Origin of the sequence: Streptomyces sp. NPDC101165 (assembly GCF_044768135.1) — a bacterium.
GTDB lineage: Bacteria > Actinomycetota > Actinomycetes > Streptomycetales > Streptomycetaceae > Streptomyces.
In genome coordinates, this window is the sequence record NZ_JBIWPG010000005.1 from 1 (window position 1) to 56443 (window position 56443).

53 protein-coding genes (1 of these 53 cut by a window edge) are annotated in these 56443 nt (G+C 71.6%); 36 read left to right on the plus strand and 17 right to left on the minus strand.

The features are described from left to right. Window positions 1-88: 88 nt before the first annotated feature. From ACIRVH_RS11470 to ACIRVH_RS11480, 3 genes are all read right to left on the minus strand, one after another. Window positions 89-1738: a PucR family transcriptional regulator gene (locus ACIRVH_RS11470; protein ID WP_403951007.1), complete on the minus strand. Its 1650-nt coding sequence runs from the start codon at window positions 1736-1738 to the stop codon at window positions 89-91. 49 nt (window positions 1739-1787) lie between these two features. Beyond that, window positions 1788-3170: an FAD-binding protein gene (locus tag ACIRVH_RS11475; protein WP_403951010.1), complete on the minus strand. Its 1383-nt coding sequence runs from the start codon at window positions 3168-3170 to the stop codon at window positions 1788-1790. Between the two features lie 67 nt (window positions 3171-3237). After that, complete coding sequence (locus ACIRVH_RS11480) at window positions 3238-5040, minus strand: glycoside hydrolase family 15 protein (RefSeq protein WP_403951968.1); 1803 nt, start codon at window positions 5038-5040, stop codon at window positions 3238-3240. 529 nt (window positions 5041-5569) lie between these two features. On the opposite strand from ACIRVH_RS11480, the gene ACIRVH_RS11485 reads away from it, so the two are divergent. The 12 genes from ACIRVH_RS11485 (at window position 5570) to ACIRVH_RS11540 (ending at window position 19329) form a co-directional block, all read left to right on the plus strand. After that, on the plus strand, window positions 5570-7219 hold the full coding sequence (locus tag ACIRVH_RS11485) for a CTP synthase (RefSeq protein ID WP_403951012.1): 1650 nt from the start codon (window positions 5570-5572) through the stop codon (window positions 7217-7219). Between the two features lie 112 nt (window positions 7220-7331). Beyond that, window positions 7332-7958: an NUDIX domain-containing protein gene (locus tag ACIRVH_RS11490; RefSeq protein WP_403951015.1), complete on the plus strand. Its 627-nt coding sequence runs from the start codon at window positions 7332-7334 to the stop codon at window positions 7956-7958. Window positions 7959-8121: 163 nt separating this feature from the next. After that, entirely contained in the window at window positions 8122-10197 is a 2076-nt protein-coding gene (locus tag ACIRVH_RS11495; protein ID WP_403951018.1) for a tetratricopeptide repeat protein, read from the plus strand. 140 nt (window positions 10198-10337) lie between these two features. Continuing rightward, window positions 10338-11462, plus strand: a complete 1125-nt coding sequence (ald, locus tag ACIRVH_RS11500; protein ID WP_403951020.1) for an alanine dehydrogenase — start codon at window positions 10338-10340, stop codon at window positions 11460-11462. Window positions 11463-11875: 413 nt separating this feature from the next. Then, a complete protein-coding gene (locus tag ACIRVH_RS11505; protein ID WP_403951022.1) occupies window positions 11876-13009 on the plus strand; it encodes a ParA family protein in 1134 nt (377 codons plus the stop codon). Beyond that, a complete protein-coding gene (locus ACIRVH_RS11510) occupies window positions 12994-13542 on the plus strand; it encodes a hypothetical protein (protein ID WP_403951025.1) in 549 nt (182 codons plus the stop codon). Before ACIRVH_RS11505 ends, ACIRVH_RS11510 begins: the two co-directional genes overlap by 16 nt. Window positions 13543-13580: 38 nt before the next feature. After that, complete coding sequence (locus ACIRVH_RS11515) at window positions 13581-14915, plus strand: segregation/condensation protein A (RefSeq protein ID WP_403951027.1); 1335 nt, start codon at window positions 13581-13583, stop codon at window positions 14913-14915. Continuing rightward, window positions 14912-15562 carry an SMC-Scp complex subunit ScpB gene (scpB, locus tag ACIRVH_RS11520; protein WP_403951029.1) on the plus strand — a complete coding sequence of 217 codons (651 nt, stop codon included), beginning with the start codon at window positions 14912-14914 and terminating at the stop codon, window positions 15560-15562. Before ACIRVH_RS11515 ends, scpB begins: the two co-directional genes overlap by 4 nt. A gap of 12 nt (window positions 15563-15574) precedes the next feature. Next, entirely contained in the window at window positions 15575-16639 is a 1065-nt protein-coding gene (locus ACIRVH_RS11525) for a pseudouridine synthase (RefSeq protein WP_403951032.1), read from the plus strand. 164 nt (window positions 16640-16803) lie between these two features. After that, window positions 16804-17556 carry an NUDIX hydrolase gene (locus ACIRVH_RS11530; protein WP_403951034.1) on the plus strand — a complete coding sequence of 251 codons (753 nt, stop codon included), beginning with the start codon at window positions 16804-16806 and terminating at the stop codon, window positions 17554-17556. Next, on the plus strand, window positions 17553-18575 hold the full coding sequence (locus ACIRVH_RS11535; RefSeq protein ID WP_403951037.1) for an ADP-ribosylglycohydrolase family protein: 1023 nt from the start codon (window positions 17553-17555) through the stop codon (window positions 18573-18575). Before ACIRVH_RS11530 ends, ACIRVH_RS11535 begins: the two co-directional genes overlap by 4 nt. A 4-nt stretch (window positions 18576-18579) precedes the next feature. After that, the gene (locus tag ACIRVH_RS11540; protein ID WP_403951040.1) at window positions 18580-19329 is read left to right on the plus strand and encodes a DNA polymerase beta superfamily protein; all 750 of its coding nucleotides are present in this window, start codon (window positions 18580-18582) and stop codon (window positions 19327-19329) included. Here ACIRVH_RS11540 and ACIRVH_RS11545 read toward each other — a convergent pair. After that, window positions 19255-19998, minus strand: a complete 744-nt coding sequence (locus ACIRVH_RS11545; RefSeq protein WP_403951042.1) for a DNA polymerase beta superfamily protein — start codon at window positions 19996-19998, stop codon at window positions 19255-19257. The genes ACIRVH_RS11540 and ACIRVH_RS11545 overlap by 75 nt on opposite strands. 22 nt (window positions 19999-20020) lie before the next feature. Further along, window positions 20021-20401 carry a ubiquinol-cytochrome c reductase iron-sulfur subunit gene (locus tag ACIRVH_RS11550; RefSeq protein ID WP_403951045.1) on the minus strand — a complete coding sequence of 127 codons (381 nt, stop codon included), beginning with the start codon at window positions 20399-20401 and terminating at the stop codon, window positions 20021-20023. A gap of 176 nt (window positions 20402-20577) precedes the next feature. On the opposite strand from ACIRVH_RS11550, the gene aroH reads away from it, so the two are divergent. The 5 genes from aroH (at window position 20578) to der (ending at window position 25019) form a co-directional block, all read left to right on the plus strand. Then, entirely contained in the window at window positions 20578-20940 is a 363-nt protein-coding gene (gene aroH, locus ACIRVH_RS11555; RefSeq protein ID WP_403951047.1) for a chorismate mutase, read from the plus strand. After that, window positions 20937-22022 carry a prephenate dehydrogenase gene (locus tag ACIRVH_RS11560; RefSeq protein ID WP_403951050.1) on the plus strand — a complete coding sequence of 362 codons (1086 nt, stop codon included), beginning with the start codon at window positions 20937-20939 and terminating at the stop codon, window positions 22020-22022. Before aroH ends, ACIRVH_RS11560 begins: the two co-directional genes overlap by 4 nt. A gap of 98 nt (window positions 22023-22120) precedes the next feature. Next, complete coding sequence (cmk, locus tag ACIRVH_RS11565; RefSeq protein WP_403951053.1) at window positions 22121-22816, plus strand: (d)CMP kinase; 696 nt, start codon at window positions 22121-22123, stop codon at window positions 22814-22816. A 53-nt stretch (window positions 22817-22869) separates the two neighbouring features. Continuing rightward, entirely contained in the window at window positions 22870-23457 is a 588-nt protein-coding gene (locus ACIRVH_RS11570; protein ID WP_403951971.1) for a lysophospholipid acyltransferase family protein, read from the plus strand. A gap of 77 nt (window positions 23458-23534) precedes the next feature. Continuing rightward, window positions 23535-25019 carry a ribosome biogenesis GTPase Der gene (gene der, locus ACIRVH_RS11575; protein ID WP_403951055.1) on the plus strand — a complete coding sequence of 495 codons (1485 nt, stop codon included), beginning with the start codon at window positions 23535-23537 and terminating at the stop codon, window positions 25017-25019. Between the two features lie 64 nt (window positions 25020-25083). On the opposite strand, the gene ACIRVH_RS11580 is transcribed toward der, so the two are convergent. Then, window positions 25084-25479: a hypothetical protein gene (locus ACIRVH_RS11580; protein ID WP_403951057.1), complete on the minus strand. Its 396-nt coding sequence runs from the start codon at window positions 25477-25479 to the stop codon at window positions 25084-25086. 116 nt (window positions 25480-25595) lie between these two features. After that, the gene (locus tag ACIRVH_RS11585; RefSeq protein WP_403951974.1) at window positions 25596-26381 is read right to left on the minus strand and encodes a hypothetical protein; all 786 of its coding nucleotides are present in this window, start codon (window positions 26379-26381) and stop codon (window positions 25596-25598) included. Between the two features lie 539 nt (window positions 26382-26920). On the opposite strand from ACIRVH_RS11585, the gene ACIRVH_RS11590 reads away from it, so the two are divergent. From ACIRVH_RS11590 to ACIRVH_RS11600, 3 genes are all read left to right on the plus strand, one after another. Then, window positions 26921-27607, plus strand: a complete 687-nt coding sequence (locus tag ACIRVH_RS11590) for a transglycosylase family protein (RefSeq protein WP_403951060.1) — start codon at window positions 26921-26923, stop codon at window positions 27605-27607. Window positions 27608-27698: 91 nt separating this feature from the next. After that, window positions 27699-28697, plus strand: a complete 999-nt coding sequence (locus ACIRVH_RS11595) for a helix-turn-helix transcriptional regulator (protein WP_403951063.1) — start codon at window positions 27699-27701, stop codon at window positions 28695-28697. Between the two features lie 341 nt (window positions 28698-29038). After that, window positions 29039-29254, plus strand: coding sequence for an I78 family peptidase inhibitor (locus ACIRVH_RS11600; protein ID WP_389187957.1), 216 nt, complete (start codon window positions 29039-29041; stop codon window positions 29252-29254). A 113-nt stretch (window positions 29255-29367) separates the two neighbouring features. Here ACIRVH_RS11600 and ACIRVH_RS11605 read toward each other — a convergent pair whose 3' ends face one another. Continuing rightward, a complete protein-coding gene (locus ACIRVH_RS11605; protein ID WP_403951067.1) occupies window positions 29368-30402 on the minus strand; it encodes a phosphatase PAP2 family protein in 1035 nt (344 codons plus the stop codon). 239 nt (window positions 30403-30641) lie between these two features. Then, entirely contained in the window at window positions 30642-31847 is a 1206-nt protein-coding gene (locus tag ACIRVH_RS11610; protein WP_403951068.1) for a mannosyltransferase family protein, read from the minus strand. A 260-nt stretch (window positions 31848-32107) separates the two neighbouring features. Between ACIRVH_RS11610 and ACIRVH_RS11615 the strand changes: the two genes are divergently transcribed. Together ACIRVH_RS11615 and ACIRVH_RS11620 are read left to right on the plus strand one after the other, a co-directional pair. Further along, window positions 32108-33745, plus strand: coding sequence for an MFS transporter (locus tag ACIRVH_RS11615; RefSeq protein WP_403951071.1), 1638 nt, complete (start codon window positions 32108-32110; stop codon window positions 33743-33745). Between the two features lie 67 nt (window positions 33746-33812). Then, on the plus strand, window positions 33813-34997 hold the full coding sequence (locus ACIRVH_RS11620; RefSeq protein ID WP_403951073.1) for an acyl-CoA dehydrogenase family protein: 1185 nt from the start codon (window positions 33813-33815) through the stop codon (window positions 34995-34997). 39 nt (window positions 34998-35036) lie between these two features. Here ACIRVH_RS11620 and ACIRVH_RS11625 read toward each other — a convergent pair whose 3' ends face one another. Next, a complete protein-coding gene (locus ACIRVH_RS11625; RefSeq protein WP_403951076.1) occupies window positions 35037-35474 on the minus strand; it encodes a cell division protein SepF in 438 nt (145 codons plus the stop codon). Between the two features lie 676 nt (window positions 35475-36150). Between ACIRVH_RS11625 and ACIRVH_RS11630 the strand changes: the two genes are divergently transcribed. The 8 genes from ACIRVH_RS11630 (at window position 36151) to ACIRVH_RS11665 (ending at window position 47254) form a co-directional block, all read left to right on the plus strand. Next, on the plus strand, window positions 36151-36297 hold the full coding sequence (locus tag ACIRVH_RS11630) for a hypothetical protein (protein ID WP_403951079.1): 147 nt from the start codon (window positions 36151-36153) through the stop codon (window positions 36295-36297). Next, on the plus strand, window positions 36294-38054 hold the full coding sequence (locus ACIRVH_RS11635) for an FAD/NAD(P)-binding protein (RefSeq protein WP_403951081.1): 1761 nt from the start codon (window positions 36294-36296) through the stop codon (window positions 38052-38054). The genes ACIRVH_RS11630 and ACIRVH_RS11635 overlap by 4 nt, the downstream gene beginning before the upstream one ends. A 104-nt stretch (window positions 38055-38158) precedes the next feature. Beyond that, window positions 38159-39169 (plus strand): LLM class flavin-dependent oxidoreductase, encoded by a 1011-nt coding sequence (locus tag ACIRVH_RS11640; RefSeq protein WP_403951976.1) that lies wholly within the window; start codon window positions 38159-38161, stop codon window positions 39167-39169. A gap of 167 nt (window positions 39170-39336) precedes the next feature. Continuing rightward, window positions 39337-40119, plus strand: coding sequence for a DUF1684 domain-containing protein (locus ACIRVH_RS11645; RefSeq protein WP_403951083.1), 783 nt, complete (start codon window positions 39337-39339; stop codon window positions 40117-40119). 200 nt (window positions 40120-40319) lie between these two features. After that, complete coding sequence (locus ACIRVH_RS11650; RefSeq protein ID WP_403951086.1) at window positions 40320-41219, plus strand: S1 family peptidase; 900 nt, start codon at window positions 40320-40322, stop codon at window positions 41217-41219. A gap of 321 nt (window positions 41220-41540) precedes the next feature. Then, the gene (locus tag ACIRVH_RS11655) at window positions 41541-42623 is read left to right on the plus strand and encodes a S1 family peptidase (protein ID WP_403951088.1); all 1083 of its coding nucleotides are present in this window, start codon (window positions 41541-41543) and stop codon (window positions 42621-42623) included. A gap of 219 nt (window positions 42624-42842) precedes the next feature. After that, window positions 42843-46283, plus strand: a complete 3441-nt coding sequence (locus ACIRVH_RS11660) for a DNA polymerase III subunit alpha (protein ID WP_403951091.1) — start codon at window positions 42843-42845, stop codon at window positions 46281-46283. Beyond that, window positions 46280-47254, plus strand: coding sequence for a DNA polymerase thumb domain-containing protein (locus tag ACIRVH_RS11665; RefSeq protein WP_403951093.1), 975 nt, complete (start codon window positions 46280-46282; stop codon window positions 47252-47254). Before ACIRVH_RS11660 ends, ACIRVH_RS11665 begins: the two co-directional genes overlap by 4 nt. Window positions 47255-47271: 17 nt before the next feature. Here the strand turns inward: ACIRVH_RS11665 and ACIRVH_RS11670 are convergent, their stop codons facing one another. Then, on the minus strand, window positions 47272-47646 hold the full coding sequence (locus tag ACIRVH_RS11670) for a cupin domain-containing protein (RefSeq protein WP_403951095.1): 375 nt from the start codon (window positions 47644-47646) through the stop codon (window positions 47272-47274). 85 nt (window positions 47647-47731) lie between these two features. On the opposite strand from ACIRVH_RS11670, the gene ACIRVH_RS11675 reads away from it, so the two are divergent. After that, window positions 47732-48178, plus strand: coding sequence for a MarR family winged helix-turn-helix transcriptional regulator (locus ACIRVH_RS11675; RefSeq protein ID WP_403951097.1), 447 nt, complete (start codon window positions 47732-47734; stop codon window positions 48176-48178). A 170-nt stretch (window positions 48179-48348) separates the two neighbouring features. Further along, complete coding sequence (locus ACIRVH_RS11680) at window positions 48349-49212, plus strand: esterase/lipase family protein (protein ID WP_403951100.1); 864 nt, start codon at window positions 48349-48351, stop codon at window positions 49210-49212. 55 nt (window positions 49213-49267) lie between these two features. On the opposite strand, the gene ACIRVH_RS11685 is transcribed toward ACIRVH_RS11680, so the two are convergent. Continuing rightward, entirely contained in the window at window positions 49268-50221 is a 954-nt protein-coding gene (locus ACIRVH_RS11685; protein ID WP_403951979.1) for a lytic polysaccharide monooxygenase, read from the minus strand. A gap of 207 nt (window positions 50222-50428) precedes the next feature. On the opposite strand from ACIRVH_RS11685, the gene ACIRVH_RS11690 reads away from it, so the two are divergent. Next, window positions 50429-50878 carry a GNAT family N-acetyltransferase gene (locus ACIRVH_RS11690; protein WP_403951103.1) on the plus strand — a complete coding sequence of 150 codons (450 nt, stop codon included), beginning with the start codon at window positions 50429-50431 and terminating at the stop codon, window positions 50876-50878. A gap of 28 nt (window positions 50879-50906) precedes the next feature. Here ACIRVH_RS11690 and ACIRVH_RS11695 read toward each other — a convergent pair whose 3' ends face one another. Next, entirely contained in the window at window positions 50907-51041 is a 135-nt protein-coding gene (locus ACIRVH_RS11695) for a hypothetical protein (RefSeq protein WP_403951106.1), read from the minus strand. Window positions 51042-51179: 138 nt separating this feature from the next. On the opposite strand from ACIRVH_RS11695, the gene ACIRVH_RS11700 reads away from it, so the two are divergent. After that, entirely contained in the window at window positions 51180-51800 is a 621-nt protein-coding gene (locus ACIRVH_RS11700) for a class I SAM-dependent methyltransferase (protein ID WP_403951109.1), read from the plus strand. Between the two features lie 34 nt (window positions 51801-51834). Here the strand turns inward: ACIRVH_RS11700 and ACIRVH_RS11705 are convergent, their stop codons facing one another. Next, on the minus strand, window positions 51835-52335 hold the full coding sequence (locus ACIRVH_RS11705) for a DUF402 domain-containing protein (RefSeq protein ID WP_403951112.1): 501 nt from the start codon (window positions 52333-52335) through the stop codon (window positions 51835-51837). Further along, window positions 52316-53281, minus strand: coding sequence for a GNAT family N-acetyltransferase (locus ACIRVH_RS11710; RefSeq protein ID WP_403951115.1), 966 nt, complete (start codon window positions 53279-53281; stop codon window positions 52316-52318). The genes ACIRVH_RS11705 and ACIRVH_RS11710 overlap by 20 nt, the downstream gene beginning before the upstream one ends. Before the next feature lie 72 nt (window positions 53282-53353). On the opposite strand from ACIRVH_RS11710, the gene ACIRVH_RS11715 reads away from it, so the two are divergent. Further along, window positions 53354-53725 carry a GntR family transcriptional regulator gene (locus ACIRVH_RS11715; RefSeq protein ID WP_403951118.1) on the plus strand — a complete coding sequence of 124 codons (372 nt, stop codon included), beginning with the start codon at window positions 53354-53356 and terminating at the stop codon, window positions 53723-53725. Between the two features lie 6 nt (window positions 53726-53731). Here ACIRVH_RS11715 and ACIRVH_RS11720 read toward each other — a convergent pair whose 3' ends face one another. Continuing rightward, on the minus strand, window positions 53732-54502 hold the full coding sequence (locus ACIRVH_RS11720) for a DUF72 domain-containing protein (RefSeq protein ID WP_403951121.1): 771 nt from the start codon (window positions 54500-54502) through the stop codon (window positions 53732-53734). Between the two features lie 49 nt (window positions 54503-54551). Next, window positions 54552-55646, minus strand: a complete 1095-nt coding sequence (locus ACIRVH_RS11725; protein ID WP_403951124.1) for a DUF5925 domain-containing protein — start codon at window positions 55644-55646, stop codon at window positions 54552-54554. A gap of 110 nt (window positions 55647-55756) precedes the next feature. On the opposite strand from ACIRVH_RS11725, the gene ACIRVH_RS11730 reads away from it, so the two are divergent. Further along, window positions 55757-56443, plus strand: the 5' end (the start) of a protein-coding gene (locus ACIRVH_RS11730) for a xylan 1,4-beta-xylosidase (RefSeq protein WP_403951982.1). It continues 735 nt past the right edge of the window; the window shows 687 of its 1422 coding nt (coding positions 1-687); it begins with the start codon at window positions 55757-55759; the stop codon falls past the right edge of the window.

The window sequence follows — 56443 nt, forward strand, 5'->3', positions numbered from 1 at the left end:
TCCACACCTACAACCACCACCGCTGCCACACCGCACTGGGCGGCCGGCCACCCATCAGCCGTGTGAACAACCCTGCGGGTCAATACACCTAGGGCACGTGCCGGCGGGCCCGCAGGGCGAGGCTCAACGCCAGTACGGTCTGCGGGTCGTCGAGGTCGGTGCCCAGCAACTCCCCGATGCGGGCGAGCCGGTTGTAGAGGGTCTGACGGTTGAGGTGCAGCTCGCGGGCCGTCTCCGCCTTGCGGCCCGCGTGCGCCAGATAGGTCTCCAGGGTGGGCAGCAGCGGCGGCTTGGAGCGGTGGTCGTGGTCGCGCAGCGGGCCGATCGCGCGGTCCACGAAGGCCGCCAGGTCCGGGTGGTCCCGCAGCCGCCACAGCAGCAGATCGATGTCCAGGCGCCGGGCGTCGTACCAGGGGCGGTCGGTCAGGCCCTGCGCCGCCGTCGCCGTCTCCGCCGCGTGCCTCAGGCCCGCCGACGCGGCCGCCCAGCCACCGGCCACCCCGACCACCACGACCGGCGGCGGGGCACCCGGCCGCTGCATCCCGGCCCGCTCGACGCCCGCCCGCAGCGCAGCCGCCACCCGGTCCGCGACCGCGGAGCGCTCCGACTCCGAGCGCAGCCCGAGCAGCACCGGCACCCGGCCCTCGACCGGCCGCACACCCAGCAGCACCGGCACACCCACCGAGGCCAGCTCCTCGGCGACCGCCCGCGCCAGCACCGCCCAGCCCCCGCCGGGGGAGAGGGAGTCCCCGACCCGCATCACCACGGGCAGCAGCGGGCTGGTGCCCGGTTTGAAGCCGAGGACCCGGGCCTGCGCCGGGGCGTCCTCAGCGGTGATACGGCCCTCGGCGAGGTCGGTCAGGAAGTCGCCGCGCCCGCGCGCCGCCAGCTCCTCCTCCTGCCGGGCCTGCATCAGCACCACGGCCAGGATGCCCGCGGCCCGCTCGGCGGCGATCCGGTGCACCGGAGCCAGCGGCGAGCGCACCGGCAGCAGCACCAGCCGGGCCCGTACCGACCCCGGCCCCGCTCCCGCCCCGCCGCCGGGCACGTCCACGAGCACCGAACCGGCGGGCGGCGGCGCGTCCTTGTGCGGACCCCGCAGCCCCTCCCACACCTGCAGCGGATCCGCGCCCGCGGGCCCGGCACCGGCGGCGTACAGCAGCCGGCCGTCCACCGTCTCCAGGAACACCGGGTTGGCGCTGAAGTCGGCCAGGATGCTCAGCACCTGCGGCACCCCGCCACCGCCCAACAGCGCCTCGGTACACCGCCGGTGCACCTCCTCCGCGCGCTGCAGCAGCGCGTAGTGGCCGTTGACGATCTCGGTGTGGATCTCCTCGGTGACGGTCACGAACGGCACCTCGCGGTGCAGCTGGACCAGCGGCAGCCCCGCGCTGCGGGCGGTGTCCACCAGGGCGGCGGGCAGCCGGGTGAAGCGCGGGCCCAGCTCCACCACCAGCGCGGCGATCCCGCGCTCGGCGAGCGTGCGCACGAACGCGCGCTGCTCGGCCGGGCGGGTCCCGAGGCCGTAGCCCGTGGTCAGCAGGAGTTCGCCGCCCTTGAGCAGCGAGGCGATGTTCGGCACCTCGCCCGCGTGCACCCAGCGGACCGTGCGCCCCAGCCGGTCGGCGCCCGCCAGGATCTCCGGGAGCCCACTGCGCAGTCCCGGCAGCTCCAGCGCCCGTTGAACGGTGATCCCGGCGCCCTGAGTGGCGAATCTGCTCTCCGTGCCGCTGTCCATGGAGCGGACGCTACCTGCGCAAACGCCCGGACGACAGCTCGGGAGCCGGCTACACCGGACGGATGTTGTGGTTGAAGCGGAACACGTTGTCGGGGTCGTACGCCCGCTTCACCTTCTCCAGCCGCAGCAGGTTCCCTGCGCCCAGCCCCGCGCGCACCCGCTCGGCACCCTCCTCGCCGATGAAGTTCAGGTGCACATCGCCCGTGCTCCACGGCCGGACGCCCGCGCGGACGTCCCGCACCCAGGCGACGGCCCGCTCGTCGTCGGCCGGGTCCTCCCAGACGGCGAACGGGTGCACGGCCCAGGGCGCCTCCCGGTACGGCACCGGGTACGCGTGCGGACCGGCGGCGATCGCACCGCCCTGCGGGAAGAGCATGTGCTGGGTGGCGGTCGGCACGGGCATGTCCGCGGCCCGGGCGCAGTAGACGTCCACCAGCTCGTCGGGCAGCCCGGTCAGACACTCGGCCGACCAGTGGTTCCGCAGGCCGGGCGGAACGTCCAGCATGCACTGCAGGTCCACGTAGGGCACCGCGCCGACCAGCTCCGACTCGTGCGGCAGTGCCAGCAGGGGCTCGGCCAGCTTGCGCAGGTCCGCCTCGCCACCGGCGTACGTCAGCAGCGCGGCGCACACGAGCCGCCCGACCAGGTGCTCCGGTACGAACTCCGCGGGCGGGCCGGTGAGGTACAGCACCGCGCCGCCCAGCTCGTCGGGGCCGGCGCCGAGGACCTTCCGGAAGGTGCGGACCGCGTCCGGGCCGGCCTCCGGCAGGTACAGCAGCAGGGCGACGGCGAACTCGGGCAACTCGTGCAGTTCCAGGGTGAGCGCGGTGGCGACGCCGAAGTTGCCGCCGCCGCCGTGCAGGGCCCAGAACAGCTCGGGGTTCTCGTCGGCGTTGGCGTGCACCTGCTCGGCGTCGGCGGTCACCAGTTCCACCGCGATGAGGTTGTCGACGGCCAGGCCGAAGGCGCGGTCCAGCCAGCCGGTGCCGCCGCCCAGCACGAACCCGCCGACACCCGTGGACGAGATCCGGCCACCGGTGGTCGCGAGGCCGTACGGCTGGGTGGCCCGGTCCAGCCGGCTCATCGTGGCGCCGCCCTCGACCCGGACCGCCTCGCTCGCCGGATCCACGGTCACCCGGTGCATCCGGCGCAGGTCCACCACGAGGGCGCCGTCGCCCAGGGCCGTACCGGCCACGCCGTGCCCGCCCCCGCGCACCGCGATCGGCAGGTCGAGATCCCGTCCGAAGCGCACCGCCCGGACCACGTCGGCCGCGTCCGCGCACTGCGCGATCACGGCCGGACGCTTGTCGATCATCCCGTTGAAGACGGCACGCGTGTCGTCGTAGCCCACGTCCCCCGGGGCGAACACCTCGCCGGCCAGATCCTCGCGCAGTGCGGCGAGGGCCGCGTCCGCCTTCGAGAGGGAAGCCATGGCCGCCCCCTTCCGCACCGGGGGTAGTTCGCTTCCAGCCTAGGCAGGCCCGGTCACCCGGTCGCGCTCAGCCGCCGTACGCTCCGGACGCCGTCAGCCGCAGCGCGGTGTCGATCAGCGGAACGTGGCTGAAGGCCTGCGGGAAGTTGCCGACCTGGCGCTGCAGGCGCGGGTCCCACTCCTCGGCGAGCAGACCGAGGTCGTTGCGCAGCGCGAGGAGCTTCTCGAACAGCTTGCGGGCCTCGTCCACCCGGCCGATCATCGCCAGGTCGTCCGCCATCCAGAAGGAGCAGGCCAGGAAGGCACCCTCGTCGCCCGGAAGACCGTCGACGCCCTCGCACTCGCCCTCCGTCGGGTAGCGCAGGATGAACCCGTCCGTGGTGGACAGCTCGCGCTGGATCGCCTCGATGGTGCCGATCACCCGCTTGTCGTCCGGCGGCAGGAAGCCCATCTGCGGAATCAGCAGCAGCGAGGCGTCCAGCTCCTTGGAGCCGTAGGACTGGGTGAAGGTGTTGCGCTCCTGGTCGTAGCCCTTCTCGCACACGTCCCGGTGGATGTCCTCGCGCAGTTCCTTCCAGCGCTCCAGCGGGCCGTCCGCGTCACCGGACTCGATCAGCTTGATGGTGCGGTCCACCGCCACCCAGGCCATCACCTTCGAGTGCACGAAGTGCCGGCGCGGGCCGCGCACCTCCCAGATGCCCTCGTCCGGCTCCTGCCAGTGGTCCTCCAGGTAGCGGATCAGCTTCAGCTGGAGCAGGGAGGCGTAGTCGTTGCGGGCCAGACCCGTCATGTGCGCCAGGTGCAGGGCCTCGGTGACCTCGCCGTACACGTCCAGCTGGAGCTGGTGCGCCGCGCCGTTGCCCACCCGGACCGGGGCGGAGGCCTCGTAGCCCGGCAACCAGTCCAGCTCGGCCTCGCCCAGCTCGCGCTCGCCCGCGATGCCGTACATGATCTGCAGGTTCTCCGGGTCGCCGGCGACCGCGCGCAGCAACCACTCGCGCCAGGCCCGGGCCTCCTCGCGGTAGCCCGTGCGCAGCAGCGAGGACAGGGTGATCGCCGCGTCCCGCAGCCAGGTGTAGCGGTAGTCCCAGTTGCGGACGCCGCCGATGTCCTCGGGGAGCGAGGTGGTGGGGGCCGCGACGATGCCACCCGTCGGGGCGTACGTCAGCGCCTTCAGGGTGATCAGCGAGCGGATCACCGCCTCGCGGTACGGACCGTGGTACGTGCAGTGCTCGACCCAGTCGCGCCAGAAGTCCTCCGTCGCCACCAGCGACTGCTCCGGCTCCGGCAGCGGCGGCGGCTCCTTGTGCGAGGGCTGCCACGAGATGGTGAACGCGATGCGGTCACCCGGGGCGACCGTGAAGTCGGCGTAGGTGGTCAGCGACTTTCCGTAGGTCTCGGCCTCCGTGTCGAACCAGACCGAGTCGGGTCCGGCGACCGCCACCGTCCGGCCCTCGTGCTTGTGCACCCAGGGCACCACCCGGCCGTAGGAGAACCGCATCCGCAGCGCGGAGCGCATCGGCACCCGGCCGGTGACGCCCTCCACGATCCGGATCAGCTGCGGCGCGCCGTCACGCGGGGGCATGAAGTCCGTCACGCGCACGGTGCCGCGCGGGGTGTCCCACTCCGACTCCAGGATCAGCGAGTCGCCGCGGTAGCTGCGCCGGGCGGCCGTGGGGGGCTGCGCGTCGGCCGCGTGCGCCGGGCCGAGCCGCCAGAAGCCGTGCTCCTCGGTGCCCAGCAGGCCGGCGAAGATGGCATGCGAGTCGAAGCGGGGCAGGCACAGCCAGTCGACTGTGCCGTCCCGGCAGACCAGTGCCGCGGTCTGCATGTCTCCGATGAGTGCGTAGTCTTCGATGCGCCCGGCCACGTGCAACTCCAGTCGAACGGCCACGTCACCCCCGCACGAAGGGGGGCTGTCGCTAGTGCGGTCAAGGGGTCGTTGTTGTGCGTCGTTGAGCGGTGAAGCAAAGCAGCCTGCCGAGCCCTGAGGCAACACGACAGTCTTTGCTCAACGAACTGCCGCGCTCTCGTTGTTCCGGGTGATGCAGGCGGGGGTGTGCCGTCGTTCCGGCCGGGCTCGGCAGCGAGTGTCCGAGCAGGATACGACGCACGTAGATGATCTGCGTGCCGCTCCGGGCAACCCGTGTGGGCCGAACGAGTGACCAGCGGGTGATATCGATGTGACCACTGTGCACCTGTGTATACGCACGTGGTGCCGTCCCGTGTCGGCACGAGCGCGGAGCGTGGCCGGAAGCCATCCCGTCCAGGCGCTGATACGCTGGTAGCCCGTGGACCGGTGGGCGACAAACCCCCGAACCGCAGCGACGGCACCCCCGGAAATCTCCGGGCGGCAGCCGCACAGCACAGACAGCGACCACGGGAGCCCCCTCTTGGCCATGCCGCCGAAATCTACGACGACCAAGCACATCTTCGTCACCGGGGGTGTCGCCTCCTCGCTCGGCAAGGGCCTCACCGCCTCCAGCCTGGGCATGCTGCTCAAGGCCCGTGGCCTGCGCGTCGTGATGCAGAAGCTCGACCCGTACCTGAACGTCGACCCGGGCACGATGAACCCCTTCCAGCACGGTGAGGTGTTCGTCACCAACGACGGCGCCGAGACCGACCTGGACATCGGCCACTACGAGCGCTTCCTCGACCGCGACCTGGACGGCTCCGCCAACGTCACCACCGGTCAGGTCTACTCCACGGTGATCGCCAAGGAGCGGCGCGGCGAGTACCTGGGCGACACCGTGCAGGTCATCCCGCACATCACCAACGAGATCAAGCACCGCATCCGGCGCATGGCCACCGACGAGGTGGACGTCGTCATCACCGAGGTCGGCGGCACGGTCGGCGACATCGAGTCGCTGCCGTTCCTGGAGACCGTCCGCCAGGTCCGCCACGAGGTCGGCCGGGACAACGTCTTCGTCGTCCACATCTCGCTGCTGCCGTACATCGGCCCCTCCGGCGAGCTGAAGACCAAGCCGACCCAGCACTCCGTCGCCGCCCTGCGCAACATCGGTATCCAGCCCGACGCGATCGTGCTGCGCTGCGACCGCGAGGTGCCGACCGCGATCAAGCGGAAGATCTCGCTGATGTGCGACGTCGACGAGGCCGCCGTCGTCGCCTGCCCGGACGCCCGCTCGATCTACGACATCCCGAAGGTCGTGCACACCGAGGGCCTGGACGCCTACGTCGTGCGCAAGCTCGACCTGCCCTTCCGGGACGTGGACTGGACGACCTGGGACGACCTGCTCGACCGCGTCCACAACCCCGACCACGAGATCACCCTCGCCCTGGTCGGCAAGTACATCGACCTGCCCGACGCCTACCTGTCGGTCACCGAGGCGCTGCGCGCGGGCGGCTTCGCCAACAAGGCCCGCGTCAAGATCAAGTGGGTCACCTCGGACGACTGCAAGACCCCGGCCGGGGCCAAGGCGCAGCTCGGCGACGTCGACGGCATCTGCATCCCCGGCGGCTTCGGCGACCGCGGTGTGCTCGGCAAGGTCGGCGCCATCCGCTTCGCACGCGAGAACAAGATCCCGCTGCTCGGCCTCTGCCTGGGACTGCAGTGCATCGTGATCGAGGCCGCGCGCAGCCTGGCCGACATCCCGGACGCCAACTCCACCGAGTTCGACCCGGCCACCGCCCACCCGGTCATCTCCACCATGGCGGAGCAGATGGACATCGTCGCCGGTGAGGGCGACATGGGCGGCACGATGCGGCTCGGCATGTACCCGGCGAAGCTGGCCGAGGGCTCCATCGTGCGCGAGGTGTACGACGGCAAGGAGTACATCGAGGAGCGGCACCGTCACCGCTACGAGGTGAACAACGCCTACCGCGCGGAGCTGGAGAAGAAGGCCGGCATCCTCTTCTCGGGCACCTCGCCGGACGGCAAGCTCGTCGAGTACGTCGAGTACCCGCGCGACGTCCACCCCTACCTGGTCGCCACGCAGGCGCACCCCGAGCTGCGCTCGCGGCCGACCCGTCCGCACCCGCTCTTCGCCGGCCTGGTGAAGGCCTCCGTCGAGCGGAAGAATTCCAAGTAACACACCAGTTGTACGGTGGCCGGGGTGCATACCTTCAAAGGTGCGCACCCCGGTTTCACTTGGCCGGGTTTTTTGGCCGGTCTTTTTGAAGGCATGTGTGGGAGGACAGGGCATGACGATCAAGGACACCCCCGAGGAGTGGGAGATCCGGGCGACGGAGACCCCCTTCCGGGGCAACAAGACCTCCGTCCGCACGGACGACGTGGTCATGCCCGACGGCTCCGTGGTCCGCCGCGACTACCAGGTGCACCCCGGCTCGGTCGCCGTCCTCGCCCTGGACGAGGAGGACCGCGTCCTGCTCATCCGCCAGTACCGCCACCCGGTGCGGCACAAGCTGTGGGAGATCCCGGCCGGCCTGCTCGACGTGCCCGGCGAGAACCCGCTGCACGCCGCCCAGCGCGAGCTGTACGAGGAGGCGCACGTCAAGGCCGAGAACTGGCGGGTGCTGAGCGACGTGTACACCACCCCCGGCGGCTGTGACGAGGCCGTACGGATCTTCCTCGCCCGCGATCTGTCCGAGGCCGAGGGCGCGCGCTTCGAGACGGAGCACGAGGAGACCGACATGGAGTACGCGCGCGTGCCGGTCGACGAGCTGGTGCGCCTGGTGCTCGCCGGTGCCGTGCACAACAACTGCCTCGTCGTCGGCGTCCTCTCCCTGGTGGCGGCCCGCGGCGGGGAGGGTCTCGACGCGCTGCGCCCGGCCGACGCACCGTGGCCCGCGCGCCCTTTCGAGTCCTGAACCCACCCGTCCGCGCATTGGTGTGACGATCGCCTGATCCGATCGGGGGACGTGCCCGCCGTGCTCCTCCCGGAACGTCGCAGAGCGTGAACTAGGCTCTGGAAAACGCCCGTACCGGAAGATCCGGCGGGCTTGCGCGTGCGGTGGGACGGGAGCGTGGCCCGTGACGGATCAGGCGGTGGACACAGGCGGCGGGCGGCTGTCCGCGCACCCGGTCACGGCGGACCATTTCCTGGGCCGCACACGGGAGTTGAAGGGACTGCGCGCCGACATCGAGCGCGCGGGCCTGGACACCCTCTCCGGCCGCAAGACACCCCGCGCGCGCGTGCTCCTCATCGCGGGCCGCCCCGGCTCCGGCCGGACCGCCCTCGCCGAGGAACTCGTACGACAGGTCGCCGAGCGTTACCCCGACGGAGTGCTGCGGGCCCGGCTCAGTGAGCCCGACGGCACGCCCGTACCGATCGAGCGCACCACCCGCGAGCTGCTCGCCACGCTGGACGTGCAGGCACCCCCCGGCGCCGCCGAGGACGACCTGACCGAGGAGCTGCGCGTGGCCCTGGCCGGGCGGCGTGTCCTGCTCCTGCTGGACGACGCGGCCGGGGCCGAGCAGGTCGACGCGCTGCTGCCGGACGCCCCGGACTGCCTGGTGGTCGCCGTCTCCGGCGGCCCGCTCACCGGCATCGCGGACGTCCGCCCCTGCACCCTGGGCGGCCTCGACACCAAGTCGGCGGTGGAACTCCTCACCCGCTACACCGGCTCGGTCCGCATCACCGTCGACCCGCGCTCCGCCGAGAGCCTGGCCGAGGCGTGCCAGGGCCACCCGGCCGCGCTCACCCTGGCCGGCGGCTGGCTCGCCTCCCGGCCCCAGGCGGCCGTCTCCGACCTCGCCAAGCGGATGCACACCGACGCCCTCGCGGGCGCCGAGGGCGCCGACAGCACCCCGCTGGCCCGTGTCTTCCGGCTCGTCCACGACCAGCTGGCGGGCTCCGCGGCCCGGATACTGCGACTGCTCGCGCTGGCGCCGGCCGGCCTGATCGACCCGCACACCGCCTCGGCCCTGGCCGGCTGCTCGGTGGGCGCGGCCCGCGCCGCCCTGGACGAGTTCGTCCTGCTCGGCCTGGTGCGCGCGGTGGACTCCCCGCTGCCCGAGTACGACATCCCCGGCTGTCTGCACCCGCTGCTGCGCTCCTTCGCCGAGAGCCAGGAGCGCCCGGCGGAGCTGCAGCTGGCCCGGGCCCGCATGCTGGAGCGGACCGTACGGCTGCTGCAGTCGTGCCGGGCGATCACCGAGACGGACAGCCCGCAGGCCCGGGAGAAGCTGCAGGAGATGCCCAAGGCGCTGCGCTTCCCCACCCCCCGGGCGGCCGAGGAGTGGCTGCGCGTGCGCAGGCCCGCCCTGCTGGCCGCCGTCCGCGTGGCCGTGGCCGACGGGGAGCTGGACACCCTCGCCCGCCGGCTGATGTCCCAGCTGGTCAGGGCCATGGCGGCGCACTTCGGCACGCAGGCGGCCGCGCCCGACCTGTACGGCGTCCACGGGCTGGTCCTGGACGTCGCCGAGCGGCGCGGGCTGCACCGGGAGCGGGCCGCGGCCCTGCTGAACCTGGGCGATCTGGACGCGCAGACCGGCCGCACCCAGGACGCGCTGACCCGCTACCGGGCCGCCCTGGACGCCGGACGCGAGGCGAACGACCCGTACGCGACCCGCCGCGCGATGGAATCCGTAGGCGGCGCGTACCAGGAGCTCGGGGACTACGACCGGGCCGCCGACTGGTTCGGCCGGGCCCTCGCCGAGCGGCTGGCCCGGGACGAGCGCACGGAGGCCGCCCGGCTGTACGGCCGGATCGCCACCGCCCACACGTACGCGGGCCGGTACGGCGAGGCGCTCAGGAACTGGCGGGCGGCCGTCGCCGGGTACCGCAAGGAGGGTGATGTCGCCGCTCACGCCCGGGCGTTGAGCGAACTGGCCCGGGTCCAGGAGTACGCGGGGCGGCCCGAGGAGTCGCTGCGCACCTGCCAGGAGGCGGTGGAGTGGGCGCGGCGCGCCGACGAGGTCCGGCTGCAGGCCGCGCTGCAGCTCAGGCTGGCCGACACCCTGGACCGGCTCGGCGACCCCACGGCCGCCCGCCTGCACCGCGCGACGGCGGAGCGCATGCTGAACGAGGAGCACCCGGAGGGGGACTCCGGCCCGGAACAGGACGCTAGCGCCTGCGAAATCCGTAGTGCATCCAGTGAAGATTGATGCAATGAAAGGCTAGACACTCGGAACACCTTCATTAAACTGGCTCTGCCGCTCGTTCTCCTGCGGTGTCTCCCGGTGTGCCCCCGCATGCCTGGGTATGTCTTGTTATGCACCCCCCCATACCCTCTGAGCCAAGGACCGTGATCGACGTGAAGGTCGGCATCCCCCGCGAGGTCAAGAACAACGAGTTCCGGGTGGCCATCACCCCCGCCGGTGTGCACGAGCTGGTGCGCAACGGCCACCAGGTCGTCATCGAGCGGGGCGCCGGCCTCGGCTCCTCCATCACGGACAGCGAGTACGTCTCCGCCGGTGCAGGGATCCTCGAGACGGCGGACGAGGTCTGGGCCGCCGCGGACCTGCTGCTGAAGGTCAAGGAGCCCATCGCGGAGGAGTACCACCGCCTCCGCAAGGACCAGATCCTCTTCACCTACCTGCACCTGGCCGCCTCCAAGGAGTGCACGGACGCGCTCATCGAGTCCGGCACCACGGCCATCGCCTACGAGACCGTCGAGCTGCCGAACCGCGCGCTGCCGCTGCTCGCCCCGATGTCCGAGGTCGCGGGCCGTCTGGCCCCGCAGGTCGGCGCCTACCACCTGATGGCCCCGGTCGGCGGCCGCGGCGTGCTGCCGGGCGGCGTCCCGGGTGTGACCCCGGCCAAGGTCGTCGTCATCGGCGGCGGTGTCTCGGGCTGGAACGCCACCCAGATCGCCGTCGGCATGGGCTTCGACGTGACCCTGCTCGACCGTGACATCAACAAGCTGCGCGAGGCCGACAAGGTCTTCGGCAGCAAGGTCAAGGCCATCATGTCCAACTCCTTCGAGCTGGAGAAGGCCGTCCTGGACGCCGACCTCGTCATCGGCGCCGTCCTCATCCCGGGCGCCAAGGCCCCGAAGCTCGTCACCAACGAGCTGGTGTCCCGCATGAAGCCCGGAAGTGTCCTTGTCGACATCGCGATCGACCAGGGCGGCTGCTTCGAGGACTCGCGTCCCACCACGCACGCCGAGCCGACCTTCCGGGTCCACGACTCGGTCTTCTACTGCGTCGCCAACATGCCGGGCGCGGTGCCGAACACCTCCACCAACGCCCTCACCAACGCGACGCTGCCGTACATCGTCTCGGTGGCCAACAACGGCTGGGTCGAGGCGCTGCGCCGCGACGCCGCGCTCGCCAAGGGTCTCAACACCCATGACGGCAAGGTCGTTTACAAGGAGGTCGCCGAGGCCCACGGCCTGGAGCACGTCGAGCTGGAGACCCTGCTCGGCTGAGGCTCCGACCTGGCGAGTCTCTAAGTCGCCGACCGGTAAAAGGCGATTCGTCAACACGTATCGTCAACACCACACACCCGGCCGGACCTTGCCCGACAAGGTCCGGCCGGATGTGTGTATGGTCACTTTGCGGCTCTCGGTCAACTCGCCTCGAACGTAACCCTTCGACCGATTCGCACACCGGTGAAACCTGCTGTGCGACGGCCGTACGCCCTTGACAGCGGGATGTTTCATTGCCGACACATCCTGCCGGGTCCGGCGGATTGTGTTGCTGCGGACCGCCGACACGCCATAGAGTCGCCAACCGTCGGCATGGTGCCACGCTGACCTTGTCTAGAAGTTTCCTGGTCACCAAGGAGGTAAGACGACTTGTGAATGAGTCGACATTTTCTCCCGGGGGTGGTCAACCAGGAATGCCTGTACGGGGCCAGGGCTCCGCGGGATTCGAGGCTGTCGGCTCCGTAGCTGTGCGCACCTTCGCAGCCCACCAGAGTCCGGGTCAGCAGACCACCCGGACAGCACACCCGAGCATGGATGGCCATCACGTGAACGCCATGGCCGGCGACGGAAGTGGCGCGCCCCACAACCACTTCGCCGACTACGACGAACTGCCCGAGGGGCACTTCTACGACCCCGACGCCGAATACGAGCCGGACCCGGAGTACGCGGCCACGCTCGCGCCCGACGCTGCCCGTCAGCGCCGTGAGCGCGTCGGCCCGACCGGACGCCCGCTGCCGTACTTCCCGATCCCGGGCCCGCTGACCGACCACGGCCCCGCGAAGATCATCGCGATGTGCAACCAGAAGGGCGGCGTCGGCAAGACGACGTCGACCATCAACCTGGGTGCCGCGCTCGCGGAGTACGGCCGGCGCGTGCTGCTCGTGGACTTCGACCCGCAGGGCGCGCTGTCGGTGGGTCTCGGTGTCAACCCGATGGAGCTCGACCTCACCGTCTACAACCTGCTCATGGAGCGGGGCATGTCCGCGGACGAGGTCCTGCTGAAGACGGCGGTCCCCAACATGGACCTGCTGCCGTCCAACATCGACCTGTCGGCCGCCGAGGTCCAGCTGGTCTCCGAGGTCGCGCGCGAGTCGACGCTGCAGCGGGCCCTGAAGCCCCTGCTGCCCGACTACGACTACATCGTGATCGACTGTCAGCCCTCGCTCGGCCTGCTCACGGTCAACGCGCTGACGGCCGCCCACAAGGTGATCGTCCCCCTGGAGTGCGAGTTCTTCGCCCTCCGCGGTGTCGCGCTGCTCACCGAGACCATCGAGAAGGTCCAGGAGCGGCTCAACCCCGAGCTGGAACTGGACGGCATCCTGGCCACGATGTACGACTCGCGCACGGTCCACAGCCGCGAGGTGCTGGCCCGTGTGGTCGAGGCGTTCGACGACCACGTCTACCACACGGTCATCGGCCGCACGGTCCGCTTCCCGGAGACCACGGTCGCCGGTGAGCCGATCACCACGTACGCCTCCAACTCCGTCGGTGCCGCCGCCTATCGCCAGCTCGCCAGGGAGGTGCTCGCCCGGTGTCACGCCGAGTGAGTCTGCCCGGGGCCGACGAACTGTTCCGTACGACAGGGGGGATGGCGCTCCAGCCGTCCACGCCCCGGCGCGCGGCCAACGGCGAGGCCCGGGTGCCGGCTCCCGCGGGGGAAAGCGACGAGGCGGCCGCCGCCGAGGACGCGCCGCCGTCGGTGCCCGTCCAGGGCGGTGACGGAGAGGGCGCGGAGCATGTCGCGGCGGAGGCGGATTCGGCCGAGGCCGGCGAGTCCCGCACGCGGCCGGCCCGGCGGCAGTCCGAGCAGGAAGGTTCTGCCGCCGCGCAGCCCCGCAAGCGGGGACGGGCGCCGGCCCGGCGGCCCAGTGGGCGCGAGCGGCACGACGAGAAGATCACGGTGTACGTCTCCGCCGAGGAGCTGATGGACCTCGAGCACGCGCGACTGGTCCTGAGAGGCGAGCACGGGCTGGCCGTCGACCGGGGCCGCATCGTCCGCGAGGCCGTGGCCGTCGTCCTGGCCGACCTGGAGTCCCGAGGGGACGCGAGCATCCTGGTGCGGCGGCTGCGGGGTCGGTAGTCGGTGTCGCGGGCGGTAAGCGGTAGCCTGCGACGGCCATGACCTCGAACGACGCCCCCGCCCCCGGCCCAGCGGCCGGCCGCAGACGTGCGCTCGGACGGGGCCCGGGGACCGCGCGGCCCGAACCGTCCGAGGCCACATCGCCGCCGACCGCGGCACCAGCGGCACCGCAGGCAGCCGCCGAGCCGGAGCCCGTGGCACTGCTGGAAGCTGCCGAGCCGGAGCCCGAGGCCGTAGAGCCACAGGTCGTCGCTGAGCCGGATCCCGTAGCACCGTTGGATGCTGCCGAGCCCGAGTTCGTAGCGCCGCAGGCAGCCGCCGAGCCCGAGCCCGGGGTCGTGGCTTCGCTGACAGTCGTGGAGCCGGGGCCGGGGCCGGAGTCCGAGGCGGTGGCCTCGCCGGCAGTTGTCGGGCCCGAGCCCGGGGCGCTGCCTTCCGGGGCAGTGGCGCCCGGGCGCGGGACGGACACCGCCGTCGTACCGGAGCCGGTGGCCGGAGCCCGGTCGGAGTCGTCGGGTGGGAGCGGGCCCGGGGAGCCGCTCGCCGAGGACGCCGCCCCCTCCGACGGCATCTTCAAGGTCCGGCTCTCCAACTTCGAGGGGCCCTTCGACCTACTCCTCCAGCTCATCTCGAAGCACAAGCTGGACGTCACCGAGGTCGCGCTCTCCAAGGTGACCGACGAGTTCATGGCGCACATCCGGGCCATGGGGCCGGACTGGGACCTGGACCAGACGACCGAGTTCCTCGTCGTCGCCGCCACCCTGCTGGACCTCAAGGCAGCCCGGCTGCTGCCCACCGCCGAGGTCGAGGACGAGGCCGACCTCGCGCTGCTGGAGGCCCGGGACCTGCTGTTCGCGCGGCTGCTGCAGTACCGCGCCTACAAGCAGATCGCCGACATCTTCAACCAGCGCCTGGACGAGGAGGCCCGCCGCTACCCGCGTACCGTCGGCCTGGAGCCCCAGCACGCCGAGCTGCTGCCCGAGGTCGTCATCAGCATCGGCCCCGAGGGCTTCGCCAAGCTCGCCGTCAAGGCGATGCAGCCCAAGGCCAAGCCGCAGGTGTACGTGGACCACATCCACGCCCCGCTGGTGAGCGTGCAGGAGCAGGCGGGCATCGTGGTCGCGCGGCTCAGGGAACTCGGCGAGGCCAGCTTCCGCGCGCTGGTGGAGGACACCGACGACACCCTCACGGTCGTGGCCCGCTTCCTCGCGCTGCTGGAGCTGTACCGCGAGAAGGCCGTGGCCCTGGAGCAGGAGACCGCGCTCGGCGACCTGCTCGTGCGCTGGACCGGCGGCGACGGGGACGCGGCGCCGATGGTCACCGACGAGTTCGACCGGCCGCCCGAGGAGCCCAAGGAGGAGAAGAAGGCATGAGCGAGGAGACCGCGGAACTCCCGGCGGGGCTCCGTACCGTCGCCGATCTCGACCTCAAGCCCGCCCTGGAGGCGGTCCTCATGGTCGTGGACGAGCCCGCGACCGAGGAGCACCTGGCCAGGATCCTGGAACGGCCGAAGCGGCAGATCGCGGACGCGCTGCGGGAGCTGGCCGACGACTACACCGTGCAGGGCCGGGGCTTCGAGCTGCGGTTCGTCGCGGGCGGCTGGCGCTTCTACAGCCGCGCCGAGTACGCGCCCGCCGTCGAGCGGCTCGTGCTGGACGGCCAGACGGCCCGTCTCACCCAGGCGGCACTGGAGACCCTGGCCGTCGTCGCCTACCGCCAGCCCGTCAGCCGCAGCCGCGTCTCCGCCGTGCGCGGAGTCAACTGCGACGGCGTGATGCGCACCCTCCTGCAGCGCGGTCTGGTCGAGGAGGCGGGCACGGAACCCGAAACAGGTGCGATCCTGTACAGGACGACGAACTACTTCCTGGAGCGGATGGGCCTGCGTGGCCTGGACGAGCTCCCGGAGCTCGCGCCCTTCCTGCCGGAGGCGGAGGCGATCGAGGCCGAGACCCAGGAGGGCGTACCGTCGTTCGACCCGGACGCGCCCGACGCGCCCGGCGGTCAGGACGCAGACGACTAAGACGGAACTTTGATGCGAAGCAGCGGCAGCGGAAAGAGCGGCGGGCGGGGTAACTACCGCGGTGCCGGCAACAACAGGGACGAGCGGCAGGGGCAGGGCCGTCCCAGCAAGCCCCGCCCCGAGGAGCGCCGCTACGACGTGGGCCCCGGCGCCACCAAGGACGGCCCCAAGTCCGGGCGCGGCGGCGCCGCGCGCGGCGGTGCCAAGGGCGGCCCCAAGCAGGCCCAGCAGAGCGGCGGGCGGACGGCTCCGGGAAGCTCCCGTGAGTACGAGGCACGCGCCGAGGAGCGCAACCGGGAGCGGTACGCGGGCAAGAAGGACGTCAAGCTGCCCAAGACCTTCCCGGGCGCCGAACAGGAGGGCGAGCGGCTGCAGAAGGTTCTCGCGCGCGCGGGCTACGGCTCGCGGCGTGCCTGCGAGGAGCTGATCGAGCAGGCCCGCGTCGAGATCAACGGCGAGATCGTCCTGGAGCAGGGCCGCCGCGTCGACCCGGAGAAGGACGAGGTCAAGGTCGACGGCCTGACCGTGGCGACCCAGTCGTACCAGTTCTTCTCGCTGAACAAGCCCGCCGGTGTCGTCTCGACGATGGAGGACCCCGACGGCCGCCAGTGCCTCGGTGACTACGTCACCAACCGCGAGACCCGGCTCTTCCACGTCGGACGGCTCGACACCGAGACCGAGGGCGTCATCCTGCTCACCAACCACGGCGAGCTGGCGCACCGGCTGACCCACCCGAAGTACGGTGTGAAGAAGACCTACCTCGCCGCCATCGTGGGCCCGATCCCGCGCGACCTCGGCAAGCGCCTGAAGGACGGCATCCAGCTGGAGGACGGCTACGCGCGCGCGGACCACTTCCGGGTCGTCGAGCAGACCGGCAAGAACTACCTGGTCGAGGTGACCCTGCACGAGGGCCGCAAGCACATCGTGCGCCGCATGCTCGCCGAGGCCGGCTTCCCGGTCGAGAAGCTGGTGCGCACCTCCTTCGGCCCGATCACCCTGGGCGACCAGAAGTCGGGCTGGCTGCGCCGCCTGTCCAACACCGAGGTCGGGATGCTCATGAAGGAGGTCGACCTCTAGGAGGCGCCTGCATGGCGTTCTGACGGCCGGTCCCGGGTTCTCCGGGACCGGCCGTCGGCGTCTTCGCGAACGGGGCCCCAAGGGGCGCTGAGGGGCTTGCGAATCACCGAGCACGCCTTTATGGTCGTAACGACTATTAGTTGGGCTGGCCATGAAGACCGGCCATGAAGACCGGCCGTGAAGGGGGTGACCGGGGCATGGAGGGCTACGACAAGTACGCCTACGAACCCTTCGCCGTCACCGTCGACCTCGCCGTCCTCACCCTCCGCGCCGGCGCCCTGCACGTGCTGCTGGTCGAGCGCGGGCAGGAGCCGTACGCCGGTCAGTGGGCGCTGCCCGGCGGATTCCTGCTGCCCGACGAGTCGGCGGAGACGGCGGCCCGGCGCGAACTCGCCGAGGAGACCGGGCTCGACGACGTCTCCGGGCTGCACCTGGAGCAGCTGCACACCTACAGCGAGCCCGACCGCGACCCCAGGATGCGGGTCGTGTCCGTCGCCTTCACCGCACTGCTGCCCGAGCCTCCCGAGCCGCGCGGCGGCGGTGACGCGGCCCAGGCCCGCTGGCTGCCGTACGAATCCGCCCGGCCGCTCGCCTTCGACCACGAACGGATCCTGGCCGACGCCCACGAGCGGATCGGCGGCCGGCTGGAGAACAGCTGCGTCGCCACCGCCTTCTGCCCGCCCGAGTTCACCCTCGGCGAGCTGCAGCAGGTCTACGAGTCGGTGTGGGGCACCGCCCTGGACCGCCCCAACTTCCGCCGCAAGGTGCTTGCCACGCCCGGATTCGTGGAACCCGTCCCCGGCGCAGCCCGGCTGACCGGCGGCCGCGGCAAACCGGCCGCGCTCTACCGCGCGGGCACCGCCACCACCCTGCACCCGCCGCTCCTCCGACCGTCCCGGGAAGGACGCCCCGCATGACCACGTTCCACGCGAGCAAGCGCCCCGCCTCCGGATCCCTGATCGGACTCGCCCTCGGGGACGCCCTCGGCTTCCCGACCGAGTTCAACGACGTGCCCTCGATCCTCGCCAAGTGCGGCCCCTGGCGGGAGATGCAGCTGCCGGAGCGTGCCTTCGTCTCCGACGACACACAGATGACCCTCGCCTTCGGGCGCGCCCTCAGGACAGCCATGGACCGCGGTGTGCTCGCCCCGAAGCGGCTGGAGCGGCCGCTGCGCGAGGAGTTCGTGGACTGGTACCAGTCGCCGGACAACAACCGCGCCCCCGGCCGCACCTGCCTGACCGCGTGCGCGCTGCTGAAGGAGGAGGGCCGGCCCTGGCGGGAGGCCAGCCAGATCGGCTCCAAGGGCTGCGGCGCCAACATGCGTGTCGCCCCCGTCGGGCTCGCCCTCGGCCTCAGCGACGAACAGCGCGCCGGCGCCGCCCAGTTGCAGTCCGCGCTCACCCACGGACACCCCACCGCGCTGGCCGCCTCCGATCTGACCGCCCGCGCCGTCCACCTGCTCGCCCGGGGCGCCGACCCGGCCGGGCTCGTCGGACAGCTGCGCTCGTACGCCCAGGACAACCGCAGCCGCTACCACCACACCTGGCTCGGCGACCTGTGGACCCGCTCCCAGGACCCCGGCCCCGAGCACTTCATCGCGCGCGGCTGGGACGAGTGCCTGGAGATTCTCGGCCGCGTCCAGGAGGCCGTGCGCACCGTCTCCCCGGAGACCGACCCGTGCCTGGCGACCGGAGCGGGCTGGATCGCCGAGGAGGCCTTCGCCACCGGGCTGCTGTGCTTCCTGCTCTTCCCCGACGAGCCGCTCACCGCCCTGCGCCGGGCCGCCTGCTCCTCGGGCGACTCGGACTCGATCGCCTGCCTCACCGGCGCCTTCGCGGGCGCCTGGCTGGGCGCGGACGCCTGGCCCACCGAGTGGGCCGACCGGATCGAGTACCGGGGGGACCTGTTGGCCCTGGGGGCGCTCTGGGACGCTTAGGCCCATGATCGACGACCTCGACATGGACCTGACGCCGGTGATCGCCGAGCAGCCCGACCCGCTGCTGTTCGCGACCGTCTCCGGAGCCCACCTCTACGGCTTCCCGTCCCAGGACTCCGACCTGGACCTGCGCGGCGCCCACCTGCTGCCCATCGCCGACCTGGTCGGGCTCCGCGAGCCGGAGGAGACACGGTCGCGGGCGTGGGTGCGGTTCGGCGTGGAGATGGACCTCGTCACCCATGACGTGCGCAAGTTCGTACGGCTGATGCTCCGGCGCAACGGCTATGTGCTGGAGCAGCTGCTCTCGCCCCTGGTCGCGCACACCACCGAGGAGCACCGGGAGCTGATCGCCCTGGCGCCGGACGTGCTCACCAGCCACCACGCCCACCACTACCGCGGGTTCGCGGTGACCCAGTGGCGGCTGTTCGAGAAGACCGGCGAGCTCAAGCCGCTGCTCTACACGTTCCGTGTGCTGCTCACCGGCGTCCACCTGATGCGCAGCGGCGAGGTGCAGGCCCATCTGCCCACGCTCCTGGACCAGGTGGAGGCGCCCGGCTACCTGCCCGAGCTGATAGCCGCCAAGGCGGAACAGGAGCACGGCACCGCCGACGTCGAGCACGCGCGCGTGGAGGCCGACGTGGAGCGGCTGCACGCCGTGCTCGACGCGGCCCAGGCCGGCTCAGCCCTGCCCGACGCGCCCAGTGCGCACGACGCCCTGCACGACTTCGTGGTGCGCGTCCGGCAGGCAGGCTGACGCACGGCGCACCCGGTACAGGAAGTCGGCCACGCGCGCGTGGTCCGGCTCCGGCGGCAGCGGGGTGCGGTGCAGGGCCTCCTCGGTCTCGTCCGCGAGCCGGACCATCCACGCCTCGACCTGTGCCCAGGGCACCTCGCCCCGCTTCACCGCCAGCAGCGGGTCCCGCCGGTCACCCACGTCGAGCCGCAGCGCTCCGGTGCGCAGCAGGTCGCGGGCGCTCATCAGCAGGCGGATCAGGTGCATCGCGTGCTTCCAGCGCGGGGCGCCCGTCGTGCGGACGTCGGCGTCCAGCTTGCGGCGCTGGCCGAGGGCGTAGCGGGTGAAGGTGTCGTGGGCGCGCCGGGAGAGGAAGGCGCCGCGCAGGGACAGCAGCTCGCGGCCGGTGTCGTCCACGTGCTCCACCAGCGGGGAGTGCAGGCACTCCAGGATGTTCGGGTTGCCGCGCAGCGCCAGCTCGCAGAAACGCTCCAGCTCCCAGGAGAACTGCTCCTCGCCCGGTCCCTCCACGTGCGTCGGCGGCTTCTCGAACCGCCAGAACAGCGGGGTGGGGGCGAGGAAGACGCCCCTGCGGTCGGTGTCGCTGGCGTCCGTGGCCAGGCCGAAGGCCCGCGATCCCATGACACAGGCGTAGATCGTGTGGTCGCGTACGAGGTCCTCGGGCTGCATTCCCGGAGCGTACGCGCGCCCCTCACGCCAGGCGGATCGAATTTCCGTCCACCTTGATCGTCTTGGGAGGCAGCGGCTTGGTCGCCGGGCCGTGCGTCACCGAGCCGTCGGCGATGTGGTACTTGCTGCCGTGGCAGGGGCAGTCGATGGTGCCGTCCGCCACCTGGTTCACCGTGCAGCCCATGTGGGTGCAGATCGCCGAGAAGGCCTTGAAGTCGCCCTTCGTCGGCTGGGTGACCACGACCTTCTGGTCCTTGAAGATCGTGCCGCCGCCCTCCGGGATGTCACTGGTCCGCGTCAGCTGTTGGCTGCCGGGCGCCGTGGAGTTCTCGCCGCCGCAGCCGGCGGCGAGCGCTGCCGCGCCCGTCGCGAGAACCGCGCGCCGCGTCGTGCTGTGGGTCATCTCGTCACTCCGAACATCGACGGGAGGAAAGCCGCAATTTGCGGCATCTTTGCATTAAAGGTGCCCAAGCTGAAGGAAGTGAGTCTCAGCCGGCGGGCGCCGCGCACCCTGCCTGCGTGGTCTGACTACGCTGGACGGACCAAGAGCCGATACGCATGTCAGCAAGGAGCAGCGCCGTGGCGGTACGAGCGGTCCGGGGGGCCGTCCAACTGGAGCGGGACGAGGCCGGTCACATGGACGAGCAGGTGGGCGCCCTGCTCACCGCCGTCCTGGAGCGGAACGGGCTCACCACCGACGACCTGATCAGCATCTGGTTCACGGCCACCCCCGACCTGCACAGCGACTTCCCGGCGGCCGCCGCCCGCAAGCTCGGCATCGTCGACGTCCCCCTGATCTGCGCCCAGGAGCTGGACATCGACGGCGCCATGCCCCGGGTCGTCCGGGTGCTCGCGCACATCGAGTCGGACACCCCCCGCGCCGACATCGCCCACGTCTACCTCGGCGCCGCCGCCGCCCTGCGCAAGGACATCGCCCAGTGAGGACCGCACTCGTCATCGGCACCGGGCTCATCGGCACCTCCGCCGCGCTCGCCCTGACCCAGCGGGGCGTCGTCGTCCACCTCGACGACCACGACCCCGAGCAGGCCCGTACGGCGGCCGCACTGGGCGCCGGCACCGACGAGGCCCCCGGCGGCCCGGTGGACCTCGCGATCGTCGCCGCCCCGCCCGCCCACGTGGCCGCAGTCCTCGCGGACGCCATGGCCCGGGGAGTGGCACGCGGCTACGTCGACGTGGCCAGCGTCAAGGGCGGCCCGCGCCGCGAGCTGGAGGCCCGCGGCCTCGACCTCTCCTCCTACATCGGCACCCACCCCATGTCCGGCCGGGAGAAGTCCGGTCCGCTGGCCGCGACCGGCGACCTCTTCGAGGGCCGCCCCTGGGTGCTCACCCCGACCCGGGACACCGACACCGAGGTGCTGAACCTCGCCCTGGAACTGGTCTCGCACTGCCGGGCCGTGCCGGTCGTCATGGACGCCGACGCCCACGACCGGGCCGTCGCCCTCGTCTCCCACATGCCCCACCTGGTCTCCAGCATGGTCGCCGCGCGCCTGGAGCACGCCGAGGAGGCGGCCGTACGCCTGTGCGGGCAGGGCATCCGGGACGTGACCCGGATCGCCGCCTCCGACCCCCGGATGTGGATCGACATCCTCTCCGCCAACCCCGGCCCGGTCGCCGACCTCCTCGCGGACGTCTCCTCCGACCTGGACGAGACCGTCCGCGCCCTGCGCGCCCTGCAGTCCTCCGACGAGGACAAGCGGCGCGAGGGCAGCCAGGGCGTCGAGAACGTGCTGCGCCGCGGGAACGCGGGTCAGGTGCGGGTCCCGGGCAAGCACGGCAGCGCGCCGCGCGTGTACGACACCGTCGTCGTCCTCATCGACGACCAGCCCGGCCAGCTGGCCCGCATCTTCGCGGACGCGGGACGGGCCGGGGTCAACATCGAGGACGTACGCATCGAGCACGCGACCGGACAGCAGGCCGGTCTGGTCCAGCTCATGGTCGAGCCGAAGTCCGCGTCGGTCCTGAAGGAGGCCCTGCGGGAGCGGGGCTGGGCCCTGCGGCAGTAAAGCCCGGTGAGGGCGCCTCCCGGGAGCCAGTAACCTTGTGCGGGACGCCCTCGCGTCCCCCACCCACCCGCCACCCTTCACCAGGAAGGTGCCCTCCCGTGGAAAACGGCGCCGCCCCGACCGCCAAGTCCGTGATCGTCGCGATCGACGGCCCCTCCGGCACGGGCAAGTCGAGCACGTCGAAGGCCGTCGCCGCGCAGCTCGGCCTGAGCTACCTGGACACCGGCGCCCAGTACCGGGCGATCACCTGGTGGATGGTGTCCAACGGCATAGACCTGGAGGACCCGACCGCGATCGCGGCCGTCGCCGGCAAGCCGGAGATCGTCTCCGGCACCGACCCGGCCGCCCCGACCATCACGGTCGACGGCGTCGACGTGGCCGGCCCGATCCGCACCCAGGAGGTCACCTCCAAGGTCAGCGCGGTCAGCGCGGTGCCCGAGGTGCGCTCCCGGATCACCGAGCTGCAGCGCTCGCTGGCCGCCGGTGCGGAGTACGGCATCGTGGTGGAGGGCCGCGACATCGGTACGACCGTGCTGCCGGACGCCGACCTGAAGATTTTCCTCACCGCCTCCCCGGAGGCCCGCGCTGCCCGCCGCAGCGGCGAGCTGAAGGGCGTGGACGTCCACGCCACCCGCGAGGCGCTGATCAAGCGGGACGCGGCCGACTCCAGCCGCAAGACCTCGCCGCTCGCCAAGGCCGGCGACGCCGTCGAGGTCGACACCACCGAGCTCACCCTCGCCCAGGTCATCGAGTGCGTCGTCACCCTGGTCGAGGAGAAGCGAGCCGGGAAGTGAGCCTTCCGTCCGAGCGGGGCGCCGAGGTCGGGCGGCGCATCGGCGTCGGCCTGATGAACGGGCTGTGGAAGCCGCGCGTGCTCGGCGCCTGGAGGGTGCCCGCGAGCGGCCCGGCGATCCTCGCGGTGAACCACTCCCACAACATCGACGGCCCGATGGTCATGGGCGTCTCGCCCCGGCCGACGCACTTCCTGATCAAGAAGGAGGCGTTCGTCGGTCTGCTGGGCACGTTCCTGACCGGCATCGGCCAGCTGAAGGTGGACCGCACCTCCGCCGACCGCACGGCGATCAGCGACGCCCTCGGCGTCCTGGACAACGGGGGAGTGCTCGGCATCTTCCCGGAGGGCACCCGGGGCGAGGGCGACTTCGCCTCGCTGCGCGCCGGGCTCGCCTACTTCGCGGTCCGCAGCGGGGCACCGATCGTGCCCGTGGCGGTCCTGGGAAGTTCCGAGAAGCCGGGACGGTTGATGAAGGGACTCCCCCCGCTGCGCTCCCGCGTCGACGTCGTCTTCGGTGACCCGTTCGAGGCGGGCGACGGCAGCGGACGGCGCACGCGCAGGGCGCTGGACGAGGCGACCGAGCGCATCCAGAAGCAGCTCACCAGCCACCTGGAAAACGCCAGGCGCCTGACCGGGCGCTAGGCGACACTTGAGTAGTGGATCAGCCCCTGGCGGGCCGCTCCACCGATCACCACGATGAACGACGAGGTACGGACTTCATGAACGACCAGATCCAGCCCGACGACTCGGCCGAGCACGAGTACGAGCACGGGGCGCTCGGCGACGCCGAGTACGCGGAGTTCATGGAGCTCGCCGCCGAAGAGGGCTTCGACATCGAGGACGTCGAGGGCGCCATCGAGGCGGCGGGCCACGGTCCGCTGCCCGTGCTCGCCGTCGTCGGTCGCCCCAATGTCGGCAAGTCGACCCTGGTGAACCGGATCATCGGCCGCCGCGAGGCGGTCGTGGAGGACAAGCCGGGCGTCACCCGCGACCGTGTCACCTACGAGGCCGAGTGGGCGGGCCGCCGCTTCAAGGTCGTCGACACCGGCGGCTGGGAGCAGGACGTCCTCGGCATCGACGCCTCCGTGGCCGCCCAGGCCGAGTACGCGATCGAGGCGGCCGACGCGGTCGTCTTCGTCGTGGACGCCAAGGTCGGCGCCACCGACACCGACGAGGCGGTCGTACGACTGCTGCGCAAGGCCGGCAAGCCGGTCGTGCTGTGCGCCAACAAGGTCGACGGCCCGAGCGGCGAGGCCGACGCGTCCTACCTCTGGTCCCTGGGCCTCGGCGAGCCCCACCCGGTCTCGGCCCTGCACGGCCGCGGCACCGGCGACATGCTCGACGCCGTCCTGGAGGCCCTGCCGACCGCGCCCGAGCAGACCTTCGGCGGCGCCGCGACCGGCGGCCCGCGCCGCATCGCCCTGATCGGCCGCCCGAACGTCGGCAAGTCCTCCCTCCTGAACAAGGTGGCAGGCGAGGAGCGCGTCGTCGTCAACGAGGTGGCGGGCACCACCCGCGACCCGGTCGACGAGCTGATCGAACTGGGCGGCGTGACCTGGAAGTTCGTCGACACCGCCGGTATCCGCAAGCGCGTCCACCTCCAGCAGGGCGCCGACTACTACGCCTCCCTGCGCACGGCCGCGGCCGTGGAGAAGGCCGAGGTCGCGGTCATCCTGATCGACGCCTCCGAGAACATCTCCGTGCAGGACCAGCGGATCATCACCATGGCCGTCGAGGCCGGCCGCGCCATGGTCATCGCCTACAACAAGTGGGACACCCTCGACGAGGAGCGCCGCTACTACCTGGAGCGGGAGATCGAGACCGAGCTGGCCCAGATCGCCTGGGCGCCTCGCGTCAACGTCTCGGCCCGCACCGGTCGCCACATGGAGAAGCTGGTCCCGGCCATCGAGACCGCGCTCGCCGGCTGGGAGACCCGCGTGCCCACCGGCCGTCTGAACGCTTTCCTCGGCGAGCTGGTCTCGGCCTACCCGCACCCGGTCCGGGGCGGCAAGCAGCCGCGCATCCTGTTCGGCACCCAGGCCGGCACCAAGCCGCCGCGGTTCGTCCTCTTCGCCTCCGGCTTCATCGAGGCGGGCTACCGGCGCTTCATCGAGCGCCGCCTGCGCGAGGAGTTCGGCTTCGACGGCACCCCGATCCACATCTCGGTGCGGGTGCGCGAGAAGCGCGGCACGAAGAAGAAGTAGTACCTCCACGGCCCGTCACGAAGGGCGGCTCCTGCTCCAGGAGCCGCCCTTCGTCGTCCGTACGTCACACGCCCCGGCGCGGAGCAGGCGGCAGTCCCGCCGGAACATGGTGCATCCCGGTGTCCTGCTGCCGCCCGAGGGTGCCGATCCGCTGCCACTGCGACTGCTGCCGCGCGCTGTAGGCACCCGCGCTGTAGGCGCTGTACGAGCTGCTGAACGACCCCGGCCGGTGTCCGCCGTACGAGCCCGTGCCGTGCGGCATGTTCCCGAAGGCCGTGAAGTCCAGCCCCTCCTCGCCGCTGCGGTCGCCCGGCAGCGTACGGAAGGTCTTGACCCACTCCGCGTAGAGCGAGTCGTAGATCGGCGTGGCCGATGACCCACCGACTCCCTCCTGCCCCGTCCGCGCGGACGGAACGGAGGGGAAGGCGGACCGGCGGGAGTGAGCGTCGTATGCGTGCACGTATGTCCAAACGACCGGCACCTCAAAGAGATGCGGTCGGACAAATCGGGGCGCGAGAAACCACGATGCACCCGCACCCGCGAACGCACCGCAGCTCCCCGCCTGTCAGGCGACTGTCAGGTACCCGCGAGAGGAAGCGCCGCGGCCACCAGCTTCCCGTTCGCCGCGGCCTTGTCCAGCGCCTCCCGCAGCAGGTCCTCCCGAGGCTGGCGCCCGATGGATCCCACCGGCGCGGCGAACATCAGTACCTGCTGGTGCTTGTTGGCGGCAGCCCGCCAGCTGTCCGTCACCTGCAGCGGCTGATGCGCCTGCCACCAGGCCACCGGCTGCCCTCCCTTGGTGCCCGGCTGCAGCACCGCGTGCAGCTGGCCGACGGCGAGCAGCACCGACCAGCCGTGCAGCACCGGCGGAACGGTCGCCAGCTCGGTCACCGGCATGAAGCCCTGCTCGATGAGGAGCGGAAGGAAGTCGTCACCGGCCGCGACGGAGCCGGGGCGCACGATGGGCGCGGTCGGCTCGACCACGAGCGCGGGGTGCAACTCGCCCTCGACGAGGACGAGTCCGCTGGTCACGCCGAGCACGGCCTGCTCGGGCACCGCCCGGTGCGGCTCGCCCATACCGGCGGCGCTGCCGCCGATGGAGCGGACCGCGCCCTGCAGCTGCTCCTCGGTGACCTGGACGACCTGCGAGGGCAGGCAGCTGGCGTGGGCGAAGGCGAGCACGGCGGTCTCGTCGCCGACGAACAGAACGGTGCTGGTGCGCTCCTGCTCGGAGTCGCCCGGGGTGCGGCAGGACGTGCAGTCGTAACTGCCCGGGGCGTTCTCTCCGGCGAGCAGCCGGTCGGCTTCTTCGTCGCCGATCTCGGCGCGTACGGCGTCACTGACGTCGAGCATGCGCGGCACGGTGGCTCCCATCGGGATGCGGTGCTGGGTCGGCCGGGTGGATCCCGGCCCCTGAGCCCCGGGGTTCCGGGCTCATGCAGAGACAACGGGTGTCCTGTGGTGGTGGTCACGCCCAGGGGATAACGGAATCGAACCAACCACCGCACAGGGTCACCTTCAGCACGGAATCGGCCACTCACCGTCAAGTCGTCACGCACTCAAGGAACTTGAACGGGTGAAGTGAGTCACAGATCGCCTGAGCAGGTGGTCGAAAAATCGTGAAATCAGCGGATGAAACGGCTGGCCGAAAATCGCCGATACCCAAGGTAACGGCGAACTGGCCTGGAATGACAGGGAGTTGGTTGATATCGGCGGCCCGATCTCTCTACATTCCTCCGCCGTGTGCAGCGAGCACCGCTCGGGTACGTCCACCGGCCGGCACCGGACAGAGCACGATCAGGTACCGGCCGCGGCGGACGGGGCGGGCGCGACGAACCGCGGTCCTACGCGGGGAGGCGTGCTCCGCCTGGGGGAGCCCGGGTTCGTGGAGAGGGAATTACATGTCCGAGTGTGCCGATACCACCCGCAACACCGCTCGTCACGACAGCGCCCGCAAGGGCCGTACGACGGCCGCCCTCGCCGGGGCGGCGCTGCTGGCCCCGCTGGGGCTGCTGGCCGCGACCGGCAACGCCGCCGCGGCGGACAACGGAGTGTGGGACCGCATCGCCCAGTGCGAGAGCGGTGGCAACTGGCACATCAACACCGGCAACGGCTACTACGGCGGGCTCCAGTTCTCCGCCGGCACCTGGCGCGCGTACGGCGGCACCGCCTACGCCCCGACGGCCGACCAGGCCTCCAGGAGCGCGCAGATCGCCGTCGCCACCAAGGTCCAGGGCGCCCAGGGCTGGGGCGCCTGGCCGGTCTGCTCGGCCCGGGCCGGAGCCTCCGGCACGGCACCGGCGGCCGGCTCCCCGGGTACGAGCACCTCGGGCACGAGTGCCTCGAAGAGCAGCGCGACGACGAAGTCCGCCCCGGCCAAGTCCGTACCGGTGAAGGCGCCGGAACACGCGACGGGCCACACCGGCCGCAGTGTGTCCCGCGGTGACTACACCGTCCGCGAGGGCGACACCCTGAGCGCCATCGCCGCCCGGCACGGGACCACCTGGAAGCGGATCTACGCCGCCAACGAGAAGGTCATCGGCGGCGACCCGAACCTGATCGTGCCCGGCCAGCGCCTCGCGCTCTGAGGCACACGACGGGTGCCGAGCACCCGACCGGTACAGCCGCTGTCCTGAATGAGGACAGCGGCTGTCCGCATCGGCTGGCAGACTCGGCCCCATGTTGGAGACCTCGGCACGACTGCTGCGTCTGCTCTCGCTGCTCCAGGCCCACCGCGAGTGGTCCGGCGCCGATCTCGCCGAGCGGCTCGGTGTCACCTCGCGTACGGTCCGCCGGGACGTGGACCGGCTGCGCGAACTGGGCTACCCGGTCAACGCGAGCCCCGGCACCGGCGGCGGCTACCAGCTCGGTGCGGGCGCAGAATTGCCGCCGCTGCTGCTGGACGACGACGAGGCCGTCGCCGTCGCCGTCGGACTGCGCACGGCGGCGGGACAGGGCATCGAGGGCATCGGCGATACCTCCGTACGCGCCCTGGCCAAGCTGGAGCAGGTGCTGCCGGACCGGCTGCGCCGCCGGGTGGGCGCCCTCAACGCCTTCACCGTGCCGATGCTGCGCAGCGGTCCGCCGTCGGCCCCCGTCGACCCGGCCGTGCTCAGCGAACTCGCCCACCTGTGCCGGGACGCCGAGCGGCTGCGCTTCGAGTACCTGAGCCACGAGGGCACCGCCAGCCGCCGTACCGTCGAGCCGCACCGGCTGGTGTGCACCGAGCGGCGCTGGTACCTGGTCGCCTGGGACGTCGACCGGGAGGACTGGCGGACCTTCCGCGTCGACCGCATCACGCCGAAGCCGCCGCACGGCCCGCGCTTCGACCCGCGCGAGCCGCCCGCCGAGGACCTCGCCGCCTATGTGTCGAAGGGCGTCTCCACGAGCGCGTACGCCACGCACTCCACCGTCCGGCTGCTGGTGCCCCTGCGGGAGGCGGCCGAGCGGATCTCGCCGTCCGCGGGGATGCTGGAGGCCGACGGTGAGGACGCGTGCATCCTGCGCAGCGGTGCCCCGAACCTCGACGTGATGGTCATTCACATCATGATGACCGGCCTCCCCTTCGAGGTGCTGGAGCCCGTCGAGCTGAACGAGGTGATCAGGGGGGTCCGGGACCGGCTGGACGCCGCACTGGCGCGGGCCGCGGGGCCGCGGGGCGGATCCGGGACGGACTGACGGGTACGTCGATCGTGTGCTGAATCCGTGAATTTCCTATGCGGTGTCAGCTCGCCGGGCATGGCGCCGGATTCCTCGGGGAATCGCATCCGGGACCCGCTCCGATCCACGCCGAGGCGTATTCCGGCGAGTAATTCGAGGGGCTGCTCCGACACGCGGGAATTCTGTTCGATTGCCCCGGCGAGCGGTACGGAAACCCCCGTACGTGTGATGGAGTTCGAGGGAAACGCGTGTCGGGAACCTGTGACAGAAGTGTGACCGGGGAGGGATCGGAGAGGGCTCCGGGACGCGGTCCGCCGGTGCGGCTTCCGCCGTCGTCCGATGCGGCCTAGCGTGGCCGCATGGCACCGATTCCCACTCCGCCAGCGGAGCCCCAGGACAGTCCGGACGGGTACGTCGGCCTCGACGCCGCGCGCGCCGAGCGGCTCGCTCGGGAGCGCGGGTGGTCGACGGTACGGTCCCTGCCGCCGGGCACGATCATCACCATGGAGTACCGGGTGGGCCGGCTCAACTTCGAGGTACGGGACGGCCGGGTGGCCCGCGCCTGGAAGGGCTGAGCCCGCTCCCGCCGGCCGCTGCGACGAAGGCCCCGCTCCCTCTTCCCGGGAGCGGGGCCTTCGTCATGGCGGGGGTGGGCTGTGCGTACCGGACCCGTCGCCGTGGTGGAGCGTCAGTTGCCGGTCAGGGGGCGGGCCGGCTGGGCGGTGCCGCGCGGGAGGCGGTCGGCGTGCGGCGGGCGGCGGCTGCCCGCCGGGGTGACCGGGGTGCGCTCCGAACGGGCCGTGTGCGGGCCCGGGGCCAGATGGATCGGGGCGCGGGAGCCGCGTACCGGCGACACCGGCTCGCGCGCCGGGGCGGCGCTCTGCTCGGCGGGCGCGGGGCGCGGCTTGAGCAGCACCGGCGAGGGCGTGACCGGGACGACCGGTGCGGGCACCGTACGGGCGCGGCGGGCGCGCCAGCGGTCGCGCAGGTCGAAGAGTGCGGTCTCGGCCTTGGCGATCAGCGACTCGAACCAGGGCAGGGCGAGCAGGATCAGCAGGCCGGCGGCCCAGCCCAGCAGCACGTCGCTCAGCCAGTGCGTACCGAGGTAGACGGTGGTGAGGCCGACGCCGAGCGAGGTGACCGCGGAGAGCGCGGACAGCCAGCGGCGCGCTCTCGGGGTGGAGGCCAGATACGCCAGGATTCCCCAGGTCACCACCGCGTTGGCGGTGTGGCCGCTGGGAAATATATCGCCGCCCATACCCATCTCGTTCGCGCCGATCACGGTCGCGTAGTGCGGACCGAGCCGCCCCATGCCGAGCTTGGCGGAGCCGACCGTGATGTTGAGCAGCAGCAGCGAGGTGGCCAGGGTCAGCAGCGGGCGGAGCGTGTGCTGCCGCCAGGAGCGCCAGCCGAGCCAGGCCGCGACCATCACGGCGGTGGGGCCGCGCTGGCCGAGCACCACGTAGTAGTCGAGGAAGGCGTGGATCTGCGGCCACTGCTGGTAGGGCCGGAAGAACATGACCTGCCAGTCGAGCCGGACCAGCCAGGAGGTGATCACCACGGCCCAGACGATCGCCAGGTAAAAGGCGAGGGTCGCCGTGAACAGCACGACCCGGTGCCGGCTCATCCTCGGCACATCGATGTGAGCCGGTCGTTCCGGCTCACGGTCCAGCCTGGCGAACACCCGGTCCAGACTCCGGGTGAGGTTTCGTTCGGTACGCACCCAATCGACGTTACAGCGAGTGAGCTCTGTTCCCGGTCGAAACAGCCGCTTTGTGATGACGATGTGATGTGGGAAACCTCTCAGGAGCAGTCCGAATTCCTGGGATTCCGTAATCCGGTGAGCCTGCTTCCTGCAATTCCTTTGATCATGTCGGGGGGCCGGTTTTATGGCGCTTATGAATTCGTTCACCGAATCATGGGGTGGAATTCAGAGGGTGCTCATCGAACCGCCGAAGTCGATCACGGGGGACCGGAGCCGTTCAGCCAGAAGGCGCCGTAGACCGCCGTCGCCACCGCCACACCCGCCGTGACCAGCGCCGATCTGGACACTCGCGGCCGGGCCAGGGCGCGGGCGAGCGGGAACAGCACCGGGAAGGCCGGCATCAGCAGCCGCGGTTTCGACCCGAAGTAACTCGACGCGCACAGGGCGAGGGCCAGGACGACGCCCGTGTACACCAGCAGCGTGACGGGCTGGCCCTGGCGTACGCCGATCACGTAGAGCCAGATCAGCAGAGCAACTCCGATGATCAGGCCCGCGCCGGCGAGAGCGGACGGAAATGACGTGAACTTGTCGACTACGAAGCGTGCGAAGGCGTACCCGCCGTCGAACCCGTTGCGCCACCCGGCCTGTACATCGAGATATCCGAGCGGGCCCTTGCCGGTGTGGTGGCCGACCCACAGGACATAGGCGGCGGCGCCCAGGGGCGCGAGAAGCATGCCGAGGGCGCGTCGCCATATGGATGCGCCGGTGGTGAATGAAGGGGAGCGTGTCGTGTCGTGTGCGCCGTACGTGCCTGGCGCGCTTCGGTCTCGCACGAACGAGATCACGCCCGCCACCCACACGGCCGCGACCACCGCGAGCCCCACCGGCCGGGTCAGCCCGGCCAGCGCCGCCAGTGCGCCCGCGCTCACCCACCGGCCGCTCAGCACCGCGTACAGCGACCACGCGGCCAGCGCCGTGAACAAGGACTCGCTGTACGCCATCGACTGCACGATCCCGACCGGCAGCACCGCCCACAGCAGGACCGCGCAGACCCCCGCCCTCGGCCCGTACACCCACTCCGCGACCGCGAAGATCCCCCAGGCCGCCGCCAGCGAGGCGAGCAGGCTGACGACGAAGCCGGCGTCCGCGTACGACAGCGGCGCGACCGCGTGCAGCAGCCGCTCCAGCCAGGGCAGCAGCGGGAAGAACGCCAGGTTGGAGTGGACGTCGCCGTTCGGCAGCCGCACCTCGTAGCCGTAGCCCAGCTCGGCGACCCGGGTGTACCAGAGGGAGTCCCAGCGCGCGGTCAGCAGCGTGTACGGGCTCTTCCCGCGCGCGCCGCTCCACACGGCCAGCGCGACCAGCCCCAGGGCGCGGACGGCCGCGTACCCGAGGAGGGCCGGCGCCGCCCGGCGCAGGTCGGGGGTGCGGGGTGGTGCCACGCGCGTGTCAAGATCGGTCACGGGCTCGATTATCGACCGGACCGGGAACCGGACAGCCCGCCGGGACGTGGTCAAGGGCGGGCGCAGTGGCGTACGCCACACGGGTTCGGTCCTGCGTGTGAGAGGTCCGCCACGTGACCCCGCAGTGAACTCGCGTACGCTGACGAGTCACCCGCGTGGGTTTGCGCGGGCCGGAGACACCGCTCCTCTCCGGCCGTACGACGGGGAGTCCCCACCCCGCCGATCCGCCGCTCGCGAGGGATCATCTGGGAGGTACGTACATGTCCGGGACGACCACGGCTGCCGTACGGCTGCGCCGTCGGGCGACCGGGGCCGGTGCAAACCGCTGGGTCGTCCTCGTCGTCCTCTGCGTCAGCCTGCTGCTCGTCGCCCTTGACGCGACCGTGCTGCACGTGGCGGTCCCCGCCGTCACCGAGGACCTCAGGCCCGGCGCGATAGAACTGCTCTGGATCGTCGACGTCTACCCGCTGGTCTGCGCCTCCCTGTTGATCCTGTTCGGCACCCTGGGCGATCGGGTCGGCCGCAGGCGCATCCTCCTCCTCGGCTACGCCCTCTTCGGTGTCGCCTCCGCCGTGGCCGCCCTCGCACAGACCGCCGAGACGCTGATCCTCGCCCGGGCCCTGCTCGGCGTCGGCGGCGCGATGATCATGCCCGCGACCCTGTCGATCCTCCGCCAGGTCTTCCCGGACCGGCGCGAGCGCGCGCTGGCCATCGGCATCTGGAGCGCGGTCGCGGCCGTCGGCGCGGCGGTCGGTCCGCTGCTCGGCGGCTTCCTGCTGGAGCACTTCTGGTGGGGCGCGGTCTTCCTCGTCAACATCCCGCTGATGCTCGTCAGCCTGCCGGTCGGCCGGTTGCTGCTGCCCGAGTCGCGCGGTGACGGAGGTGGCCCGTGGGACGTGGTCGGCGCGCTGATGGCGGCGGTCGGTCTGTTCGGGGTCGTGCTGGGCGTGAAGCGGCTCGGCGGCGGTGAGCCGCCGACGAGCCCGTTCACGCTGGTGCCGCTGCTGGTGGGTGCGGCGCTCCTCTTCTTCTTCGTACGACGGCAGGGGCGGCGCCCGCACCCGCTGGTGGACCTGCGGATGTTCCGGCGGCCGGCGTTCAGCACCTCGGTGGGCTGCATCGTGCTGGCGATGCTCGCGCTGGTCGGCCTGGAGCTGATCGCCGCGCAGTACCTCCAGCTGGTGCTCGGTCTGTCGCCGCTGGAGACGGGCCTGAGGCTGCTGCCCCTGACCATCGCGGCGATGGCGGCGGGCCTCGCGGGTGCGCGGATGCTGCGCCGCTTCGGACCGCGCCGGATGGTGTGCTTCGGCTTCTGCCTCACCGCCGCGGCGGTCCTGACGCTGACCGCGATGGGTGCGACCGACAACGCGGGCCTGCTGCTGTTCGGCTTCGTCCTGCTCGGGTTCGGCCTGGAGACGACCCTCTTCGGGGCGTACGAGTCGATGCTGAGCGAGGCCCCGGCCGAGCAGGCCGGCGGGGCCGCGGCGATCGGCGAGACGTCGTACCAGCTCGGCGCCGGGATCGGGATCGCGCTGCTCGGCAGCGTGATGAACGCGGCCTACGCACCCGGTCTCGCGTCGGTGCCGGGCGTGCCCCCGCACGCGTCGGACGCGGCGGGGCACTCGCTGGGCGAGGCCTACGAGGTCGCCGGGCGGCTCGGCGGGCCCGCGGGCGCCGCGCTGCGCCGGGCGGCCCGGGACTCCTTCGTGCACGGGCTGCATGTGACCCTGCTGGTGAGCGCGGGCCTGTTGCTGCTGGGCGCGGTGATGGCGCTGCGGCTGCCGCGGATCATGCAGTGCGGGGAGGAGTCCGCCGAGGTGGAGCTGCCGGCCCCGCGGGAGGCCGAGAAGCCGAGGGTCGTCGTGGCGGCTCTGGACGTGCGGGACGCCGCGCCGTAACGTCGGCTGCACAGCGTAACTAGCGTTGCTAGTTTTCACCGTGCCTCAGTGTGCCGGAGGGTGTTCCATGTCCGCGAAGTTGCCCCCGTTCGACGCCGCCGACCCGCTCGGGATCGACGACCTCCTGGAGCCGGAGGACCTGGCCGTACGGGACACGGTCCGCAGCTGGGCGGCCGACCGCGTGCTGCCCTACGTCGCCGACTGGTACGAGAAGGGCGAGCTGCCCGGCATCAGGGAACTGGCGCGCGAACTCGGCGGGATCGGCGCCCTCGGCATGTCGCTCACCGGGTACGGCTGCGCGGGCGCGTCGGCCGTGCAGTACGGCCTTGCCTGTCTCGAGCTGGAGGCCGCCGACTCGGGCATCCGGTCGCTGGTCTCCGTGCAGGGCTCGCTCGCCATGTACGCGATCCACCGGTTCGGCAGCGAGGAGCAGAAGCAGGAGTGGCTGCCCCGCATGGCCTCCGGCGAGGTGATCGGCTGCTTCGGGCTCACCGAGCCCGACCACGGCTCCGACCCCGCTTCCATGCGCACCCACGCCAAGCGCGACGGGGACGACTGGATCCTCAACGGCCGCAAGATGTGGATCACCAACGGGTCCGTGGCCGGTGTGGCCGTCGTCTGGGCGCAGACCGAGGACGGCATCCGCGGGTTCGTCGTACCGACCGACCGCCCCGGCTTCACGGCGCCCGAGATCAAGCACAAGTGGTCCCTGCGCGCCTCCGTCACCAGCGAACTCGTCATGGACGACGTACGACTGCCCGCCACCGCCGTACTCCCCGAGGTCACCGGGCTGCGCGGACCGCTCGGCTGTCTGTCGCACGCCCGCTACGGCATCGTCTGGGGCGCGATGGGCGCGGCGCGCAGCAGCTTCGAGGCGGCCCTGGAGTACGCGAAGACGCGGGAGCAGTTCGGGCGGCCCATCGGCGGCTTCCAGCTCACCCAGGCCAAGCTCGCCGACATGGCGGTCGAACTGCACAAGGGAATCCTGCTCGCCCACCATCTGGGGCGGCGGATGGACGCCGGCCGCCTGCGTCCCGAGCAGGTCAGCTTCGGCAAGCTCAACAACGTCCGCGAGGCCATCGAGATCTGCCGTACGGCGCGGACGATCCTCGGTGCCAACGGGATCTCCCTCGAGTACCCCGTGATGCGGCACGCGACCAATCTCGAGTCGGTGCTCACCTACGAGGGCACCGTCGAGATGCACCAGCTCGTGCTGGGCAAGGCGCTCACCGGGCTCGACGCCTTCCGCTGACCCCTCGGGGCCGAGGCAGGGCCGGTGAGCGGCCCTGCCTCAGCTCTGGTTGAAGAAACCGTCCTCGCGGCGCGCCGCCGGCTCACCGCTGATGATCTCCGTGTTCGCGGGCGTCAGCAGGAAGACCCGGTTGGCGACCCGCTCGATCGTGCCCCGTAGACCGAAGGTCAGCCCGGCCGCGAAGTCCACCACGCGCTTGGCGTCGGCGGGCTCCATCACCGTGAGGTTCATGATGACCGGGACCCCGTCCCGGAACAGCTCGCCGATGGCGCGGGCGTCCCGGAAGCTGTCCGGGGTGACCGTGCCGATCCGGCGGCCCCTCTCCTCGGCCGTGTCCGTGGCCACCTTCACCCGGGGGTCCGTGACCCAGGCGTCCCCGGACTCGGCACCCTCGGAGTAGTCGTCGTCGTAGTAGCGCTCGTCATCGTTGTCGTCGACGAGGCCGAGCCACGCACTCGCCTTGCGTACCGATCCCATGGACGCCTCCTCTCACAGCGGTCCTTCTTGCTTCCGCATCCCTATGGTCATCCATGATGCGGACGGCGCGCCAAGTGGATAGACGCCGCGCGGGGGGTTTGTGACGGTACTGGTGCAGAGACGATCCGTCGAGAGTCCTTGTGCCCCAAGGGTCTTGACTCGTACGGCTGCTGACTGTGAGTGAAATATGATTGTCGAAGGCGGATGGGTGATGCACGGAGCGTATGGGTGAATGAACGTCAGTTCTTCGGCTCCGGCGGGCTGATCCGGCGTGCAGAACCGCGAGGGGAGGGGTGCGCGTGTGAAGGCGAAGGAGAAAGGGAGAACGCATGGGCCCGCTCCGAGGCGGACGCGCAGGGGGTCAGCTCAACACGAACAGGACCACACGCGACCGAAGTCGATGTGGGAGCGGGTGACCAGCCACTGCTGTGGATGCATGGGGCAAGTGGAACAGGCATCCGGTTCTGCGTCAACTGAGTTGAGACGTACGGCTCACAGTGTGGACGGCCTTGACAGCGGCGGGAAACGCCCACGTACTCTCGACGAACGGCCCTGCTGAGGGGCTCGGCCGTATGCGCGCCGCACGGCGCGCCCGTGTGAAGGCACCCACCGTGTGCGTCCCCCACTCTCGGCTTCGCTCGAGCGGGAGGGACCCTCGTCGTCACGGAGCCTTCCCATGTCTTTCGCCACCCTCGCCGCATTCGGCTTCGCCCTCGGCACCCTGCTCGCCACCCTCTGGTACACCATCGTCACCTCGGTCCTCGACGTCGGGCAGTACTACGTCGAGAAGCGCTGCGCGCACGGGACGGAGTCCGCCCGATGAGGCCGCAGCTGGTGATCGTCGGAGCCGGGCCGCGGGGGACCGGACTCCTCGAACGCATCGCCGCCAACGCACCCGAGCTGTACACCGGTTCGGGCCTCGACATCCATCTGGTCGACCCCCATCCGCCGGGCGGCGGACGTATCTGGCGCGCGGCCCAGTCGCCGCTGCTGTGGATGAACTCGCACGCCGAGGACGTCACCATGTTCACCGACGAGACCGTGCCGATGGCCGGCCCGGTGCGCGAGGGCCCCACCCTGCACGAGTGGGCGCGGCTGGACGGCCGCACCTTCGCCGACCGGCAGCTCCAGGGCCGCTACCTGAGCTGGGTGTACGAGCGGGCCGTCGCCGAGCTGCCCCCGGGCGTCACCGTCCACCACCATCCCCGGCGCGCCCTGCGGGTGACCGGCCCGCGCGAAGGGCGCCAGCAGGTGTGGCTGGAGGGCCGCCCGCGTCCGCTGCTCGCCGACCTGGTCGTCCTCGCCCTCGGACACCTCGACTCCGAACCCGACCCCGACCAGGCCGAGTCGGTCGCGTACGCGCGGGAGCACGGCCTGGTCCACCTGCCGCCCGACTTCACCGCCGACAGCGACCTGTCCCCGCTGAAGGCCGGCGAACCCGTCCTGGTACGCGGCTTCGGGCTGGCCTTCGTCGACCTGATGGTGCTGCTCACCGAGGGACGAGGCGGGCGCTACGAGGGTGACACCTACGTCCCCTCGGGCCGTGAGCCGGTGCTGTACGTCGGCTCGCGGCGCGGAGTGCCGTACCACGCGAAGATCGGCTACGACTGGACCGGCCCCCGGCCCGCGCTGCCCCGCTTTCTCGGCCCGCCCGAGGTCGAGGCGCTGCTGGCCAGGCCGGGTGGCTTCGACTTCCGGCGCGACGTGTGGCCACTGGTGGAGAAGGAGCTGGGCTTCGCCCACTACCACCGGCTGTTCACCGCCCACGCCGAGCGTACGGCGATGGCCTGGGCCGACTTCGAGGAGAGGTACGCGGCCGCCGCCGACCCCGCCGAGATCGCGGCGCTCGTCGCCACCGCCGTACCCGACCCGGCGGACCGCCTCGACCTCGCCGCGCTCGACCACCCGCTCGACGGGGTGCGGTACACCTCGCACGAGGAGTTCCAGGAGGGACTGCGCGGCTATGTCGAGAGTGACCTGAGCCGTCGTCACGATCCGGCGCGCAGCACCGACCTGGGCGTCTTCCTCGGGCTGCTGTCCGTCTACGGGCAGCTGGTGCGGCTCGGGAACATAGGCCCCTGGTGGCACGGCTTCTTCAGCTACCTGGCGTCCGGGCCGCCCGGGCCCCGGCTGCGGCAACTGCTCGCCCTGTCCCGGGCCGGGATCCTGCGGTTCGTCGGCGCCGACATGACCGTCACCGCCGAGGACGGGGTGTTCCGGGCCACCAGTCCGACCGTGCCGGGACACTCCGTCGAGGCGCGGGCGCTGGTGGAGGCCCGGCTGCCCGAGCCGACCGTGGGACGGGCCCGCGACACCCTGCTGCGGGAACTGCATGCCGAGGGGGCCGCCGAGACCCCCGGGGGGCTGCTGCGCGTCGACCCCGCCGACGGCCGGATCCTCGACGGGCCCGGCCGGCCGCATCCACGGCGCTTCGCGCTCGGCCCGTTCACCGACGCCCGCACACCCGGCGTCTTCACCCGGCCGCGTACCGGCGGGCCCGCGTTCCGGCAGAACGACGCGACGGCGCGGGCCGCGCTGGCCTTCCTGAGCGCCTCATTCGTAAAGGAGTTCGCACGATGAGCGTCATGGTCGACATCAGGCCGGTGCACAAGAGCTTCGGCACTCGGGCGTTTCTGGCGAAGGTGCTGTGAGGGAGGGGAGTGGTGGCCATTGGTTACGGTGCCGTGGGCGGGCGGTACGGGCGTGGGCTGTTGCATCTTGCCGCCGCCGTCGATCAGCAGGGATCCGTCGATGCCGCCTCCTGCGCAGAGCTGGCGCAGCTCGCGGAGCGCGGTGGGCTCGACTTCGTGACGCTGGACGACTCCTTCGCGCCGCCAGGGCCGGACGTGCGCTCAGCACCCGAGGTGCGCCCAGGGCCCGACGCGCTCGCCGTGCTGTCGCGCGTGGCGTCCGCCACCCGGCGGATCGGGCTGGTCCCGACCGTCACCACCACGCGCACCGAGCCCTTCCGGGTCGGGGCCGCCGTCGCCGCTCTCGACCGGGCAGGCCGCGGCCGGGCCGGCTGGCGGATCGACGTGTCCACCACCGAGGACGAGGCCCGCCTCTCCGGGGGAAGGCATGCTGCTCCTGTTGCCGCGCTGTGGCAGGAGGCGGGCGAAGTCGCCGAGGTGGTCGGGCGGTTGTGGGACGGCGGGGCGGACGGCTCGGAGCTGCCCAGGCCCCCGCGGGGCCGCCACCCCGTGCTCGTGGTCGACGCCACCGCGGAACCGGCCCGGTCCACCGCGGCCCGGTACGCCGACGTGGCCCTGGTCCGGGTCGCCGACCCCGCGCGGGCCGGCGCCTTACGCAGGCAACTGCAGGACCAGGCGGGGGAGTTCGGCAGGAATCCGGGCGCCCTGCGCGTCCTGGTGAGTCTGCTCGTCGACCTCGGCGACGGAGAGTACGCGGCCGAGCCCGGGCACGGCGGAGGCGGGCCCCGGCCCACCGCACGGGGCCCGCTGTACCGGGGCGGTCCCGTCGACCTCGCGGAGCTGATCGCCGCCTGGCACACGGCGGACGTCACCGACGGCTTCCATCTCGTGCCCGTCGAGCCGCGCCGTGACCTGGAGCGGCTGGTCAACGGCACGGTGGGGCTGCTCCAGCACCGCGGCCTGTTCCGCACCTTCTACCCGGGCAGCACCCTGCGCGAGCACCTGGGCCTGGACCGGTACGCCGTGACCGGGGGAACGCCATGAGCGGGGGAACGTCACGAGCGACGGAACGCCATGACCGTACGGCGGCAGCTGCGTTCGGCTTCCCGCCTCGTTCCGCACGGAATACCGGGGCGCGACCCCGCGCTCACACCTCGGGCTGCCCGCCCCGCCGTGGGAGGGCCGGGCGCGTAGGAAAGGAAAAGGATCGTATGACCGGCGACGCACCGGACGCGTGGAAGCAGTGGCACGAGCAGCGCGTGGAGAGGATCTCGGCGCCCTACGGGCCGCTCGCGCTGACCGCCACGCACTGGGTCGAGGACCATCCGGAGGGGCGACTTCCGGACATTCCCGGGACGTGGGTGGCAGATGGTGACGGGGTGGTGCTCGCCGCCGCCGAAGGTGACGGGCTGACCCTGGACGGACGGCCCTTCGCCGGGGAGGTCCACCTCGCCGCCGACCTCGGGCCGGAGGACGGGTCGAGGGTCGCGCTGGGCGACAAGCGGCTGGTCGTGCTGGTCCGCGAGGACGTGTGGGGGGTGCGGGTCTACGACCCCGCCGCCGAGGCCCGCCGCGCCTTCCGGGGCATCGAGGCCACCTCGTACGAGCCGCGCTGGTCGGTGCCGGGGCGCTTCACGCCGTACGACGACACGCGCACGGTGCGGGTCGGCAACGCGGACGGACGGGAGCGCGGGCTCGCCCTCGCCGGGGAACTCGCCTTCACCCTGGCCGGAAACGATCTCACGCTCCAGGTCGCGCAGCAGGGCGACGGCCGGCTGTGGGCGGTGTTCGGCGACGCCACCAGCGGCGACACCAGCTTCCGTTTCCGGTTCCTGTTCCCGCAGGCACCGGACGCCGAGGGCCGGACCACGGTCGACCTCAACCGCGCCCAGCTCCCGCCGTGCGCCTTCGCCGCTCACTTCATCTGCCCCTTCCCGCCGCCGGGCAACCGGCTGGACGTGGCGATCGAGGCGGGGGAGCGCGTCCTGAGCTGACGTCAGGGGGCCGGTGCGTAGGAGTGGTTCAAATGTTGACGGCCGAAAGGCACCCTTGTGCCTACCGGCCGTTCGGCCGAATACTCCCCCCAGCGCTTGTCAGGGGCATGCGTGTTCGGAACCCAGGACCGGCCCCTGGCTGCGCCTCACGGGCCCCGACCCCACGCGGGCCCCCGACTTCCCCTGGGAGGGAACGAAACGTGAGGATCAAGCGCACCACTCCCCACAGCGGCATCACAAGACGGACCCGGCTGATCGCCGTGGCCACCGGCTTCCTGGCCGCAGCTGCGTTCGCCGCCCCCACCGCGAACGCCGGCGACGCCCACACGTTCAGCGCGACCCAGCTCACCAAGGCGAGCGACTCCGTCCTCAAGGCCGACATCGCCGGCACGGCCTGGGCGGTGGACGGCAGGACCAACCGTGTCGTCGTCACCGTCGACAGCACGGTCTCCCAGGCCGAGATCGCCAAGATCGAGCGGCAGGCCGGCGGCAACGCGGGCGCGCTGACCATCAAGCACACGTCCGGCAAGTTCAACAAGCTGATCAGCGGCGGCGACGCCATCTACGGCGGCGCGTACCGCTGTTCGCTCGGCTTCAACGTGCGCAGCGGCAGCACGTACTACTTCCTGACCGCCGGTCACTGCGGCGAGGTCGCCTCGACCTGGTACAGCAACTCCGGCCACACCACGACGCTGGGCACGAACGTCGGCTACAGCTTCCCGGGCAACGACTTCGCGCTGGTGCGCTACACCAACTCCTCGATCGCGCACCCGAGCGCGGTCGGCAACCAGACCATCAGCAGCGCGGCCACTCCGTCCGTGGGTACGACCGTCTACCGGCGCGGCTCCACCACCGGCACCCACAGTGGCCGGGTCACCGCGTTGAACGCGACCGTCAACTACGGCAGCGGTGACATCGTCTACGGCCTGATCCAGACCACGGTCTGCGCCGAGGGCGGCGACAGCGGCGGTCCGCTCTACGCGGGCAGCGTGGCCTACGGCCTGACCTCCGGCGGCAGCGGCAACTGCAGCTCCGGCGGTACGACGTTCTTCCAGCCGGTCACCGAGGCACTGAGCTACTACGGTGTGACCCTTCCCTGAGTCGGTCCGGCTCTGCGAGCCCCCGCGCGCGTGTTGCGTGCGGGGGCTCGCCCCTGTCCGGGGAAGGTTGTATTCCGGCCAGGGGCAACCGTCACTGTCCGCCGATGGGTTACTCGCACGTAGTGTTTGCAGTGCGAATTCCCTGGGGTGACCGTCGTACGCCCAAGTGGGCGGGGGCGTGCGGTCACTTCGTGCGCGCGTCCTGAAGTCGACCTTGTGTGCTCCCTGTGCGGTTCGGAAGAGTGGGCGCCCGTCAACCAGCCTTCCGGCCCCAGAGGTCCCCACAACCTCCCGGGTCGACCCCCCACAGGAGGACGTGAGTTGCAGCACCGACGCATACCCAGGCGGCGGGCCGTCATGACCGGCGCGGGAATCGCCGCACTGGTCGCCGCGGGTGTCACCTTCCAGACTGCGAACGCCAGCGAACCTGCCAAGTCCACCCCGGAGTCACGGGTTCTGTCCGTTCCGGCGGCCGGAAAGCTCGCCTCGGCGCTCGTCGAGGACCTCGGGTCCGACGCCGCGGGCAGCTACTACGACGCCCGGACCAAGAGCCTCGTCGTCAACGTGCTCGACGCCACCGCCGCAAGGTCCGTCCGGGCGGCCGGCGCCAAGGCCAGAATCGTCGCCCACTCGCTGGCCGAACTCGACGGTGCACGGGCGACGTTGAAGAAGGACGCCACCATCCCCGGCACCTCGTGGGCGACCGACCCGGTCACCGACAAGGTCGTCGTCACCGCGGACAGGACAGTGTCCGCGGGCGAGTGGGCGAAGCTCGGCAAGGTCGTCGACGGGCTCGGGGCCAAGGCCGAACTGAAGCGGTCGAAGGGGGAGTTCAAGGCCTTCATCGCCGGTGGCGACGCCATCACGGGGTCGGGCGGGCGTTGCTCGCTCGGCTTCAACGTGGTCAAGGACGGGCAGCCGTACTTCCTGACCGCGGGGCACTGCACCGAGGCCATCTCCAGCTGGTCGGACTCCTCCGGCAAGGTCATCGGCAAGAACGAGCAGTCCAGCTTCCCGGGCAACGACTTCGGTCTGGTCAAGTACACCTCGGGTGTGGATCACCCGAGCGAGGTCGACCTCTACAACGGGTCCGCCCAGCAGATCACCGGCGCGGCCGAGGCCACCGTCGGTATGAAGGTCACCCGGAGCGGCTCGACCACCAAGGTGCACGACGGCACGGTCACCGGACTGAACGCCACCGTCAACTACTCCGAGGGCACGGTCAGCGGTCTGATCCAGACCGACGTGTGCGCCGAGCCCGGTGACAGCGGTGGCTCGCTGTTCTCCGGCAGCAGCGCGATCGGGCTGACCTCCGGTGGCAGCGGTGACTGCACCTCCGGTGGGGAGACCTTCTTCCAGCCGGTCACCGAGGCGCTCTCGGCCACGGGGGCGCAGATCGGCTGACGCCCCGGCTGCTGCTTCGTCGGAGTCCCGTCCCGTGTGTGGGGCGGGACTCGTCGTCTCATGCCTGCGGCGGCCCGCTCGGGTGCGGTCTTCGGCGACATCCATGCAGGTGAGAGGTGCTCGAACGGATGTCGCACACTTGTTCGAGAATGAGGGTATGGTGGGGGTGGGAACTGATGTTCGAGAGCTGTTCGGGGCTCACGAGTGCGGGAGGTGCGTGTGCCGGGCTTCGCGCATCTGCACACCGTCTCCGGGTTTTCCCTGCGGTATGGAGCCTCGCACCCGGAGCGGCTGGCCGAGCGTGCCTCGGAACGGGGCATGGACGCGCTCGCCCTTACTGATCGCGACACCCTTGCGGGTGCGGTGCGATTCGCCAAGGCGTGTGCCAAGGCCGGGGTTCGCCCGCTGTTCGGCGTGAATCTTGCGGTGGGTGAGCCTGTGGTCGCGCGACGTGAGCGGCGGCGTGCTCCGGTGCGTGGGGGTGCCTTTGTCGACGAGTCGGCAGCCCGGGTGACCTTCCTCGCCCGGGACGGCGCCCGCGGCTGGGCCGATCTGTGCAGGATCGTCACGGCGGCACACGAGGGTGAGGGTGCGCCTTCGCTGCCCTGGGACGGCAATCACGGCGATGGTCTGAGCGTGCTGCTGGGGCCCGGCTCCGATGTGGGGCGCGCCCTTGCCGCGGGGCGTCCCGATCGGGCCGCCAAACTGCTCGTTCCCTGGCGTGAGGTCTACGGTGACGCGCTGCGTCTGGAGGCCGTCTGGCACGGTCGTGAAGGTGCGGGGCCCGGCTCTCTGCGGCTGGCCGCCCGTACGGTCGGCTTCGCCGCCGAACAGCGGGTCCGGCCCGTGCTCAGTAACGCGGTTCGGTACGCCGATCCCGGTCAGGGGCCGGTCGCCGACGTGCTGGATGCCGCTCGCCGTCTGGTTCCGATCGATCCTCGTAAGGAGCTGGACTCGGGCGAGGCCTGGCTGAAGGACGCGCAGGCCATGCTGCGGGTCGCCGAGCGGGTGGTGGAGGCGGCCGGCTATCGGCGCGACACCGCTCATCGGCTGCTGGAGCAGACCCGGGCCACGGCCGCCGAGTGCCTGGTCGATCCCGAGGACGACCTCGGCATGGGTAGCGTTCATTTCCCCGAGGCGCATCTGGTCGGTGCCGGGCGTCGCACCGCCCAGCGGGCGCTCGCCTCGCGGGCCGCCGCGGGCATGGTGCTGCGGGGCTATGCCGACCGCCGGGAGTACTGGGCGCGGATGCATGACGAGCTGGACATCATCGCCCATCACGGCTTCGCCTCCTATTTTCTGACGGTTGCCCAAGTGGTGGACGACGTAAGGGGCATGGGGATTCGGGTGGCCGCCCGTGGGTCCGGTGCCGGCTCCCTCGTCAATCATCTGCTCGGGATCGCGCACGCCGATCCGGTCGAGCACGGGCTGCTGATGGAGCGCTTCCTGTCCAAGCGCCGCCTCGCCCTGCCCGACATCGACATCGACGTGGAGTCCGCGCGCAGGCTGGAGGTCTACCGCGCGATCATCGGCCGGTTCGGCACCGAGCGGGTCGCGACCGTCGCCATGCCGGAGACCTATCGGGTGCGGCACGCGATTCGTGATGTCGGGGCCGCCCTGTCCATGGACCCCGCCGACATCGACCGCATCGCCAAGTCCTTCCCGCACATCCGGGCCCGGGACGCCCGTGCCGCGCTGGAGGAGCTGCCCGAGCTGAAGCAGCTCGCAGGGGAGCTTCAGCGGGAAGGCGCGCGGTACGGCAGGATGTGGGAGCTGGTCGAGGCCCTCGACGCCCTGCCGCGCGGGATCGCCATGCATCCGTGCGGGGTGCTCCTGTCCGATGCCTCGCTGCTCGCCCGTACGCCGGTCGTGCCGACCAGCGGCGAGGGGTTCCCCATGTCGCAGTTCGACAAGGAGGACGTGGAGGACCTCGGGCTGCTCAAGCTGGACGTGCTGGGCGTGCGGATGCAGTCGGCCATGGCGCACGCGGTCGCCGAGGTGGAGCGTGCGACGGGGGAGCGGATCGATCTGGATGCCGTGCAGGGGGGTGACCCGGCGACGTATCGACTGATCCGGTCCGCCGAGACTCTGGGGTGCTTCCAGATCGAGTCGCCCGGCCAGCGGGATCTGGTGGGGCGGCTCCAGCCGGCCACCTTTCATGACCTGGTCGTCGACATCTCGCTGTTCCGGCCGGGGCCCGTGGCCGCCGACATGGTGCGGCCGTTCATCGAGGCGCGGCACGGGCGGGCGCCGATCCGGTATCCGCACCCGGATCTGGAGGGGCCGCTGAAGGAGACGTACGGGGTCGTCGTCTTCCACGAGCAGATCATCCACATCGTCGACATCATGACCGGCTGCGGCCGGGCCGAGGCGGACGCGGTGCGGCGCGGGCTGTCCGATCCGGAGTCGCAGGGGCGGATCCGGGTCTGGTTCGCGCAGCATGCGGCGGCCAACGGATATGGCGCGGAAACGATTCAGCGGACCTGGGAGATCGTCGAGGCGTTCGGGTCGTACGGCTTCTGCAAGGCGCATGCGGTCGCCTTCGCCGTGCCGACGTACCAGTCGGCGTGGCTGAAGGCCCATCACCCGGCCGCCTTCTACGCCGGGCTGCTCACGCATGATCCTGGGATGTATCCGAAGCGGCTGCTGCTGGCGGACGCGCGGCGGCGCGGGGTGCCGGTCCTGCCGTTGGACGTGAATGTGTCCGGCGCGGCACACAGGATCGAACTGGTGTCTGAATCAGAGGTGTGGGGGCTGCGGCTCGCGCTCTCCGACGTGTACGGCATCAGCGAGGCCGAGGCGAAGCGGATCGCGGACGGGCAGCCGTACGCCTCGCTGCTCGACTTCTGGGAGCGGGCGCGGCCGAGCCGTCCCCTCGCCCAGCGGCTCGCACAAGTGGGTGCGTTGGACGCCTTCGGCGCCAACCGGCGGGATCTGCAGCTGCATCTGACCGAGCTGCACCGGGGCGCCCGGGGCGGGGGCGGTGGTCAGCTCCCCCTGGCCGGTGGCAGGGAGACGGCCTCGGCCGGGCTGCCCGACCTGACCCCGGCGGAGCGGCTCAGCGCCGAGCTGGGCGTGCTGTCCATGGACGCCTCGCGCAATCTGATGGACGACCACCGGGAGTTCCTCGAGGAGCTGGGCGTGGTGTCCGCGCGTCGGCTGCGCGAGGCCAGGCACGGGGAGACGGTGCTGGTCGCGGGCGCCAAGGCGGCCACCCAGACCCCGCCGATCCGGTCCGGCAAGCGGGTCATCTTCAGCACGCTGGACGACGGCACGGGTCTGGTCGACCTCGCCTTCTTCGACGACTCCCACGACGCCTGCGCGCACACCGTCTTCCACTCCTGGCTGCTGCTGGTGCGCGGGGTGGTGCAGCGGCGCGGCCCGCGCAGTCTGAGCGTGGTGGGCTCCGCCGCCTGGAACCTCGCCGAACTGGTCGAACTGCGCGCCGAGGGCGGTCTCGACGAGGTGGCCGCCCGGCTGGCGGAGCCCGTTCGGGAGGGCGCGGACGGGGCGGACCCGACGGGCGGCCGCCGGATCCATCTGCCGACCGGGTACGAGATGCATCCGTGGGCCGACCTGCGGCCCGCCGGTCAGGAGGCCCCACAAGGGCCTTCAGCGGTACGGAAGTTGTGGCACCAGAGTCCGGGGAGTGCGGGATGACCATTCTCTGTGTACGTTTCCAGCTGCCGCCGATGTGCGAGGCGGCCCTGCCCGGGCTGCTCGGGCTGCTGGAGGAGTTCACCCCGGTCGTGGAGGCCTTGCCTCCGGACGGGGGGCTGGCCGATCTCCGGGGTGCCGAGCGGTACTTCGGGCGCAGCGGTGTGGAGCTGGCCTCGGTGATCCGGGTCCGGGCCCTCGCGCTGTACGGCGTCGACTGTGTGATCGGCGCCGGACCGGGTCCGATGCTGGCCCGCGTGGCGCTGCGCGACGCCCGTCCCGGGGTGACCTGTGCCGTGCCCGAGGAGCCGGACGCCATCGCGGAGTTCCTCGCCGGGCGGCCCGTGTCCGCACTGCCCGGCGTCGGTACGGCGACCGCCCGCACCCTGTGCGAGTACGGCCTGGACACGCTGGGTCTGGTCGCCGCCGCGCCCCTGTCCACGCTGCAGCGGCTGATCGGCGCGAAGACGGGGCGCGAGCTGCGCGAGAAGGCGAGCGGCATCGACCGCGGGCGGGTCGTCCCGAACGCCGTCTCCCGATCCTTCGCCGCCGACCGCACCTTCGACCTGGACGAGCTGGACCCCGATCGGCACCGCACGGCGCTGCTGTCCGCCGCCGAGGAACTCGGGGCCCGGCTGCGTGCGGTGGAGAAGGTCTGCCGCACCCTGACCCTCACCGTGCGCTACGCCGACCGCTCCTCGACCACCCGCAGCCGCACCCTCAAGGAACCGACCGCTCACTCGGCGTCCCTGACGAGGACGGCCTACGGCATGTACGAGGCGCTCGGTCTCCAGCGCGCCCGGGTCCGCGCGCTCACCCTGCGCGCCGAGGGCCTGGCCCCCGCCGGCCAGGCCTCCTACCAGCTCACCTTCGACCCCGTGGACGAGAAGGTCCGCCGTATCGAGGAGGTCGCGGACCGGGCCCGGGCGAAGTTCGGGCCACGGGCCGTGATGCCGGGGGCGCTGGCGGCGTAACCACCGCCCGGGTGGCGTCAGTTGGCCCACGGCGGGGTGAGGACCGTGCCGTCGGCCAGCTCCGCCGTGAGGCCGACGGAGGTGGTGACCCAGGAGACCGCGGTGTGGTCGGTGGGGTTCTCCACGGCCAGGGTCGCGCCGGGGTTGATGATCACCGTGTCGCCGGCGGAGATCCGCTCGGTGCGGCCGTCGAGGGTGATCAGCAGGTCGCCGATGAGCAGGTGGAAGATCTCCTCCCGGTTGACGGTGTGGGCGGGCGCCTTGGTCCCCGCGGGGATCTCGCCCCGCCAGGCGCACAGTTCCTTGCTCCCGGTCAGGGGGGTCGCGTACGAGACGAAGCGGGCGCCGTGGATCTCGTGGGTCACGGCCTCGGACGAGCGGACGACTGGCACGGTGGCCTCCGTTTCATGTGGTCAAGCAGCTTGACTATATGGTCAAGCTGCTTGACCGATTAGTCAAGGGTGTTTCAATGCCTGCGTGCAGAACTCCGAAGCCATGGCCCTGTCCGCCGCCCTGCTCGCCGTCGCGGGCGACCTCACGCAACGCATCCATGACGGGGTCGAGGCCCGCGGCTTCACGGACATCCGGCCGGCCCACGGCTTCGCCTTCGCACGGCTCGCGCCCGGCGGCGCCACCGTCACCGATCTCGCCGCACACCTCGGGGTGACCAAGCAGGCCGCCAGCCAGCTGGTGGACGAGATCGTACGCAAGGGGTACGTCGAGCGGCGCCCGCATCCCGAGGATGCGCGGGCCCGGCTCATCGTGCTCACCGAGCAGGGCTGGGCCTGCACCCGGGCCGCGGAAGAGGCGGCCGCAGAGGTCGTGGGCGCATGGGTCGAACTGCTGGGCGAGGGTGAAGTGCGGGCGTTGCGGGAGCGTTTGACGCGGATCGCGCCCTACGGTCCGATCAGGCCTGCCTGGTGACGGTTCATCGGCTGCCGGACGACGCTCTGGTTATCACTGGAAGTTTTTACTGACGCGTAACTTCACAGCTGGACTACTCGCCCGTAACTTGACGAGTGAACAGCATCCTCGTGATCCGGATCACAGGGTTAGGCCGTCGCACCTCCCTTGAGCCGCAAGGAGATCACACGATGCTGCCCTGGAAGCGAGTGTTCAGACCCCTCGCAGCGCTGCTCCTGACCGCCGCCGTCGCCGCCGTTCCCGCAGCCACCGCCCACGCCGCCGACGCCGCTCCCAGCAGCGGCTGGAACGACTACTCCTGCAAGCCCTCCGCCGACCATCCCCGCCCGGTGATCCTGGTTCACGGAACCCTGGGCAACTCCATCGACAACTGGCTGTCCCTCGCACCGTATCTGAAGACCCGCGGATACTGCGTCTACTCCCTCGACTACGGCCAGCTGCCCGGCGTCCCACTCTTCTACGGCCTCGGCCCCATCGACAAGTCGGCCGAGCAACTGTCCGCCTTCGTCGACAAGGTGCTCTCCGCGACCGGGGCCGGCAAGGCCGACCTGGTCGGGCACTCCCAGGGCGGCATGATGCCCCGCTACTACCTGAAGTTCCTCGGCGGATCCGCGAAGGTGAACTCCCTCGTCGGCCTCGCCCCCGACAACCACGGCACCGACCTGGACGGCCTCACCAACCTGCTGCCGTACTTCCCCGGCGCCGAGGACCTGATCAAGGCCACCACCCCCGGCCTCGCCGACCAGATCGCCGACTCCGCCTTCCTCACCAAGCTCAACGCGGGCGGCGACACCGTCCCCGGAGTGCACTACACGGTCATCGCCACCAAGTACGACGAGGTGGCCACACCCTGGCGCGACCAGTACCTGAGCGGCTCGGACGTCCACAACGTCCTGCTCCAGGACCTGTGCCCGCTCGACCTCTCCGAGCACGTGGCGATCGGGCTCTTCGACCGGATCGCCTTCCACGAGGTGGCCAACGCCCTCGATCCGGCCCACGCCAAGGCCACCACCTGCGCATCGGCCTTCAGCTGACGCGCCGCCGGGGCCTGTCCGACCTGAGCCGCCGGACAGGCCCCGGAGTCCTGGATCACCGCCCGTGCCGGCCGCCCGTGGCACGCCGTCGCACCGACATGAACAGCGCCGCCGAACCCAGCGCCAGCGCCGCCGCGCCGCCGATCGCCACGTACGTGGTGCCGGTGGAGGCACCGGTCTCGGCGAGGTTCTCCGAAGTTCCGGCGGCCTTCGGCTCGTTGGCCGGGGTCACCGGGGCCGCGGTGACCGGCTCCGCGGACGTGCTCGCGTCGTCGTCCCCGTGCCCGTGGTGCTCGATCGTCGACTTGTCGGCACCGTCCGCGATCTGCTCGTCGGAGGGCGCGGACGCACTCGGAGCGGGGGTGGTGCCGCCCGTCGAACCGCCGCCGAAGTCGATGTCGGAGCAGGAGTAGAAGGCCTCCGGGCTGTCCGAGCGCTGCCAGACCGCGTACAGCAGCTGCTTGCCCGAGCGCTCGGGAAGGGTGCCCGAGAAGGTGTAGAAGCCGCCCGAGGGGACCGGGTCCGTGGCCGTCGCGACCGGGTGCTCCAGGTCCAGGTCTCCCCAGGCCGGCGGCTTCGCCGGATCGTAGCCGGGCTTGGTGACGTAGACCTTGAAGGTGCCCTTGTGCGGGGCGGTCACGCGGTACTTGAAGGTGTACGACCCGCTGCGCACACTCGTCGCCGGCCAGTCCGCGCGGGCCAGGTCCAGCCCCTTGAACTCCTCGTTGTTCGCGCTGCACAGCTTGCCGTCCGGGATCAGCTCCTGGTGCCGTCCGGCGGCGTCGCCGATGCGGATGCCGTTCCAGTCGTACAGCGCCTGCGTACCGCCCGCCGCGACCGCCGCCTTGCACGCGGCCGACCTGGGGCTCTCCGGTCCCTCCGCGTAGCACTGCGACACCCTGCTGACCGGATCGCCCATCGAACCGTGCGCGGAGGCGGGCACGGCGGACAGCGCGAGCGCGGCACTGCCGAGAACGGCGACGACGGCGGCCCTACGGCGTTGGGACATCCCCTGCTCGAACGAAGTCGAGAGCGTGGGGAAGGACATGGGGAACTCCTCGGAACGGTCCTCGGGGGTGGGGTGAATCCCGTGGGGGGCGATCAGAAGCTAGCCCCAAGAAACCGTGAAATCGCCTGTTGGGGGCGGGCGATGGAGATCCTTATGGTGCCGTTAAGGGAGTGCTCAGGCTGCGCTGAGGTAGATAGCCTTCCGGCCATGACGAACGACGAGATCCGGCCCGCCCGGGCTGCCGACGTTCCGGCCGTGAAGGCCGTGACCGATGCGGCGTACCACCGCTACATCGAGCGCATCGGGGTGGTGCCGCAGCCCATGGAGGCGGACCATGCGGCGGACGTGGCCGCGGGCCGGGTGTTCGTGTTCGGGGAGCCGGTGGTCGGGCTCGTCGTGGTCGAGGCACGCGAGGACCATCTGTTTCTCGACAGCATCGCCGTCCGTCCCGACGCGCACGGCACGGGGGCGGGGCGGCGCCTGCTGGAGTTCGTGGACGCACGCGCGCGTGTGCTCGGTCTGCCCGAGGTCAGGCTCTACACCAACGCGCTGATGTGGGAGAACCAGAAGATCTATCCGAGGTTCGGTTACGAGGTCGTGGAACGGCGTGTGGACGGGCCGTACGACCGCATCCACTACCGGAAACGACTGGTCTGACACCGGACAGCGGAATCTGCCGGCCCGGTCAGCTGTCCGGCCACCAGGTGCGTGCGATGTCCTTGCGCACCTCCGGACGCCCCGTGGGGCGCTCCTCCGCCTCGTCGCGGATCCGGCGGCTGTCCGTCCTCTTCAGGGGCTTCTGCACGGTCACTCGGCGCATGGCTGCCTCCTTCAGTGCCCACCTGGATCCGTGGTGTCACGGGGGTGGACCCTTTGGGCGAGAGTTCCTCATCGGTGCCGGTCTGTCAGTGGCGGCTGTCACGTCGGGACTGTCAGTGGCGGGTGTCACTCTGGGGGAATGACGAACGAGAGTGAGTACCTGGTTGCGGTGGGTGCCGAGGTGGACTGGAACGCGGCGGCCACCGCGTTCGACGACGAGCCGGACCACGGCCTGCGCGCACCCGAGGTGCGTGCCGCCTGGGCGGCCCTGCTCCGGTCCTGGCTGCCCGAGCGCCCCGCCGACGTCCTGGACCTCGGCTGCGGCACCGGCAGCCTCTCGCTCCTCGCCGCCGAGCAGGGGCACCGGGTGACCGGGGTCGACAGCTCGCCGGCCATGGTCGAGCGGGCCCGGGCCAAGCTCGCCGGGCGGGACGCGGCGGTCCTGCACGGGGACGCCGCCGCGCCGCCGGTGGGGGAGCAGCGCTACGACGTCGTCCTCGTCCGGCATGTGCTGTGGACGCTGCCCGACCCCGCGCGTGTCCTGCGGCACTGGCGCACCCTGCTGCGGCCCGGAGGCCGGTTCGTGCTGGTCGAGGGCGTCTGGGGGACCCTCACCCCGGTCGGCATACCCGCCGAGCGGCTCACCGTCCTGCTGGAGCCCGTCGCCGGGCACGTGCGTGTGGAGCGGCTGTCCGGCGACCCCGTGTTGTGGGGGAAGGCCGTGGACGACGAGCGGTATGCGGTGGTCGCGACCGTATGAGCGGTGCAGCAGGGCGGGCGGGGTCTGCGAGGCGTCAGGGCAGCAGCTTCTCGAAGCCGCCCTCGCGGGCCAGCGCCTCCAGTTCGTCCAGGGCGGCCACGGCGGCGGACGCGGCCTCGGGGTCCGTCTCCGCCAGCCCGCTCTCGGCGAACTCGTCCTCGTCCAGACGTCGTACGTCCGTGCCGTCGGCGGAGCGCCACAGGTCCAGGTCGAGGTCCTCGACGACCAGCTCGGTGCCGGACAGGACGGCCGGGCGGGTGATGTCGCAGTACCAGCCCTTGAGGCTGCCGTCCCCGGCCCGGACCTCCTTCACCGAGTACCAGCGGTCCCGCCAGTAGTGCTCGGTGAACACGTCGCCCGCCTCGAACCGCACGAAGCCGAAGTCGCGCACGCCCCCGCCCGCCCACGGGGCGCGGACCGAGACGCGGACGCCGTCGTCGGCCAGCAGCTCCGCCGGATAACGGATCTTCGTACGGCCGCCCTTGACCAGGACGACCTCCACCCGGGCAGCGGTCTCAGCCGAGTTCGCGGACATAGCGCACCTCCGTCGCGCAGATTTCGTACCCGAGCCACTTGTTGATCGCGATCATCGGGTCGTTGCCGGCGTCGTTGCCCGTGAAGGCCTCGGTGAGGCCGGCGGCACGCGCCCGGTACAGGGAGTGGATCTTGGCGAGCTTGGCCAGGCCACGGCCGCGGTGGGTCCGGGCGGTGCCGGTCATCGCGGTGGTCATGGGGGTCCCCCCGCGCGAGCCTGTTCGAGCGTGGGGGAGGGTGGCGCCGTCGGTGTAGGCCACGCTGAAGGCGACCGGGCGGCCGTCGACGACCGCGGCCATGGTCAGCTCGGGGTGCAGCAGCGGGTGCTTCCACGTCTGCTCGAGCCAGGCGTCGTAGTCCGTGAACTCGACGTTGATCTCCCCGGGTTCGTCGGACACGGTCTCCGCGTCCAGCTCGAACAGCGGCCGCGGGTCGTCCGCGAAGTCGGCGGCCGTGCGCAGCTCCACGCCCGGCGGGAGCTCCGGGAGCGGCGGGAGGGTGCCGTGCGCCAGGTCCAGACGGAGGAAGTGCGCGGGGCGGCCCCGGGTGTAGCCGTGCCGTTCGGCGAAGGCGCGATGGGCCGGCTCGTCGAGGACCCAGGTGTACAGCTTGCTCGCGCCCACGGTGGCGAGGTGCTCCTCGGCGGTCCGGGCGAGCAGCCGGCCGGCACCGCGGTGGACACGGTCCGGGCGTACGTAGATGTTGAGGTACCCCTGGCCCGGCTCCGTGCTGTCGTGCGCCAGGGAGACCCCGGCCGTGCCGATCACCTCGCCGTCCTCGACCGCGATCAGCGCGCGGAAGTGGGCGTCGGGGTGGCTGTGGGTGAGGGTGTGGCGGACGGACTCCGGGGTGAACAGGATGTACGGCAGGGCGAGATGGCGGACCTGGGCATAGCCCTCGGCGTCGGCTCGGACGTCGGGCCGCAGGTCGCGCACGATCACAGTCATGAGCAGGCACCGTACGGGGAGATGTGCGGGGGATGCCTCTGATTTTCCGGTGGGTACGGGACAATCGGCCTTGTGAGCCTGAAGATCCACATCGATGACAGTGCGCCGCCGTACGAGCAGGTGCGGGCGCAGATTTCCGAGCAGGCGCGGTCCGGGGTGCTGCCGGTGGGCTACCGGCTGCCGACGGTGCGGGGGCTGGCCGAGTCGCTGGGGCTCGCGGTGAACACGGTCGCCAAGGCGTACCGGGCACTGGAGGGCGACGGGGTGATCGAGACGCGCGGGCGCAACGGCACGTTCGTGGCCGCCGCCGGCTCGGCCGCGGTGCGTGAGGCGTCGCTGGCTGCCCAGGCCTACGCGGAGCGGGTTCGGCGGCTCGGGCTCACCGAGGACGAGGCGTCGGCCGCGGTGCGGGATGCCCTGCGGGCGGCTTACGGGGCGGACTGAGCAGGGTCAGCGGTGCGTCGCCGGCTCCGGTGTGCGCGTCGCCGTCAGACCCGCCCTGGCCGCCGTCCTCCCGAACACCACCGCATCCTCCACCGCCGCCCCGCCCGGATCGTTGTTGAAGTACGCGTACACGTCCTCGGCGTCGGACCAGGTCGTCGCGATGCGGTCCACCCACGTCTCCAGGGACCGTCGGCCGTAGCGCGGCCACGGCTGGGCTCGGCCCTCGTGGAAGCGGAGGTAGCCCCAGTCCGTCGTACGCCACAGGGGAGCCACCGGGTGGGCCTGCACGTCCGCCCAGCACAGGGCCGCGTTCCGGGACTCCAGGACCTTGCGCACCTCGGGTGTCCACCACGAATCGTGGCGTGGCTCGACCGCGACTCTTGTGCCGGAGGGGAAGCAGGCCAGACAGGTGTCCAGCAGGGACGGGTCCGCGCGCAGGGTGGGTGGGAGCTGGAGGAGGACCGGGCCGAGGCGGGTGCCCAGGCCCGCCGCGTGGCTCATCAGACGGTGGACCGGCTCCTCGGGGTCCTTCAGCCGCTTGATGTGCGTGAGGTACCGGCTCGCCTTCACCGCCACCACGAAGTCGTCCGGCACCCGGTCCCGCCAGGCCTCGAAGTTCTCCCGCGTCGGCAGCCGGTAGAAGGCGTTGTTGATCTCCACCGTGGCGAAGCGCGTCGCGTACTCCTCCAGCCACAGCCGGATCGGACGGTCGGCCGGGTACAGGACCCCCCGCCAGTCCTTGTACTGCCACCCGGACGTGCCGACGAACAGGGTCATACCTCCATCAAAGCACCGGCGGCGATCGGCTACAGGTACAGCCGCGGGCCTACAGGTACAGCCCCGCGTCCGCCCCTTCCCGTGCCCCCGGGACCGACGTCGGTGCCGTGCCCCGGCGCAGCGCGAACAGCTCGGCCAGGGTCGCGCCCTCGCGGCCGACGCCCTCCTCGGTGCCGAGCCAGTTCACCGCCTCGCGGCGGGTCAGCGGGCCCACCTCGATGCGGGCCAGACAACGGCCGGGGCGGACCACGGCCGGGTGCAGACGCTCCAGGTCCTCGTTGGTGGTGATACCGACCAGGACGTTGCGGCCCTGGCCGAGCAGGCCGTCGGTGAGGTTGAGCAGCCGGGAGAGAGCCTGGCCCGCGGTGTGCCTGGCCTCGCCGCGGATCAGCTCGTCGCAGTCCTCCAGCAGGAGCAGCCGCCAGCGGCCCTTGCCCGGGCCGTCCTCCTCGCCGATCGCGATGTCCATCAGGTAGCCGACGTCGGAGAAGAGCCGCTCCGGGTCCAGCACGCAGTCCACCTGGCACCAGTCCCGCCAGGAGCGGGCGAGCGTGCGCAGCGCGGAGGTCTTGCCGGTCCCGGGCGGGCCGTGCAGCAGGAGCAGTCGGCCCGCGATGTCCTCCGGGGTCGTCTTCATCAGGCGGTCCATCGCGTCCGCCACGGGGGCCGTGTAGTTGGGGCGCACCTCGTCCCAGGTGCCCGCGGAGATCTGGCGGGTGGTGCGGTGCGGGCCGCGCCGCGGGGAGACGTACCAGAAGCCCATGGTCACGTTCTCCGGCTGCGGTTCCGGCTCGTCGGCCGCGCCGTCCGTGGCCCGGTCGAGAACCGTCTTCGCCAGCTCGGCGGTGGTCGCGGTCACCGTGACGTCCGCGCCGCGGTTCCAGCGGGAGATCAGCAGGGTCCAGCCGTCGCCCTCCGCGAGGGTCGCGCTGCGGTCGTCGTCGCGGGCGACCCGCAGCACCTTGGCGCCCTCCGGCAGCAGGGTCGCGCCGGAGCGCACGCGGTCGATGTTCGCCGCGTGCGAGTACGGCTGCTCGCCCGTCGCGAAGCGGCCGAGGAACAGCGCGTCGACGACGTCGGACGGAGAGTCGGAGTCGTCGACGTGGAGCCGGATCGGCAGAGCGTCGTGTGGGTTCACGGCCATGCCGCCATGATCCGGCACCGATGCCCTCCGCGCACGGCATTTCCACCCCTTGTCCCGGGTGTTCCCAAGACCTGCCCCGTACGTGGTCGCCGCCGTTACTGTTGTCCATGATGGGACGTCATGAGTGGTATACGGGGACTCGGCGGTGGAGGCTCATCGCCCTGCTCGGTGTGGGCGCGGCCGCTCTGGCCCTGATCGTCACCCTGATCAACACGCTGCCCGGCGGCGGCAGCACCGCCGGTACCTCGCGCGACGGCGACAAGGTCCACGGCACGCCCGCCACCCCGCCCGAGCGCCCGGAGCCGTACGTGGGCTGGGGCTTCACCCACACCCAGTACAGCGCCGACCAGGGCAGCGGCGCGGCCACCGACCGGGTCGCCGGGCTGCTGGCGAAGAACGGCGGGCTGCCGCAGGACCAGGCGCTCATGGGCTGGGGCGCCGACAACCCCGAGCCGGTGAAGGGCCGTTACGACTTCGGCGCCATGGACCGCCGCATCGACTTCATCCGCAGGTCCGGCGGCACCCCCGTGGTCACGCTCTGCTGTTCGCCGGACTGGATGAAGGGCGGCAGGTCCGGCGTCGACAACACCGACTGGAGCCAGGCCGCCCTGGAGACCGCGCCCACCCCGGACCACTACCAGGACTTCGCCGACCTCGCCGCGACCGTCGCCAAGCGCTATCCCGACGTACGCCACTTCATCGTGTGGAACGAGTTCAAGGGCTTCTGGAACAACGCCGAGGGCCGCTGGGACTACGAGGGCTACACGACCATGTACAACCTCGTCTACAAGGCGCTG

What these genes read in the sequence shown, in the direction of transcription:
- ACIRVH_RS11470 (WP_403951007.1), bottom strand. Translation starts at nt 1,738, where the DNA reads ATGGACAGCGGCACGGAGAGCAGATTCGCCACTCAGGGCGCCGGGATC.
- ACIRVH_RS11475 (WP_403951010.1), bottom strand. Translation starts at nt 3,170, where the DNA reads ATGGCTTCCCTCTCGAAGGCGGACGCGGCCCTCGCCGCACTGCGCGAG.
- ACIRVH_RS11485 (WP_403951012.1), top strand. Translation starts at nt 5,570, where the DNA reads ATGCCGCCGAAATCTACGACGACCAAGCACATCTTCGTCACCGGGGGT.
- ACIRVH_RS11490 (WP_403951015.1), top strand. Translation starts at nt 7,332, where the DNA reads ATGACGATCAAGGACACCCCCGAGGAGTGGGAGATCCGGGCGACGGAG.
- ACIRVH_RS11505 (WP_403951022.1), top strand. Translation starts at nt 11,876, where the DNA reads ATGCCTGTACGGGGCCAGGGCTCCGCGGGATTCGAGGCTGTCGGCTCC.
- ACIRVH_RS11515 (WP_403951027.1), top strand. Translation starts at nt 13,581, where the DNA reads ATGACCTCGAACGACGCCCCCGCCCCCGGCCCAGCGGCCGGCCGCAGA.
- scpB (WP_403951029.1), top strand. Translation starts at nt 14,912, where the DNA reads ATGAGCGAGGAGACCGCGGAACTCCCGGCGGGGCTCCGTACCGTCGCC.
- ACIRVH_RS11525 (WP_403951032.1), top strand. Translation starts at nt 15,575, where the DNA reads ATGCGAAGCAGCGGCAGCGGAAAGAGCGGCGGGCGGGGTAACTACCGC.
- ACIRVH_RS11530 (WP_403951034.1), top strand. Translation starts at nt 16,804, where the DNA reads ATGAAGACCGGCCGTGAAGGGGGTGACCGGGGCATGGAGGGCTACGAC.
- ACIRVH_RS11535 (WP_403951037.1), top strand. Translation starts at nt 17,553, where the DNA reads ATGACCACGTTCCACGCGAGCAAGCGCCCCGCCTCCGGATCCCTGATC.
- ACIRVH_RS11540 (WP_403951040.1), top strand. Translation starts at nt 18,580, where the DNA reads ATGATCGACGACCTCGACATGGACCTGACGCCGGTGATCGCCGAGCAG.
- ACIRVH_RS11545 (WP_403951042.1), bottom strand. Translation starts at nt 19,998, where the DNA reads ATGCAGCCCGAGGACCTCGTACGCGACCACACGATCTACGCCTGTGTC.
- ACIRVH_RS11550 (WP_403951045.1), bottom strand. Translation starts at nt 20,401, where the DNA reads ATGACCCACAGCACGACGCGGCGCGCGGTTCTCGCGACGGGCGCGGCA.
- ACIRVH_RS11570 (WP_403951971.1), top strand. Translation starts at nt 22,870, where the DNA reads ATGAACGGGCTGTGGAAGCCGCGCGTGCTCGGCGCCTGGAGGGTGCCC.
- der (WP_403951055.1), top strand. Translation starts at nt 23,535, where the DNA reads ATGAACGACCAGATCCAGCCCGACGACTCGGCCGAGCACGAGTACGAG.
- ACIRVH_RS11590 (WP_403951060.1), top strand. Translation starts at nt 26,921, where the DNA reads ATGTCCGAGTGTGCCGATACCACCCGCAACACCGCTCGTCACGACAGC.
- ACIRVH_RS11595 (WP_403951063.1), top strand. Translation starts at nt 27,699, where the DNA reads ATGTTGGAGACCTCGGCACGACTGCTGCGTCTGCTCTCGCTGCTCCAG.
- ACIRVH_RS11600 (WP_389187957.1), top strand. Translation starts at nt 29,039, where the DNA reads ATGGCACCGATTCCCACTCCGCCAGCGGAGCCCCAGGACAGTCCGGAC.
- ACIRVH_RS11615 (WP_403951071.1), top strand. Translation starts at nt 32,108, where the DNA reads ATGTCCGGGACGACCACGGCTGCCGTACGGCTGCGCCGTCGGGCGACC.
- ACIRVH_RS11620 (WP_403951073.1), top strand. Translation starts at nt 33,813, where the DNA reads ATGTCCGCGAAGTTGCCCCCGTTCGACGCCGCCGACCCGCTCGGGATC.
- ACIRVH_RS11625 (WP_403951076.1), bottom strand. Translation starts at nt 35,474, where the DNA reads ATGGGATCGGTACGCAAGGCGAGTGCGTGGCTCGGCCTCGTCGACGAC.
- ACIRVH_RS11630 (WP_403951079.1), top strand. Translation starts at nt 36,151, where the DNA reads ATGTCTTTCGCCACCCTCGCCGCATTCGGCTTCGCCCTCGGCACCCTG.
- ACIRVH_RS11635 (WP_403951081.1), top strand. Translation starts at nt 36,294, where the DNA reads ATGAGGCCGCAGCTGGTGATCGTCGGAGCCGGGCCGCGGGGGACCGGA.
- ACIRVH_RS11645 (WP_403951083.1), top strand. Translation starts at nt 39,337, where the DNA reads ATGACCGGCGACGCACCGGACGCGTGGAAGCAGTGGCACGAGCAGCGC.
- ACIRVH_RS11665 (WP_403951093.1), top strand. Translation starts at nt 46,280, where the DNA reads ATGACCATTCTCTGTGTACGTTTCCAGCTGCCGCCGATGTGCGAGGCG.
- ACIRVH_RS11680 (WP_403951100.1), top strand. Translation starts at nt 48,349, where the DNA reads ATGCTGCCCTGGAAGCGAGTGTTCAGACCCCTCGCAGCGCTGCTCCTG.
- ACIRVH_RS11685 (WP_403951979.1), bottom strand. Translation starts at nt 50,221, where the DNA reads ATGTCCCAACGCCGTAGGGCCGCCGTCGTCGCCGTTCTCGGCAGTGCC.
- ACIRVH_RS11690 (WP_403951103.1), top strand. Translation starts at nt 50,429, where the DNA reads ATGACGAACGACGAGATCCGGCCCGCCCGGGCTGCCGACGTTCCGGCC.
- ACIRVH_RS11695 (WP_403951106.1), bottom strand. Translation starts at nt 51,041, where the DNA reads ATGCGCCGAGTGACCGTGCAGAAGCCCCTGAAGAGGACGGACAGCCGC.
- ACIRVH_RS11700 (WP_403951109.1), top strand. Translation starts at nt 51,180, where the DNA reads ATGACGAACGAGAGTGAGTACCTGGTTGCGGTGGGTGCCGAGGTGGAC.
- ACIRVH_RS11705 (WP_403951112.1), bottom strand. Translation starts at nt 52,335, where the DNA reads ATGTCCGCGAACTCGGCTGAGACCGCTGCCCGGGTGGAGGTCGTCCTG.
- ACIRVH_RS11710 (WP_403951115.1), bottom strand. Translation starts at nt 53,281, where the DNA reads ATGACTGTGATCGTGCGCGACCTGCGGCCCGACGTCCGAGCCGACGCC.
- ACIRVH_RS11720 (WP_403951121.1), bottom strand. Translation starts at nt 54,502, where the DNA reads ATGACCCTGTTCGTCGGCACGTCCGGGTGGCAGTACAAGGACTGGCGG.
- ACIRVH_RS11725 (WP_403951124.1), bottom strand. Translation starts at nt 55,646, where the DNA reads ATGGCCGTGAACCCACACGACGCTCTGCCGATCCGGCTCCACGTCGAC.